The organism is Streptomyces angustmyceticus (assembly GCF_040701845.1).
In the GTDB taxonomy this organism is placed as follows: domain Bacteria; phylum Actinomycetota; class Actinomycetes; order Streptomycetales; family Streptomycetaceae; genus Streptomyces; species Streptomyces angustmyceticus_A.
On record NZ_JBFBHQ010000036.1, the window covers coordinates 1 to 49,988 of the forward strand.

The following is a 49,988-nucleotide window of genomic DNA, read 5'->3' on the forward strand; positions in this document are numbered from 1 at the left end:
CGCCCGGTTACATTCCGAACCCGGAAGCTAAGCCTTTCAGCGCCGATGGTACTGCAGGGGGGACCCTGTGGGAGAGTAGGACGCCGCCGAACAATTTTTGTGGGAAGCCCCGCACCGTATGGTGCGGGGCTTTTCCGCGTTTACGGACCGAAAAGCGGAAAGGTGGTCCCGCGGTGTGGCCCGCTGGGATGCTGGACCGCATGGGGTACGTGATCAGGCCGGTGACGGCGGACGAGTGGAAGCGGCTCAAGGAACTGCGGCTGGCGGCGCTGGCCGATCCGGTGGCCCGGGTGGCGTTCACCGAAACCCTTGAGGCGGCGGCCGGCCAACCGGATGTGTTCTGGCAGCGGCGGGCGTTGTCACCCGACGAGGGCGGGGCGGCGCTCACGTTCGTCGGGGTGGCGGAGGACGGCGGCTGGGGCGGCATGGTGGTGGTCCTGGTCGAGGAGGACGCGGAGGTGCCGCAGACGCACGTGGTGGGCGTGTATGTGCGGCCCGAGCACCGCGGGACGGGGCTGGCGCGGGAGTTGTTCGAGGCGGCGATCGGGTGGTCGTGGAACCTCGCGGACCCGGTGGTGGAGCGCGTACGGCTGTGGGTGCACGAGGAGAATCCGCGGGCCGAGGCGCTGTACCGCTCCCTGGGGTTCGTGGCAACGGGGCGGACCATGGCCGATCCGAAGGATGCCGCCGCGCGGGAGCGGGAGATGGCGCTGGGCCGGAGCGGCGACCGGAAGGACGCCTCCTAGGGCCGGGGAACGGTGTGCGGGTCAGGCCGGCAGGGAGTGATGTGGCCAGCGGGCGCGGGCCTGTTCCCGGGAGCGCATGGTCGCCAGGGTCAGCAGTCCGCGGGCGCGGCCGGTTTCGAGGAGGCCGGGGAGCGCCGGCAGCGGGGCGAGGGCCGCGATGTCGTCCAGGACGAGGGTGAGTGGTGGGTCGAGCCGACCGTCAGATGACCGTTCGGCCATGCGGCGGCCGTGCTCGACCACGCTCGAGAGGAGTGCGGTGAGCAACGGCATCGCACCCGGGTCGGTACGCGGATCCTCGATGGGATCGCCTACCACGTAAAGCGTTCCCCCCTCTTCGATAAATGATTCGAGGAGGACCGAATCCGCTCGAAGTGGTGTGCACGCGTCCCGGATGTGGATCGAGGAGAGGGCGGTCAGCGCGCGCCCGACCAACTGCTGGGCGGCCTCCCGGCGTTCGGGGTGGGCGGTCAGCACCGACTCCAGCTCGCCGGCCTGCCCGCCGGAGGCCTTGGCGCTGGTGCGCAGGATGCGGACGGGTTCCTGGGCGGCGCCGGAGGTGTGCGCCCAGCGGTGCAGCTGGCGGAACGGGCGGCCGTCCACCGCGGCGGCGTGCAGCCAGCAGCGCAGCAGGGTCTGGGCGGCGTCCGCGACGGCCGAGTCCAGCGCACCGGACGGGCGTACCGGGGCCAGCAGAGCGGTGGCCCGGGCGCCGGCGGTGGCGAGGTCCGTACAGCCGGAGGTCGGCGACCAGCGCAGCCGGGCCGGGGTGTCGAGGCGGTGGGTGGGGTCGTAGGTCAGCAGCGGGCCGAGCTTGGCGCGGGCGTCCTTGGTCTCGGACCAGAGGACGGGGTCCGTCGTGGCGACGACCAGGGGGCCCGGGGCAGCCGTCGCGGCGGTCAGGGCGGCCGCTCGGGCGACGGCGCGGTCGGGGGCGAACTGGAGCCGGGGGAGCGCGGGTTCGGCGTGCGGGTCGGCGCCGTCGGTTTCCGGGAGAGCCGGGGCGGCCGGGGGAGCGGTGCGCTGCTCGGGGACCGGGCCGGCCGCCGTGGCCATGGCCGTCACCGGGGAGTCGAGGGGGACGGACGGGGCGGCGGGGGCCGCCGGCTCGGCGGGCGCGTCGTCGCGGTGCGCCGCGGCGTTGGGGGCCGTGCGGGCCGCCTCCCGGACCGCTTCCCGGGGAGGTGCCTGGGGCGTCCGGGCGGCTGCCGTCTCAGCGGTCTGCCGTGCGTCCGCGCCTTCTCCGCGCGCATCCCGCCCCGCTCGGGCCTTCGCGCGCCGTGCCGCCCGTACGGCGCGATAGCGGGTGATCGTCCCCAGCGCGAAGATCACCAGCACCAGCAGCACCATCAGCTCGCCGATGAGGATGCCCCAGAACAGGCCGTACCCGGAGAGCTGCCCCTTGGGGGTGTCGGGCCAGGCGGCGGCCAGGTCGTGCGGCGCGGAGACCAGGTGGCGCAGCGCCAGCGCCGTACCGGGGTAGGTGACGTGGTCGGGCCAGGCGCCGTGGGTGAACAGGCCGGCCAGGCCGGTCGCCGTCCACACCAGGAACGTCAGGCCCAGCAGGAAGGCGAGCAGCCCGACCAGCAGGGAGTCGGGGATGCCGCGTCCCCGGCCCGCAGGCGCGTCGCGGTGGCCGCGGCCGCCGCGTTCCTCGTCGTATCCGCGCGTCACGCCACCGTCTCGCTCGACTCGTCTCTCCACTGCCGCTCCATCGCCATGGCCTCGGCGCGTGCCTCGGCCTCGGCGTCCGCCGCCGCCTGGAGGGCGCGTGCCTCGTCCGTGGGCATCGCGGATGCCTCGGTCATCGCCCGGTCGGTGTAGACCAGCGGGCGCTCGGCCTCGGTGATGAGGTGCTTGACGACCTGGACGTTGCCGTTGACGTCCCAGACCGCGATGCCGGGGGTGAGGGTCGGGATGATCTCGACGGCCCAGCGCGGCAGGCCCAGCACCCGGCCCGTGGCGCGTGCCTCGTCGGCCTTCTGGGCGTAGATGGTGCGGGTCGAGGCCATTTTGAGGATCGCGGCGGCCTCGCGTGCCGCTGCCCCGTCGACGACGTCGCTGAGGTGGTGGACGACGGCCACGAACGACAGGCCGAGCCGTCGGCCGAACTTCAGCAGCCGCTGGAAGAGCTGCGCGACGAACGGCGAGTTGATGATGTGCCAGGCCTCTTCGACCAGGAAGATGCGCTTCTTGCGGTCGGGCCGGATCCAGGTGTGCTCCAGCCAGACGCCGACGATCGCCATCAGGATCGGCATCGCGATGGAGTTGCGGTCGATGTGCGAGAGGTCGAAGACGATCAGCGGCGCGTCCAGGTCGATGCCCGCCGAGGTCGGGCCGTCGAACATGCCGCGCAGGTCACCGTCGACGAGCCGGTCGAGGACCAGCGCCACGTCCAGACCCCAGGCCCGGACGTCGTCTATGTCGACGTTCATCGACTCCGCCGACTCCGCTTCCGGGTGCCGCAGCTGCTCGACGATGTCGGTCAGGACGGGCTGGCGGTCGGTGATGGTGTCGTTGACGTAGGCGTGCGCGACCTTGAGGGCGAAGCCGGAGCGCTCGTCCAGGCCGTGGCCCATCGCCACCTCGATGATCGTCCGCAGCAGGGCCAGCTGGCCGGTGGTGGTGATCGACGGGTCGAGGGGGTTGAGGCGGATGCCGCCGTTGAGGGCGGCGGTCGGGTCCAGGCGGATGGGGGTTATCCCCAGCTGCTCGGCGATGAGGTTCCACTCGCCGACGCCGTCCTCGCCCTGGGCGTCGAGGACGACGACCTGCCGGTCGCGGAACCTCAACTGCCGCAGCACATAGGTCTTCTCCAGCGCGGACTTGCCGTTGCCGGACTCGCCGAGGACCAGCCAGTGCGGGGCCGGCAGCTGCTGCCCGTACAGCTGGAAGGGGTCGTAGATGTAGCCCTTGCCGCTGTAGACCTCGCGGCCGATGATCACGCCGGAGTCGCCGAGGCCGGGGGCCGCGGTGGGCAGATAGACCGCCTGCGCCTGGCCGGTGGAGGTCCGTACGGGCAGCCGGGTGGTCTCCACCTTCCCGAACAGGAAGCTGGTGAACGCGTCGGTGAGCGCTCCGATCGGATCGAGCATGGCCATGACGTACGCGCCTCCCAGCGGCTTTAGCGGCGGATCCCGGTCGCGAACGGCAGGGTGTTGACGAACGCCCGGTGGTGCTCGCGGTCGCACCACTCCAGCTTGAGGTAGGACTTGCCGGCCGAGGCGCGGATGGTGCGCTTGTCGCGCGCCAGCGCGTCGGGCGAGCGGGAGGAGACCGTGAGGTAGCCGACGAGGTTGACGCCGGCCGCGCCGGACGCCAGGTCCTCGCCGCGCTGGTCGACGCGGCCGTGGTGGGCGACGTCCCGCGGGTCCACCACCCGGTTCATCTTCGCCGCGCGGCTGGCCTCGGCATCGTCGTTCGTCTTCTCCGTGAGCATCCGCTCGATGGCGATCTCGGTGGGCTCCAGGTCCATGCAGACCGCGACCGTACGGATCACGTCCGGGGTGTGCACCAGGAGGGGCGCGAGGAAGTTGACGCCCACCGGGGTCAGCGGCCACTCCTTGACCCAGGCGGTGGCGTGGCACCACGGCGCGCGGGTCGTCGACTCCCGCGTCTTGGCCTGCAGATACGTCGGCTCCATCGCGTCGAGCTCGGCCGGCCAGGCGTTGCGCTTGCTCATCGCCTGGATGTGGTCGATGGGGTGGTCCGGGTCGTACATGGAGTGCACGAGGGAGGCGAGCCGGGCCTGGCCGAGCGGCTGGCGCACCCGGATGTCGGCCTCGGCGAGCCGGGCGCAGATGTCGGTCAGCTCACGGGCCATGACGACCGCGAGCCCGGCGTCCCGGTCCAGCTTCTTGCGCAGCAGCCCGCCCTGGTGCATCCGCGCGGCGCGTGCCATGGTCTGTGCCTCGGCGGCCAGCTCGCGGGTGTAGTGCATACAGGCGACGAGGTAGGCGCGGTGCTGCTCGGAGGAGGTGGAGACCATCGACTGGAGCTGGTCGTAGGACTCCTGCAGCCAGTCGGGGGAGTTCCTGTCGCCGCGCTGGGCGACGTCCTTGGCGTGCGCGTCCGGGTCGGCGGGCAGCGTACGGGCCAGCATCTGCAGCCGGGTCACGAAGCCGTCCCCGTTGGCCACATGCTTAAGCAGCGTCCCGAAACGGTCGACCAGCGCCTCCTGGTCCTCGCTGTCGCGCAGGCCGACGCCCGGCCCCTCGATCTCGATGGCGGCGGTCACCGTCTTGCGGTCGGCGTGCAGCAGCACCGCGATCTCGTCCGGGCCGAACGGGGCGGACAGCCAGTTGATCCGGCCGATGCCGGGCGGCGGGCCGATCTCGACCTCGCGGCCGTCCAGCCGCACGCCCGCCTCGGCGGTGCCGGAGCGGTAGGTGGCGCCGCGGCGGACCGTGCGGCGGAAACTGCGCCGGATCTCGAACCACTTGTAGAACGTACGGCCCTTGTACGGCACGTAGACGACCGCGAGCGCCAGCATCGGGAAGCCGGTGAGCGACACGATCCGCAGCGGCAGCATCGGCACCAGCAGCCCGCACATCATGCCGAGGAACGCCCCCACGATGATCAGCGCGATCTCACCGGTCTCGCGGTTCTTGCCGACGATCGCGTTGGGCCGCGCGCGGCCGATCAGGTACGTGCGACGTGGCGCGATCGGGTGGGACTGCGTGCTCAACGCCCCTCACCTCCTGCTGATTTGCCGGTGCGGGAGCTGCCGCTCGGGCCGGGGTTCGTACGGGGGGCGGGGGTGGCGGGGGCCGAGGAGCGGCCGCCGCCGGTACGGGAACTGTGCGCGGCGACGCCGCCGGCCACCGCGTCGGCCGGCCGGGACTGGCCGCCCTGCGCGCCCTGCGGCTGCCCGCCGTCCCCGCCGGACCGGCGGGAGCTGTGGGTCTTGATGCCCTGGGACACCAGCGCGGCGGGCGAGGAGATCATCGCGGCGGCCTGGCTGCCGTCGGTGGCCCGGCCCTTGTTCGTCCGCGCCGAGACCATCTCGTCGCCGAAGCCGGGGACGAAGCGGTAGATCACCGCACTGGCGAAGATGGCCAGGACGATGATCGCGAGCCCGGAGACGACCGCGGAGAAGGCGTTCGGCCCCTTGTCGTGGGAGAGCGCACCGGCGATGCCCAGCACGATCACGATGACCGGCTTCACCATGATCACCGCGATCATGATGCCCGCCCAGCGGCGCACATGCCCCCACATGTTCTTGTCGACCAGGCCGGCGTAGACGACGGTGCCCAGCAGCGCCCCGACGTACAGCAGCGCGGCCCGGATCACCAGCTCCAGCCACAGCACACCGGCGGCGAGCACGGAGACCAGCGACACCACGATCAGCATGATCGGGCCGCCGCCGATGTCGGTGCCCTTCGTGAGCGCCTGCGAGAACGCCCCGAAGAAGGTGTCGGTCTGCGCCCCCGTCCCCTTCGCGATGATCTCGGTGACCCCGTCGGTCGCCGAGACGATCGTGTAGAGGATCAGCGGGGTGAACGCGGAGGCCAGCACCGTCAGCCAGAGGAACCCGACCGCCTCACTGATCGCCTCCGTGAGCCGCACCCCGCGCACCGCGCGCTTGGCGACCGCCAGAAGCCACAGCACGAGGGTGAGGATGGTGGAGGCCGCGAACACGACGGCGTACTGCCGCAGGAAGGCGGCGTTGGTGAAGTCCACCTGCGAGGTCGCCTTCACCGCGTCGGAGAGCTTGGTGACGATCCAGGCGGCGGCTTTCGCACAGCCCTTGGCGAGGGAGTCGAGGGGGTCCAGGGGGTTGTTGTCGGTGAGGCCGCCGGGCGCCTTGGGCGCCCCGGAGCCGGCTTTGTCGCCTGATTGGCAGTAGTCCTTGGCGGGGCCGACGATCAGGTCGCAGTTGTCCTTGGGCGACGGACTGGGGTTGGGCGCGGCCAGGACACGCGCGGCCAGCAGGAACAGCGTGGTCTGTACGGATGCCAGTGCCGCGGTGACGGTGAGGACACGCCTTCGGTTACCGCGCATAGGTGAACCCTCCGTACTGTTCGACCGCCTTGGCGATCTGGTCGGCACCGGACGTCTTGTTGTCCCCGTTGACCGGGGCGGGGCCGTCCTGCTGGGAGAAGCCCTCGACCTTCCAGTCGCCGCCTGCCCACTGCAACTGGAGCCGCATGGTGAACCAGTCGCTTGTCACCGGAGTGGTCGACTTCGCGCCGGCTGTACCGAACAGGCCCGTGCACCACACTTCGAGGTTCGCCGTGTCGCCCGTGCGCCTCACGAGCTTCGTGCCGACGGGAACCGTGCGCGAGATGTAGGTCATGCCCTGAGCTGCGTTGCCGTTCGCGTCGAGGCCGAGCTTCTTGAGGAAGGCGGTCGAGTAGGCGGCGTCGAGCTTGCCCTGCATCTCGTCGGCCTTGGCGGGGGCGAAGGCCTGCTGCACGATCGCGTGGCGTTCGTTGGGCTTGAGGATGTTGGCGGAAACCAGCGCCACCGCATAATTCGCCGCCGCCGACTGCGCCCCCTGCTCCGTCTTGGCGAAGCCCGAGGCGATGCCAGCGGTCTTGCCGGTGGCGGGCTTGGTGCCGGTGGGGGCGGTGGGCTGGGCGTGGGCGGTGTCCTTGGGGGAGCCGTCGGAGGGGGTTTCGCTGTTGCCGCTGCCGCCGCGGTTGGCGAAGGCGATGGCCGCGAGCAGCAGGACGACCACGCCGACGATGGTGACGAGGTTGCGGCTGGACATGCCGGCGCGGGGCCGGCGTCCGGAGCCGTAGGGGTCGCCGCCGGTGTCGGGAAGTCTGGTCCGTGTCTGGCCCGTCTCGGAACCGCGGTGGCCGTCGCCGCCGTAGCCGCCGTCGTCACTGAGACTCATCGCGCCTGTGCCCCCTCTGCCGCTGTCGGCGTGCGTGCCGTAGTTGTGCCGCCCTCATATGACCGTAGCCGCGCGGGCGGCGGCTCGGGTGCAGCGGTACGAGTACATCTCACCGTGACGGGTCCTCAGATGCGGTACGGCAGAGGCGAATGGGGGACTGTGGGTCATATGTGCTCATCGCCCGCTCCGTGGTCGCCGTCGCCTTCTTGCGCCTTCCTGCCTCCGGGTCCACCTGTCCCCGCCCCGCGGTCCTCCCAATCGGTCCGCTGGTGGCGGGGGTGACGAGGACGCGGGCCCGGTTTTGCCGGGCCGGGCGTGAGGGGGCGTCAGCATGTCGCCTCGGCAGGGGAGGTGGGTCCGGTGGGGGCGAGTGGGGGCACGGGACGGCGGAGAGAGGGCGGGCGGGGGCGCAGGGGGAGCGGCCCGGGACGGGCGCGGTCCGGTGGTGTGCACCTCGTGGGCGGGCACGGCGCGGCCCCGGGGCGTGCCCGCGCTAGACCGCCATGCCGTAGACGATGGTGAACAGCGTCCCCAGGGAGCCGATGATGAAGACGCCGGTCAGGCCGGCCACGATCAGGCCCTTGCCCTGTTCGGCGCTGAAGGTGTCGCGCAGCGCGGTGGCGCCGATGCGCTGTTTGGCGGCGCCCCAGATCGCGATGCCGAGGCACAGCAGGATCGCCACCGCCATGACCACTTCGATCATCACGCGGGCTTCGTTGCCCAGGCTCCCGAACGGTCCCCAGTCGGGGGCGATTCCGCCGATGATGGTGGTGATGTCGCCCTTTTCGGCTGCAATGAACATGTGTGAACTCACCGCCCCTTGATGGGTAGTTGTGTGCCCGGTGCCGGCGCGGCACGGGTCGCTCTCTATCTTCGCTGACGAACGGGCCGTCAGCTGTCGTCTTGGCGGCTTTCTTTGACGGATCCCGTGGGAGTGGCGTGGACGTGTGGGCGCATGCCGTCCATCGAACCGACTGGTCTCACTGTGTGTATCACGGGGTCCTACCCTGAGCAATGATCATCGGAAGAGGTCATGGCCGGTCCGGCGCGCCGTTGCGGCCGGGGCCGTTCGGGTGGTGGCGCGGCCCGGGGGCGGCGGCCGGCGTCCGGTCCCGGGCCCGTGTGCAGTGTCGCCCATCCGGCGGGGTTGCGGGCGTTGTCATGAGGGGCATCTCACACCGGTGCCGGAGCGCCCCCTGCGCCGTGCTGTGCGCCGTCGTGTCGCGCCGGGGGCGGCGCAACGCGCGCGGAGCGACCGGAAAATGGCAGTGAACCGCGCCTGAATGGGGGAGGGTTGGGGGGTGCGGAAATTCTGGGTGGCCGGTGGGCTCGGGACGGGGCTGGTGCTCTGTCTGCTCGGGCTGCTTGTGATCGGTACGTACACGGTGGCGGCCCGCCTGGCCGGGGCCGGCGGGCAGGCGCTCGGGCTGGCGAAGGGCGCGGTGCCGGCCGAGTACCAGCAGCTGGTGCAGAAGTGGGGGACGCTCTGCCCGGCGATAAGCCCCGCGCTGCTGGCGGCGCAGCTCTACCAGGAGAGCGGGTGGAACCCGCGGGCGCAGAGCCCGGCGGCCGCCCAGGGCATGGCGCAGTTCATCCCGGGGACGTGGCAGACCCACGGCATCGACGGGAACGGCGACGGCAAGAAGGACGTGTGGGACCCGCAGGACGCGATCGCGTCGGCGGCCTCGTACGACTGCGAGCTGGCCAGTTATGTGAAGGGCGCGCCGGGCAACGCCACGCACAACATGCTCGCCGCGTACAACGCGGGGGCGTACCGCGTCATCCAGTACAGCGGGGTGCCGCCGTACCGCGAGACGCAGAACTACGTGAAGACGATCACGACGCTCGCGAAGAGCTTCGAGGCGCCGTCGGGTCCGGTGGCGCCGTCGAAGCAGGCCGCGGGGGCGATCTACTTCGCGCAGGAGAAGCTCGGCACGCGCTATCTGTGGGGTGGTACCGGAACGGCGGCGCAGGGCGGGCGGTTCGACTGTTCGGGGCTGACCCAGGCGGCGTACCGCTCCGTGGGCATCGAGCTGCCCCGGGTGGCGAACGACCAGTGGAACGCCGGGCCGCATCCGAAGCGGGACGAGCTGCTCCCGGGTGACCTGGTGTTCTTCGCCTACGACCTGAAGGACCCGCGGTCGATCCACCACGTGGGGATCTACGTGGGGGGCGGCTACATGATCAACGCGCCGTACACCGGGGCCGTGATCCGGTTCGACAAGATCGATTCGCCGGACTACATCGGTGCCACCCGTGTCACGTCCGATGGCGCAAAAGCGCTGCCCGGCACGAACGCTGCGTGAACATAGGGCCCTGAACTGCAGTGATGAGTCAAGCTTCGATAACGTCCTGGTGATCATCCGGTGGAGAGTGGAACGGCCGGGGTGGACATCGCGTTTCCTTGGCGTGGGGACGTAGCAGAGCAGCTCGACGCAGCACACGCTCGACGACCACGGGGGCAGGCAGCACACGACGGCGCTCGCGCGCGCGAAAGATAAGGGGCCGCGGCAGATGGCTGGACTCGCACTCGAGGGGCCGAACCCCGATGTCGACGTGCTCGACGGCATCAACGGCCTCGCGAAGGACGCCCCCCACTGGGTCAACAAGGCCATGGAGTACATCGGCGAGTACGGCATCATCGCCGGCCTCGGGGTGCTGTGCCTGATCGCCTGGTGGTCGGCGCGCCGTGGGCCGGGCGCCCCGTCCGCCGTCGCGGGCCTGGTCTGGGCGCCGCTGGCCGCGGGCCTCGCGCTGCTGGCCAACATCCCGATCCGGGCGTTCGTGGAGCGGCCGCGGCCGTTCAAGGACCATGCCGGGCTGGAAGTGCTGATCCCCGGCAAGAGCGACTACTCGTTCGTGAGCGATCACGCCACGCTCACCATGGCGGTCGGCGTCGGCCTGTTCGTCGCCCACCGGAAGTACGGCCTGATCGGCATCGCGCTGGCGCTCGCCGAGGGCTTCTGCCGCGTCTACATGGGCGTGCACTACCCGACCGACGTGGTCGGCGGGTTCGCGCTGGGCACCGCCGTCGCGCTGCTGCTGGCGCCGCTCGCGCAGGCGCTGCTGGTGCCGCTGACGACGGCGGTCGGCCGGTCGAAGGCGGCCTGGCTGGTGCGCGCGCCGGGCGCGGACGGCGCCGCGGGGCAGGACGCCGAGGGCGGCCGGGTGGTGGCCACCGGATCGGCGATGCCGCGGGGGCAGAAGGAACGGGACAAGGACCTGGCGGCCTGAGGAGCCGCCGGGCCGGGGGAAACGACCCGGCCCGGCGGTCCCCGGGCGCGACGACCTGGCGGATGCGGATGGCCCGGACCCCTCATGGGGCCGGGCCGTCCGTGTGTCCGCCGGGGGTGCCTCTGCCGGTGTCAGAGCGCCTGCGGGAAGGTGCTGAACAGCCGCTGCGGGTCGTAGGTCCGCTTGACCTGGTCGAGGCGGGCGGCGGCGGCGCCGTAGTAGGCGGACTTCCAGTCGCGGAGCCCGGGGTCGGTGTAGTTCTGGTAGGCGGCGCCCGACGAGTGGCGGCGCATCGCGTCATGGAACGAATTCAGCCACGCTGTGCGCGTCGCGGACGAGCCGCTCGCCGGCCAGGACGTCAAGTACTGGGCCAGGAACCGCGAGCCGCGGTGGACGAAGGCGGTGTCGGTGCGCCCGACGCGGTTGATGGCGCCGCCCAGCGCCGTCAGCGCCACGTTCCCGTTGACGCCCTTGCGCCCGCCGGCCTCGATCTGGTCCATCAGGGTGCGGATGCCGGCCGCGGACAGCGAGCGGTCGAAGAAGTGCGAGCGGGCGGCGTAGGTCTCGCGGCCCAGCTGTCCGGCGCCGGTGTGGCCGGGCAGCGAACCCGGCATGTGGCACTGCGCGGTGGACTTGGAGGAGCAGCCCGCGTAGGACTCCATCGCGTCCAGGTAGCCGGTCGGCGTGAGGTGGACGCTCTTGGCGGGGCCGGGGCCGCCCGGCTGGTCGGCGAGCTTGTCGACGGCGTTCTGCAGCTCGCGGTAGCTCCCGAGCGAGAAGGCGGCGACGGAGACGGACGGGGTGGTGCCGGGACGGGCGTCGAGGTGGCAGGCGGACCATATCTCGTCGGCCTGCGCCGGCCCCCACTTCTGCCAGGACGCCACGACCTTCGCCGCCTTGGCCCACGGCCAGGTCATGTACGCCATCACGGCACGGGGCGCGGGGTGCGTACGGAAGCGGAGTTCGGTCACCACGCCGAAGTTGCCGTTGCCGGCGCCGCGCAGCGCCCAGAACAGGTCGGCGTGCCGGCTCTTGTCGCAGTCGACGGTCTTGCCGTCGGCCGTGACCAGGGTGGCGCCGACGAGGCTGTCGCAGGTCAGCCCGTACGCGCGGGAGGCCACGCCATGACCGCCGCCGAGGGTGAGGCCGGATATGCCGACGGTGGGGCAGGAGCCCCCGGGTATCGTCACGCCGTGCGCCCCGAGGCCCTGGTAGACGTCGATGAGCTTGGCGCCGGCGCCGATGCGGGTGGTGCCGCCGGACGGCGCGCCGACCTTGGAGAGGGCGGAGACGTCGATGACCAGCTTGCCGTTGCCGCTGGACCAGCCCGCGTAGGAGTGGCCGCCGCTGCGGATGGCGACCGGGGTGTCGTGCCGCCGGGCGAAGGCGAGGCATTCGGCGATGTCCGCGGGGTGCTCGACATACGCGATGGCCGACGGCTTCAGCGTGTCGTAGCGGGTGTTGTAGAGGCGGCGGGCGGTCGCGTAGGCGGCGTCGGAGGCCCGGATCAGCTTGCCGTCCAGGCTCTTGCCGAGCGCGGTCCAGGACGCCTTCGAGGCGTGGCCGCCGGCGGCGGCCGCCGAGGCGGAGGCCGCGTTGGTCTGGGCCGCGCCGGTGCCGGTGGCGGCACCCGTGGCGGACGTGGAGGACGCCGCACCCGCCTTGCCGGTCTTGTTGTCGCATCCGGTGGCCAGGGCGACCGAGGCCGCCGCCAGTCCGCCGCCCGCCTGCAGGAGTGTGCGCCGCTTCACTGGGATGAATCCCCCTCGATGTTTTTGTCCGGTCCTGCCCCGCCCGCCGATGGGCCGGGTCACGGGGCACGTGCGGGAACGCCGCACCGGCCGGTCGCGGCGGCGCGCTGCCCTCGCATCCGCTGTGCCCGGTAATGCTCCGCGCTGTCCGGTGCCGTCCGCGAAGTCCGTTACCGGCATGGTGCGTTTGCTTCCCTGACTAGCCAGATGCCGTACAGGCGTGCGGGGTTCCCGGAACGGACGGGCTCATTCCAGGGGGCGTCCGGAGCCGGTGCCCGTCTGCTGTCCGGCCGCGGCCTCGGCCAGATGGCGCTCCGCGTCCGTACGCGCCTGGGAGCGGGCGCGGCGGGCCGGCCCCCGCCAGCCGCAGGCGCAGCGGGCCGTGCAGAAGGAGCCGCTCTCGGCGGTGGAGGTGGCATGGGGGGCTCGCTCGGGCACGCTGCCACGCTACGCGCCCCAGGTGCCCTTGCGTGACGAGCCCCCGCGACGGTCGTTGAACCGGACGGTCGACGGAACGTCAGAGGCGGCGGTGGCGGACCGGTGACCCTCCCGAGCGGACCGGCCGGCCCAGGCCGTTCCCGAAGACAGCGGCCGAGGGGGCTCGTACGCGATGGTGGTGCAGGACAGGCGAGGCGGCGGTGCGGTCGTCGTGGCCGTGGCGTGCGGGACGGGTCTGGCGGTCGGGCTGCTGACGACGGGCTGTTCCCCGGACGGGGCCGCGGCCGACGACCAGGACCCGGCCGGCCGGGCCGCTGCCGCCGCCGCGGTCCGCAACAGCGCCGCCGCCCTGCTGCGGGCCGGCTCCGCCGGGGTCCGTACGTCCATGGAGACGGTCAGCGGCGGCACCCGCGTCGCCATCCGCGGCACCGGCGGCTACGACTTCGCCACCAGCACCGGACGGCTGCGGGTGGTCCTCCCCGACCCCGCGGGCAGGCCCGGCGGCGGCCGTCAGCCGATCACGGAGATCCTCGCGCCCGGTGCGCTGTACATGAAGAACCGCGGGGCGGGGGTGCCGGCCGACAAGTGGGTGCGGGTCTACACCGCGTCGCTGAGCGACGGCAACCTGGTCACCGGCGGGGCGACCGACCCGCTGGCCGCCGCGGAACTGCTGCGCGGGGCACAGGAGGTGACGTACCAGGGCGCGGGGCGGCTGGACGGCGTCCTGGTGCGGCACTACCGCGGCACGACGGACATCGGGGCGGCCGCCCGGCAGGCGTCGCCGCGCACCCGGCCCGCGCTGATCGCCGCGGAGCAGGGGTTCACCACCGACGCGGTGCCGTTCGAGGTGTACCTGGACGAGGACGGGCGGCCACGCAGGATGCGCCAGTGGTTCCGCTTCGCCAACGGCTCGCCGAAGGGGGCATCGGTGACCTCCACCACCGAACTATCGGATTTCGGTACCAAGGTCCGGGTGCAGCTGCCGGACGACCGTGACATCTACGCAGGGAAGATCGCCTCGCCCGCGCGCTAGTTCCGGGCGGGGCGGGGCTGCCGGGGCACGTGACGGGGGCGCTTGCCGGGTGGCGGAAATGGTCCATCCGTGCCATGCGCGGAGCGTGCGCCCGTCTTTACGCTGACGGTAACCACCGCAGGCGTGGGAAGGCGCTCGGAGGAGGAGGTGTGGTACGTGTCCGGACACCGCCCTACGACGGTCCAGGACCACGTCGCCCTCGTCGAGATCGATCTGACGAGTGAGTTGATGATCGCGGCGTCGGCCGCGAGCGAGGACCGGCTCAGCCCGGACCGCATCGACGAGGTGCTGGAGGTCGACGGGGCGGACGCCGACGGCACGGACCGGGTGCCCCCGCGGGCCGGTCCGGCGAGGCGCTCCCCCCTTTAGTACCCGCGGGCCGCCGGCTTCAGGTGCGCAGCATCCGCTCGATGGCCTTGGTGGCCTCCTGGACCTTGGCGTCGATGGCCTCGGGGCCCTTGACGGCGGCGTCGGCGACGCAGTGCCGCAGATGCTCCTCCAGGAGCTGGAGGCCGAAGGACTGCAGGCCCTTCGTGCTCGCCGAGACCTGGGTGAGTATGTCGATGCAGTAGACATCCTCTTCGAGCATCCGCTGCAGTCCGCGGATCTGCCCCTCGATCCGCCGCAGTCGCTTGATGTGTGCGTCCTTCTGCTGTGCGTAGCCGTGGGGGCCGGATGTCGCGGGAATCTCTGCGTCGTCGGTCACGGTTTGAACGGTGTTCCGGGGGTCGTTGCCCGGCTGCTGGGGGTGGGGGGCCGCGGCGGCTGCGGCGCTGCCGCTGGTGTCGGCGTCCGTGGTCGTCATGGCCGTCTCCCGTGGTATCTAGGCGATCTATATACCCCTGGTGGGTATATGGTACCGAACTTTGCGGGCACCTGTGGTACCCCGTGCAGAGCATGCTGCACGATGGGCGACACTGAAGGAACGCCGGTTAGCTGTGGCTGGATGATGCGCCTAGCATCAACTCGACCGAATCCGATGCACCCCGAGGATTTCACGTGCGCTTTCGTCTGACCCCCAGGGAGACGAGCTTCTACGACATGTTCGCCGCCTCCGCGGACAACATCGTCACGGGCTCCAAGCTCCTGATGGAACTGCTCGGGGCGGACGCCTCCGCTCGTGCAGAGATCGCCGAGCGGATGCGGGCGGCGGAGCACGCGGGTGACGACGCGACCCACGCGATCTTCCACCAGCTGAACTCCTCGTTCATCACGCCGTTCGACCGCGAGGACATCTACAACCTCGCCTCGTCGCTCGACGACATCATGGACTTCATGGAAGAGGCGGTCGACCTGGTCGTCCTCTACAAGGTCGAGGAACTGCCCAAGGGCATCGACCAGCAGATCGAGGTGCTGGCGCGGGCGGCCGAGCTGACCGCCGAGGCCATGCCGCACCTGCGGACCATGACCAACCTCACCGAGTACTGGATCGAGGTCAACCGCCTGGAGAACCAGGCCGACCAGATCCACCGCAAGCTGCTCGCGCACCTCTTCAACGGCAAGTACGACGCCATAGAGGTCCTCAAGCTCAAGCAGATCGTGGACATCCTGGAAGAGGCGGCGGACGCGTTCGAGCACGTCGCCAACACGGTCGAGACCATCGCGGTCAAGGAGTCCTGAGCGCCGCCCATGGAGACCTTCGCGCTCGTCGTGACCATCGCGGTCGCGCTCGGATTCACCTATACCAACGGCTTCCACGACTCCGCGAACGCCATCGCGACCTCGGTCTCGACGCGGGCACTGACCCCGCGCGCGGCGCTGGCGATGGCCGCCGTGATGAACCTCGCCGGTGCGTTCCTCGGCAGCGGGGTCGCCAAGACGGTCAGCGAAGGGCTGATCGCCACTCCCCAGGGCAACCAGGGAATGGGCATTCTCTTCGCCGCGCTGCTCGGCGCGGTGGTCTGGAACCTCGTCACCTGGTACTTCGGCCTGCCCTCCTCGTCCTCGCACGCCTTGTTCGGCGGCATGGTCGGAGCGGCGCTCGCCGGTGGCACCAAGGTCATCTGGGGCGGCGTGGTCGAGAAGGTCGTCCTGCCGATGTTCATCTCACCGGTCATCGGCCTGGTGCTCGGCTATCTGGTGATGGTCGTCATCCTCTGGATGTTCCGTAAGTCCAACCCGCACAAGGCCAAGCGCGGCTTCCGCATAGCCCAGACCGTCTCGGCCGCCGGCATGGCGCTCGGACACGGTCTGCAGGACGCCCAGAAGACCATGGGTGTCGTGGTGATGGCCCTGGTCATCGCCGATGTCGAGGACGCGAACGACGCCATCCCGATCTGGGTCAAGCTGGCCTGTGCGCTCACCCTCTCGCTGGGCACGTACGCCGGCGGCTGGCGCATCATGCGCACCCTGGGCCGCCGGATCATCGAGCTGGACCCCCCGCAGGGCTTCGCCGCGGAGACCACCGCGGCCTCGGTCATGTACACCGCGTCGTTCATGTTCCAGGCGCCGATCTCCACGACCCATGTCATCACCTCCGCGATCATGGGCGTCGGCTCGACCAAGGGCCCGCGCGCGGTGCGCTGGGGCGTCGCCAAGAACATCGTGATGGGCTGGTTCATCACGATGCCGGCGGCGGCGCTGGTCGCGGCCCTCGCGTTCTGGCTGATCCGGCTGGCGTTCGGCTGACGCGCCGGCCGCTGAGAAGCCGGCCACGAGCACAGGAACGGGCCCGCCCCCGGGAAGAGGGGCGGGCCCTTCGTCGTGCGGTGGCACCGCCATGCAGCACCGCAGGACGTGGTGGGGGCGGCCCCGGCCGGGCGGCCGGGGCGCGCGGGGCTCAGCCGAAGCGGCCGGAGATGTAGTCCTCCGTGGCCTGGACCGAGGGGTTGGAGAAGATCCGCTCGGTTTCGTCGATCTCGACCAGCTTGCCGGGCTGCCCGACGGCGGCGAGGTTGAAGAACGCCGTACGGTCCGAGACCCGCGCGGCCTGCTGCATGTTGTGCGTCACGATGACGATCGTGAAGCGCTCCTTGAGCTCGCCGATCAGGTCCTCGATGGCGAGGGTGGAGATCGGGTCGAGCGCCGAGCACGGCTCGTCCATCAGCAGCACCTGCGGCTCGACCGCGATGGCGCGGGCGATGCACAGCCGCTGCTGCTGGCCGCCGGAGAGGCCCGAGCCGGGCTTGTTGAGGCGGTCCTTGACCTCGTTCCAGAGGTTGGCGCCCTTGAGGGACTTCTCGACGATGTCCTTGAGCTCGCTCTTCTTGTACGAGCCGTTCAGCCGCAGCCCGGCCGCGACGTTGTCGAATATCGACATCGTGGGGAACGGGTTGGGGCGCTGGAAGACCATGCCGACGGTGCGGCGGACGGCGACCGGGTCGACCCCGGAGCCGTAGAGGTTCTCGTCGTCCAGCATCACCTTGCCCTCGACGCGGCCGCCGGGGGTGACCTCGTGCATCCGGTTCAGGGTGCGCAGGAAGGTCGACTTGCCGCAGCCGGACGGGCCGATGAAGGCCGTCACGGAGCGCGGCTCGACGGTCATCGAGATGTCGTCGATGGCCTTGTGGCCGCCGTAGTACGCGGAGAGGCCGCTGACGTCGATTCGCTTGGCCATGGAAATCACTGCTTCTTTCTGTCGCCGGGCTGGGTCAGCGGCCGGGCTGCGTCAATGGGTCGGACTTCGTTTCGCTCGCGCTCCGGCCGGGTGCCGCACCCTCGTTCCTCGGGTGCGCCCCCCGAGCTGCGCCGCAGCTCAACTCCGTCCTCCGCGTGGGGCCTTCCAGCGGGCGATGCCGCGGGCCACCAGGTTGAGGATCATGACGAAGGCGATGAGGACCAGCGCCGCGGCCCATGCCCGGTCGTACGAGGCCTCGGAGCCCTGCTGCCACTGCTGGAACACATAGAGCGGAAGCGACTGCTGGGCGTCTTCGAAGGGGTTGTTGTTGATCGTCTTCGCGCCCCACACCAGGAGCAGCACGGGCGCCGTCTCGCCGGCGATACGGGCGATGGCGAGCATCACGCCGGTGGTGATGCCGCCGATCGACGTCGGCAGCACGACCTTGAGGATCGTGCGCCACTTGGGCACGCCGAGGGCCAGCGACGCCTCGCGCAGCTCGTTGGGGACGAGCTTGAGCATCTCCTCGGTGGAGCGGACCACGACCGGCATCATCAGGATCGCCAACGCCATCGAGCCGGCGAAGCCGGACGGGCCGAAGCCGAGGATCAGGATCCACACGGAGAGGATGAACAGGCCGGCCACGATCGACGGGATGCCGGTCATGACGTCGACGAAGAAGGTGACGGCGCGGGCGAGCCGGCCGCGGCCGTACTCGACGAGGTAGATCGCGGTGAGCAGACCGATCGGCGCGGCGATCAGGGTGGCCAGGCCGACCTGCTCCAGGGTGCCGATGATCGCGTGGTTGATGCCGCCGCCGGGCAGCGCGTCCGGCGTGGTGCCCATGGAGTGGGACAGGAAGTAGCCGTTGAGGACCTTGGTGCCGCGGGCGACGGTCTCCCACAGGAGCGAGGCCAGCGGCACGACGGCGATCAGGAAGGCGATCCAGACCAGGCAGGTGGCCAGCCGGTCCTTGGCCTGCCGCCCGCCCTCGACGGCCGCGGCCAGCGCGAAGGTGCCGAAGACGAAGAGCAGGGCGGCGATCAGGCCCCACTGGACGGTGCTGTCCAGGCCGGCGCCCAGCCCGATGCCGCAGCCCGCACCGGCCGCGACCAGCGCGAGGACCGGCGGGGTCCAGCGGGGCAGCCGGGCGTGCTTGAGCGAGACGGGCAGCGGGGCGTCGCCGTGGGATACCGCGGGGCGGTCGGTGGTGATGCTCATGCGGCGGCTCCCGAGTACTCCTTGCGGCGGGCGATGATCAGGCGGGCCGCGCCGTTGACGAGCAGCGTGATCACGAAGAGGACGAGGCCGGAGGCGATCAGGGCGTCCTGGCCGAAGGTGTCGGCCTCGCTGAACTTGCTGGCGATGTTCTGGGCGAACGTGCCGCCGCCCGGGTCCAGCAGGCTGGTGTTGATGAGGAAGCTGGGCGAGAGGACCGTGGCCACGGCCATCGTCTCGCCGAGAGCACGGCCCAGGCCCAGCATCGAGGCGCTGATGACCCCGGAGCGGCCGAAGGGGAGCACCGACATCCGGATGACCTCCCAGCGGGTGGCGCCCAGCGCCAGCGCGGCCTCCTCGTGCATCCGCGGGACCTGCAGGAACACCTCGCGGCTGACGCTGGTCACGATCGGCAGGACCATGATCGCGAGCAGGATGCCGACGGTGAACAGCGAACGGGCCGCCCCGCCGCCGTACGAGAAGATGCCGGTCCAGCCGAGGTAGTCGTCCAGCCAGCCGTAGAGGCCGCTCAGATGCGGGACGAGGAAGAGCGCGCCCCACAGGCCATAGATGATGCTGGGCACCGCGGCGAGCAGGTCGATGACGTAGCCGAGCGGCGAGGACAGCTTGCGCGGGGCGTAGTGCGAGATGAACAGCGCGATGCCGACCGCGACCGGTACCGCGATGGCCATCGCGACCACCGAGCTGACGACGGTGCCGAAGGCGAGGACCGCGATGCCGAACTTCGGGTCCGTCCCGGTGGCGTTCCAGTCCAGGGTGGTGAAGAAGTTGGCCTTGTCGCCGGAGATGGCGAGCACGGAGCGGTAGGTGAGGAAGACCGCGATGGCGGCCATGATCACCAGGAGGGCGACACCGGAGCCCCGGGAGAGCCCGAGGAAGATCCGGTCACCGGGGCGGACCGCCTTGCCGGAGACGGCGGAGCGGCCGTCGTTTACCGGCGCGGGCGGGGTGGCGGATGTCGAGGTAGCAGAAGTCATGGATTCTCCGGTCTGCGGAGCCCGGCGGGGGCTCCTGGCGCGGCGGTGCACCGGACGGGCGGCGGCCCGAAAGGGGCCCTGGTGAAGGGGCCCCTTTGGCCTGGCGGTCTGCGGGCCGCCGCCCGGTGGGTCAGGAGAGCGTGGCGACGGTCTTGCGGACCTTGTCGGCGATCTCGGTGGGCAGCGGGGCGTAGCCGAGCTGCTTGAGCGCGCTCTGGCCGTCCTTGCTGGAGATGTAGGTCAGGAAGGACTTGGTGGCGGCCAGCGTCTCGGGCTTGTTGCCCTTGTCGCAGGCGATCTCGTTGGTCACCAGGGTGATCGGGTAGGCGCCCTCGGCCTTGGTGGTGTAGTTGAGCTTCAGGGCCAGGTCGTTGCCCTTGCCGGCCTGCGTGGCCTCGGAGATCGCCTTGGAGGCGTTGTCGACGGTGGCGTCGACCGGGGTCTTGGCGCCGGTGTTCAGCTTGACCGTGGGGATCTTGCCGGCCGTCGCGTACGACAGCTCGAAGTAGGAGATCGCGCCGCTGGTCTGCTTGACCTGCGAGGAGACGCCGGCCGAGCCGGAGGCCGCCTGGCCGCCGGTGCCCTCCCACTTCTTCGCCGGCTCGTGCTTCCAGTCGCCGGGGGCCGCGCCCTTGAGGTACTTGGTGAAGTTGTCGGTGGTGCCCGAGTCGTCGGAGCGGTGGAACGCCTGGATCTTGAGGTCCGGGAGCTTCGCGCCCGGGTTCAGCTTCTTGATCGCGGCGTCGTTCCACTTGGTGATCTTCGAGTCGAAGATCTTCGCCAGGGTGGGGGCGTCCAGCACGAGGTTGTCCACGCCGGGGACGTTGTAGCCGATCGCGACCGGGCCGCCGACCATCGGCAGGTCGATGGCCTGGCCGCCCTTGCAGACCTGCTTCGACTTGGTGATCTCGTCGGGCTTGAGCGGGGAGTCGGAGCCGGCGAACGCCGTCTGGCCCTGCAGGAAGGTGGTCACACCCGCGCCGGAGCCGGTCGGCTGGTAGTTGATCTCGGTGCCCTTGCAGGCGCCCGCGTAGTTCTGCACCCAGACGTCCATGGCGTTCTTCTGCGCGGAGGAGCCGGACGCGAGCAGCTTGCCCTTGCCCTCGCACTTGATGTTCGACGGCTTGGCGGCGGCACCGCCGCCGGCGCCGGAGGTGTCGTCGGAGCCGCACGCCGTCAGGGCCAGGGCACCCGAGACGGCGAGAGCGCCAACGGCGAGGGCGCGAACCCGGTTCTTGCGCTGAAGCTTCACTGTCGAAAGTTCCTTCCTGGGGCGCGCCGCTTCGTCGGCGTGCGAGGTGATGTGAGGATCTGGGCTGTCGCGTTCCGCGATGCCGCCGTCCGTGTCGCGCTTGCGCTAGGGGCGAGACGCGCACTCGGTGAGGCTGAAATTAGGCAGATCAGGTGAAGCGGCCGATGGAGGGGAGTGAACGCACGGTGAACCTCGGCCATCGGATGGGTGCGAGGGCAGAAGCGTTCGCCGACGCGTGCGAAACGGCCCGTCGCCCTGTTGAATTACCGGCCGGTATGGCAGCATCCGCGCCTGTAGGAACACGCGAATCGGTGCGGAACGACCGGAGGTGGCTGGTGGGGAGCCAGGGGGCACGGCAGGGCGTTCGGGACGTACGGGGCAGGCGGGAGCCGTGGGGCACACGGCGGTCATGGGGTCCACGCGGGACGTGGGGTTCGCGGGGCGGCCGGCTCGTGACGTGCACCGCCGTCGTCCTGTGCGCCATGGGCCTGCTCGGCGGCACGGCCACGGCCGCCTACGCCGACGACCCGAAGAACCCGCCCGCCGGCACGGAGCGGGCCGGCGGCGCGGCGGCGGACGCCGACGCCCGCCGCCTCGACGACGTACGCAAGAAGATCGACGCCCTCTACCGCAAGGCCGAGCAGGCCACCGACGCCTACAACGCCGCCAAGGAACAGGTCGGCCTCCAGCAGAAGGAGATCGTCGAACTGGCGCGCAGCATCGACGCCACCCAGCGCCGGCTGGCCACCCTCAAGCGGCAGGCGGGTGCGCTGGCCAGCGCCCAGTACCGCGGCGGCGGGCTGCCCGCCGAGGCGAAGCTCATGCTCAACGTCGACCCCGAGGGCTTTCTCGACAATGCCACCCTCGCGCGCAAGGGGCAGCTCGCGGCCAAGCGAATGATCAGCCAACTTTCCCGTCTCGAGGGCGACTTGGAGGGTTATTCGCAGTCCGCGACGGACCGCTGGGAGAAGCTGGAGGCGAACCGCAAGAAGAAGGAAAGCGCCCGGCGGGACATCGAGAAAAAGATCGACGAGGCAAAGAAGCTGGAATCCCGGCTGGCCGCCAAGGAAAAGGACCGGCTGAAGAAGCTGGAGGACGAGCTGGCCTTCGAGCAGCAGCAGAAGTGGCTGGACTCCGGCGTACTGAAAGACATCAGCAACAAGGCCTCGGCCCCCGGCAAGAAGGCGATTGCGTACGCCACCGCGCAGATCGGCAAGGATTATGTGTGGGGCGCGGAGGGGCCGGACACCTTCGACTGCTCCGGGCTGACCCTGCGGGCCTGGCAGGCCGCCCACCGGACCATTCCGCGGACCTCGCAGGAGCAGTGGCGGCAGCTGCCCCGGGTCGACATCAAGGACATGCGGCCGGGCGATCTGATTATTTATTTCACCGATGCCAGCCATGTCGGGATGTATCTCGGGAACGGCGCGATTGTGCATGCGCCGCGGCCCGGCCGGCAGGTCACGATCACCGGCGCCGGCTCGATGCCGATCCTCGGTGTCGTCCGCCCCGATGGTGACCGCTGACACGATGGCGCGGATCACATGCACGATAAATGACCGAATTGTTCGCTGTCCGAGGGTCGCCGTCGGGTAGCGGAATGCACTCAAGCGGGGTGATGTTCGTCATTCCGCATTCCACCCTCCCCAGGTCAAATGGCTTATCGGACGCGGCATATGACGATGGCCGATTGCCGCCGGGCATTCCATCCCACTCCGTACTGGCGCTATGGTCGCCTGGCAGTGCCCGGTGTGCGCCCTCCGTTCCCTTGACCCACGAGCGGCGGGCAGCCGGGCACGGTGGTGCGCCGGTCGGCGCCCCGCCGCACCCCTCGGGGGGAGGGAAGGAAGCAGACCAATGCCCGTACCCGTACCGCACCAGCGGTCGGTCGTGCTGCCGCACCAGGCAGGACCGGTGGACGACGCCTGCGCGGATACCGCGCAGGTCGCCGGCGCGCCGGGCGCGGGGGACACGACGGCCCAGCACGTGGGCGGCCCGGCGACCGCCGTGGGCCGGCGCACGGACCACCCGGCCCCGCAGGGCTCCCCGGAGCCCGGGCAGCCGCAGCCGGCCGACCAGCGAGTTCCGGCCGACCACGGGCCGGTGCACCAGGGCCTGACCCTGCTCCTCATCGGCGAGAACCCCAACAGCCACGTCCCCGACATGTGGGACTGGGCCGGCCGCAAGGTGCGCCTGCGGACCGCCCGCAACCTCACCGAGGCCGAGCGGCTGCTCACCGACGACGTGCACTGCATCCTGCTCGACCTGCCCCCGCGCGAGCCCGGCGACCGCACGGAGCGCGCCGCCGGCCGCGGCGGCGCCCCCGACGACGAGCTGGGCATGCTGCGCGACGTCCTGCGGATGGCCACCTCGCACGCCGTCCTCGTCCTCACCTACGAGACGGACGCCGAGCGCGCCGCCGACGCCGTACGCGTCGGCGCCCAGGACTACCTCTTCCGCGACGAGCTGGACGGCGCGGTGCTCAGCCGCGCGGTCCGCTACGCCGTCGAGCGCAAACGCGCCGACCTCGCACAGCGACAGCTCACCGAGTCCCGGATGCTCGCCCAGGAGAACGCCCGACTGGAGCGCGGGCTGCTGCCCACGCCCCTGCTCGACGGCTCCAACCTGCGCTTCGCCGCCTGCTACCGCCCCGGCCGCAGCCGGGCGCTGCTCGGCGGCGACTTCTACGACACCGTCCGCACCCCGGACGGCACCGTCCACGCGATGATCGGCGACGTCTGCGGCCACGGCCCCGACGAGGCCGCCCTCGGCGTCGAGCTGCGCATCGCCTGGCGCGCGCTGACCTTCGCCGGGCTCTCCGGCGACGAGCTGCTGGCCACCTTGCAGAAGGTGCTGGAGCACGAGCGGGCGGACGACGAGATCTTCGCGACGCTGTGCACCGTCGACATCTCCGCGGACGGCCGCCGCGCCGGACTGTGCCTGGCCGGCCACCCCGCACCGCTGCTGGCCCAGGCCGGCCAGCGCCCGCAGCTGCTGCCCTACGAATTCGGCGGCCCGGCGCTCGGCCTGCTGCCGCACGCCCGCTGGCCGCGCCGGCAGGTGGAGCTGGGCGGCTCGTGGAGCCTGATGATGTACACCGACGGCCTGATCGAGGGCCGGATCGGTCAGGGCAACCAGCGCCTCGGCCAGGACGGCATGACCGAGCTGGTGAGCCGGCAGATGGCCGCCGGCCTCACGGGCGAGGAACTGCTGGAGGCCTCGGTCAGGGAAGTCCGCGATCTGAACGGCGGCGAGCTGACGGACGACGTGGCCGTGCTGCTGCTGGACCGGCGGTAGCGAGGGCCGTCAGCGGCCGGCGGCCTCCCGGCCGCTCGGCGCCCGCCGTTCCCGCTCAGCGTCCGCCGTTGTACGGCCCGTACGGCCCGTCCGAGCTGGAGCCCCCGCGCCGGGGACCGCGGCCGCCGCCGGACACCTCACGGAGCGCCGGTCGCACGTCGACGGTGTAGACGATCACTGCGATCACGCCGATGACCGGCAGGAACGACATGATCGGGAGAATGAAGAGCAGCGCCGTGGCAAGGGCGAGGAAGATCAGCCACATGCCCTTGGTCTGCTTGCTCGCGGCGCGATAGGCGTCCTCGCGGCGCACGGCCGCGTCGATCAGCATCACGGCGGCATAGACGCCCAGGGCGAGCTGCACCCAGCTCAGAATGCTCTGGAACCCGTAAATCAGCACGCCCTACACCGCCCGTTCGCCAGTCGTGTCGTCTCGGTCCACGGCGGCCCGACTGCCGCCCGTGCGGCCCCACCGTACCCGGACAACGGGCCGGGCACCCGAAGTGTGCCCGGCCCGGCCCGTGAAACGGGGTCCGCGGCGAAAGGTGAGCGAGCTCACCCGTCCTCGCCGTGAGTGCCCTCCGCCGTCACTTGGCGGACGGCGGGGTGCTCTTCTTCGCCGGCGCCGGAGCCGGCTTGCGCTGGGCGACCGGCTTCTTCGGCGCGGCCGGCTTGGGCTGCGCCGCGGGGGTGGCCTTGGTCTCCGCCTTGGCGCCGTTCGCGGTCGGGTTCTTCGTGCCCGTGGCGGTCTGGTTCCTGGCCGCCGGGGTCTGGGTCTTCGTGCCGCCCTTGGCCTGCTTCGGCGCGGGCTCCGGCTCGATCGCCACCGCGAGGTCCTCGACCTGGTCGGCGGCCTCGCCGCGCCAGGTCGCCACCGCGCCGCGGCCGCGCTCGGCCAGCTCCTCGTAGCCCTCACGGGTGCGGACGACGGCCTCGGCCGCGCGGCCCACGCCCTGCAGCGCCAGCTCCTGCGCCTGGTCGCGGACCTTCTTGATGTCGCCGTCGATCGAGCCCAGCAGCTCGGTGAGCTTCTCCTTGGCGTCCTTGGCCTGCTTGGTGACCAGGGCCTGGACGTCCTTGGGGTCGGTGCTGCGGACGGACTCGAAGCGCTTGGGCGCCTCCACCCGGATCTTCTCGACGAACTGCGGGACCTCGCCGAGCTTCTCGGCAGCCAGGTCGACGGTGCCGGCCAGGGCGTAGAGCGGGGTCGCGTCGGTCAGGGCCTTGCGGAGGTCATCGGTGTTGATGGCCATGACGTGGTTCCTCCTGGAAACGAAATCGGTTGCTCAGGTGGCGTGCGGGCCGCCGTCGGCCTCTGTCTCGAGGGAGTCCGTGCCGAGCCCGTCCTCAGGTCCGCGCGCGGTGGCGTCGGTGCCGCCGCTCCCGAGCCCGTTCTCCTTGCGGAAGGACTCGTAGATCTGCAGCAGGACCTGCTTCTGCCTCTCGTTCAGCGCCGGGTCGGTGAGTATCGCGGTCTGCACCTCGACGCCGTCCAGACCCTGCCGTTCGTCCAGAATCCCGGCCTGGACGTACAGCGTCTCGGCGGATATCCGCAGCGCCTTGGCGAGCTGCTGCAGGATCTCCGCGCTCGGCTTGCGCAAGCCGCGCTCGATCTGGCTGAGGTACGGGTTGGACACCCCCGCGGCATCCGCGAGCTGCCGCAGGCTCAGCTGCGCTGTGCGCCGCTGCTCCCGCAGGAACTCGCCGAGGTTGCCGACGTTGAGTGATGCCATACCCCGATGGTGCCTCGCAGTGCTAACTATTGCAAGCGCAGCGCTAGCAGGAGTGCTCCAGCCGGTGGGCACGGCCTCTGCCGGGCCGCGCGCGGCCCGTGCGTGCGGCCCGGCGGCCCGGTTCTCCGGCGGGCTCCCCGGGGTCTGCGGCGACCGTGGCGCGGAGCCCGTACCGGTGCCTATGGCGCCCGTGGTGCGGTGCCCGGCCGGGTGCCTATGACGACCGTGGCGCACAGCTCGTCGGAGCCGGCGACCCGGGGGAGCAGGCCGTTGCGGGTGAAGGTCCCGACGGCCCGGGCTGCCTGCCGTTCGCTCGTCTCGACCAGCAGATGGCCGCCCGGCGCCAGCCACTGCGGGGCGGTCGCGGTCACCCGGCGCAGGACGTCGAGCCCGTCCGCGCCGCCGTCGAGCGCCACCAGCGGCTCGTGGTCGCGGGCCTCGGGCGGCAGCAGGCCGACCTCTTCGGTCGGGACGTAGGGAACGTTGGCCACCAGGATGCCGATCCGGCCGCGCAGCCCGGCGGGCAGCGCGTCGAAGAGGTCGCCCTCGTGGACCTCGCCGCCGGCGGCGCGGACGTTGCGGCGGGCGCAGCGCACCGCGGCGGGTTCGATGTCCGCGGCGTGCAGCTCGACCGGGCCCAGGGCGGCGGCCAGTACGGTGCCCACCGCGCCGGAGCCGCAGCACAGGTCGACGACGACCGGGGGCCGCCCGGCGCGCCCGGTGGCCCGCAGTCCGAGGCCGACCGCCTGGCCCACCAGGAACTCGGTGCGGCGGCGCGGTACGAACACGCCGGGATCGACGGCGATCCGCCGGCCGCAGAACTCCGCCCAGCCGACGACGTGTTCCAGGGGCAGGCCGAGGGTGCGGCGCTCCACCATGGCGGCGAGCTCGTCGGCGGTGCGGGCGGTGGACAGGAGCAGCTCCGCCTCGTCCTCGGCGAAGACGCAGCCGGCGGTGCGCAGCGCGGTGACGACGGCGGGGCGGGTGAGGGGCGCGGGAGCGGACGCCGCGAGGGGCGAAGGGAGGGACGACGGGTGGGACGGCATCGGGGACGGCGACATGTGAGCCTTTCGGGGCGCCTGGGGCGCTTCCCGGGTCACCGGTGTCGGGCGGCCACCTGCGTCGGGTGGGCCGCACGGCTGTGAGCCGGGAGCACCTGCCTGGTCTGGCGGGGAATCGGTCTCACCTCCTCGTCGGGCCACTACTGAGGGCGCCACATTACCCGACCGGGGCCGCGCGCACAGGCGGTCGCCGCGCGGGCCGGATGCCGGTGCCGGGCCGGATGCGGGGCGCTGTGGGGGGAGCAACCCCCGGCGTGCGGCGAGGAGTTCGCGACCTCGGCGAATGGCTGGAAAGTACTTGTCAGATCGGAAAGTACTTGTCACGCTGAATGCAGGAAGTCCGGGAGTGACGACCGGAGGCAGTCCGGGAGTGACGACCGGAGGCAGGGGGAGCAGTGCCGGTGATCGGGGGGACGGGGATGTCGGAGTACGCCTCGAAGGATGCGGCGGCCGCGCTGGACCGTATGCAAAGGCTCAGTTCGACGGTGCGGGACGGCGCGCGGTGGTACGTCTGGTACCAACTCGTCTACGGCTGCGCGTCCGCCGTCCTGGTGCTCTCCATCGGGCTGTTGGAGCGGCCCTACGGCGTGGCGATCGGCAGTGGCCTGTGGTGTGCCGCCATAGCCGGGCTGTCGGTCTACGCGGCCCGGCAGCGGGTGGCCCGTCGCGGGTTCGGCCGGCGGCACGGCTTCATGATCGCCCTCTGGGGACTGCTCTACGGCGCGGTGCTGGCCCCTGGCACGATGTGGTTCCCGGGGAACCTGGCATGGTGGGTGCCCGGAGCACTGGTGGTCGCCCTTCCCGGGCTGATAGGCGCGTATCTGGAGGCCCGGCGGTGACCGACCCGCATCACGGGGCACCTTCGCAACATGGGGCACATCCGCGTCATGCGCTCGACGAGGTGATGCACGCACCGGTCCGCTTCTCCATCGTGGCGACCCTGGCGGCCGCGGAGAAGGCCGAGTTCGCCTTCGTCCGCGACACCGTCGAGGTGAGCGACTCGGTCCTGTCGCGGCAGGTCGCCACCCTGGAGAAGGCCGGCTATGTCGCCGTCACCAAGGGGTACGTCGGCAAGCGCCCGCGCACCTGGCTCGCCCTGACACCCGCCGGCCGCACCACCTTCGCGGCGCACTGCCAGGCCCTGCGGGAGATAGCGGGCAACGGCGGCTGAGGAGGGCGGCGGAGTCGTGCGGCAGGGTCTCCAGCGCCCTGAGGACGGTGCCTTGATGATGTCGTGTTGACTTGGAGCGCTCTCCAACTCCTACCGTCCGGAACGGAACTTCGGCGCAGGCCCGGCACACGGGCACCGGAGTTCAGGAACCAGGGCGGGACCACGGGCACGAAACCCGGTCCGCCGCCGTACGTCCAGGAGGTAGCAGCACTATGACCACGACGAACATCCCGTCGCGTCACCTCGGTGAACTGGTGGTTTCCGCGCAGGGGCTCGGCTGCATGGGGATGAGCCATGGCTATGGGCAGTCGGACGACGCGCAGTCGGCCGCCACCATCAACCGGGCGCTCGACCTCGGCGTCAGCCTGCTGGACACCTCCGACTTCTACGGGGCGGGGCACAACGAGGAGCTGATCGGCCGGGCCATCGCCGGTCGGCGGGACGAGGTGGTGCTGGCGACGAAGTTCGGGTTCGCCAACCGGCTCGGTGAGCCGACCGCGATCCGGGGCGACGCCGCCTGGGTACGGGAGGCGTGCGACGCGTCGTTGCGCCGGCTCGGGGTCGACCACATCGACCTCTACTACCAGCACCGTGTCGACCCGGACGTGCCGATCGAGGAGACCGTGGGCGCGATGGCCGAGCTGGTCACGGCGGGCAAGGTCCGCCACCTCGGGCTGTCCGAGGCGAGCGCGGCGACCCTCCGGCGGGCACATGCGGTGCATCCGATCGCCGCGCTGCAGAGCGAGTGGTCGCTGTGGACCCGTGACCTGGAGCGCGAGATCGCCCCGGTGTGCCGTGAACTCGGGATCGGGCTGGTGCCGTTCTCGCCGCTCGGGCGCGGTTTCCTGACCGGGCGCTACACCTCGGTGAAGGGCCTGCCGGCGTCCGATGTGCGCCGCAGCCAGCCGCGCTTCGCCGACGGCAACCTGGAGCAGAACCTGGCCATCGTGGAGCGGCTCGACGCACTCGCCGCCGAGAAGGGCGTCAGCGCCGGACAGCTCGCCCTGGCCTGGGTGCAGCACCGCGGCGACGACGTCGTGCCGATCCCCGGCACCCGCCGGGAGAAGTACCTGGAGGAGAACCTCGGCGCGCTCGCCGTCGAGCTGACCGAGGAAGACCTCGCCGTGATCGACGCCGCGGCACCGGCCGACCGGGTCGCCGGCACGCGGTACGACGAGAGCAGCATGACGTTCGTCAACGGGTGAGGCGTGAGGCGTGAGGCGTGGCGGGGGAGGGGTGGGGCGGGGGAGGGGGAGGGGAAGCCCGTGACGAAGCGCGCATCCGGCCTCCCGTCCGTAGACTTCTTGTAGCGCCGGGGCGTGCCCGGGGGCCTCCCGGTGGTGGCCGCGGGAGCGCCGTGAGCAGCCGGGCCGGGCCTGGCGGACACGTCCGTGAGCAGCCGGGCCGGGCCTGGTGGACACGTCCTGGGGGCCGGTGCCGACGGCCGTTGTTCCGGGGCCGTCGCCCGTACGGAAGGGACGGCGCGCCATGGACTGGAGGCTCGAACTGGTGCCGGTTCCGGTCGCCGACGTGGAACGGGCGAAGCGCTTCTACAGCGAGCAACTGGGCTTTGCCGTCGATCACGACATGAGCGTCGGCGGCGGGGTGCGCATCGTGCAGCTGACGCCGCCGGGGTCGGGCTGCTCGATCGTCATCGGCGGGGGCGAGGGGGTCACGGACGGGGATCCCGGATCGGTGCAGGGGCTGCAGCTGGTGGTCCCCGACATCGCCGCGGCCCGTGCGCAGCTGGTCGAACGGGGCGTGACCGCAGGCCCCGTGCAGCATGTGGAGAACGGGGCGCTGGCCGACGGGCCCGGCGGGCCCTGGAACTCGTTCGTCTACTTCCGCGACCCGGACGGCAACGGCTGGGCGCTGCAGGAACGCCCTGGCGCAAACTGACGGGCGCGGGGTGGCGCCGCTCCTACGATCGGCGGATGACGACGGTTCAGGAAGATTTTCTGCGGGCCTTTCATGCCGCGCATCCCGCGGTGACGGTGCGGGCGATGGCCCATGGGCGGGCCGGGGACGGCCGTTCCAGCTACGAGATCCTGCGGGACCGGGTGCCACAGTGCCGTCGGCTGCTGGATCTCGGCTGTGGCGACGGCCTGTTGCTGGAACTCCTCGCGGCGGGGGAGGCGGGGGCCGGGCGGGCGCTCGCCGGGATCGACCTGTCCGCCGAGGAGTTGAGGCTGGCGCGCACTCGTCCGGGCGTCGAGGGGGCCGATCTCCGGGTGTGCCGGGCCCAGCGACTGCCCTTCCAGGACGGGTGGTTCGACGGCTGTGTGTCCCATATGGCGTTGATGCTGATGAGCGAGGCGGAACAGGTGGCGGCGGAGCTGGCGCGGGTGCTGGAGCCGGGCGGCACGCTGGCCGTCGTCCTGGGCGGCGGGCCGGCCGGGGGCGAGGCGTACGAGAGCTTTGTGCGGCTGCTGAAGCCGCTGTTCCGGGCGGCGCCCGCGGAGCAGCAGATGCCGTCGTTCGGGGACGAGCGGCTGCGGACCCGCGAGGGCTTCGACGAGGTGTTCCGGCCGGCCGGATTCGGGGCGGCGGAGTGGGAGACCGTACGGATCGACCTGTCCGGCCCGCCCGAACGGATCTGGCGGACCGTCGGCGGCTTCTACGACCTCGCCCCCCTCGACGCCGCGGTCGTCGCGGATCTGCGGGCCCGCTTCGAGACGGAGGCGGCGGCCATGGCGCTGCCGGACGGCCGCATTCCGTGCGCGATGAACGTCCGTGTCGCGACGGCGGTGCGGGAGGGCTCCTGAGGGGGCGGTGACGCCGCCGGCGGTCGCGCACGGGGTGGAGTGCGCGACGCGGCGGGCGTCGGGAGGGTGTCAGGCGCCGTACGGGCGTGCCGTGCGGGCCTCGCGGAGGGCCAGGGCCCACCAGGTCAGCTGGCGGAGCAGGGCGTCGGCGGCCTGGGTGGCGGGGGCCGGGTCGCGCAGCCGGCCCGCGTCGTCGAAGAGGCTCCCGGCGAGCGCGAAGCTCACCGTCTCGCGCACCGTGGTGGCGTGCAACTCGGCGAAGACCAGCCGCAGTTGCTCGACGGCGCGCAGGCCGCCGGAGACCCCGCCGTACGAGACGAAGCCGACCGGCTTGGCCTGCCACTGGCGGTGCAGCAGGTCGATGGCGTGCTTCAGCGGGGCCGGGAAGGAGTGGTTGTACTCCGGGGTGATCACGACGAAGGCGTCCGCCTCGTCGACGCGCTTGGCGAAGGTCTCGTACTCCGCGCTGCCGTGGCGGAGTTCGTACGGGCGGACGGCGTCGAGGTCGATGACGTCCACGTCGAGGTGCGGGTGCTGTGCGGCGTGCCGGGTGAACCAGTTCGTGATGACGGGCGCGAACCGGCCCTCCCGGGTGCTGGCGACGATCACTGCGAGGCGGTAGGGGTGCTCGGACATGCGGGTCCTTCGTGGCGTGATGCGGCGGAGCGCGGTGTGTGCGCCCGTGGACGGCCGGGTGCCGTCGAGCCGCGACGCTAGGACCTCGAGCGAGCTTGAGGTCAAGCGCGGGGGTGCCACGTCCGGGTCCGGTGCGGGTGTCCCGCGGGCCGCCCACGGCCCGGCAGCCGGGATCTCGCAGGCTCGGCCCCGGCCACCGGGCTCCCGTCCGCCCGGCCCCCGCCCGCTGGGCCGCCCGCCCGCCGGGCCGCCCGCCCGCGGGTCGTCCGTCGGCGAGCGGCCCGCCGGGATCACTCCGCCCCGAACAGCTTCAGCAGCTCCGTCTTCTCGAACATCCGGGCCGTGTCGATCGCCGAGGGCGTGCCCGCCGCCGGGTCGGCGCCGTGGGCCACCAGGACCTTGACGACCTCGTCCTCGGCCTTGAAGACCGCGCCCGCCAGCGGGGTCTGGCCGCGGTCGTTGGGGCGGTCGGCGTCCGCGCCGCGCTGCAACAGGGCCTCCACGGTGGCGGCGTGGCCGTGGTACGCCGCCAGCATCACGAGCGAGTCGCCCTTGTCGTTGGTCAGGTTGGCGGGGACGCCCGCGTCCACATATGCGGCGACGGTGTCGGTGTCGCCGTGCCGTGCCAGGTCGAACACCTTGGCCGCCAGCTGCAGCACCTCGGGGTCGTGCGCGTGCTCGATCGCCTCGGGCCCCTGCGGCTCGGAATTCGCGTCGCTCATGGTCGCCGGCCTCCTGCTGTGGTGGGTGATACGTGCCTGCACTGTGTCATCGCCACCCTATGCAGGCCATCGCCACGGGGGCAGCGGGCACGAGGCGCGCCGTACGGCGGCCCGGCGCGCCGCGCGCCCCGCCCCGGTTCCCCGCCCGCCGGCCTCCGGGCCCCGCCCGTCCCCGCTCACGGACCCCGCGCACCCGCTCGGCGCCACCCCTCAGAACGTCGCCCGGATCTCCCCCACCCGCGCCCCGCCGCCGAAGAGCGGGGCGTCGGCGAGGCGGTCCAGGACGGGGGCGTCGAGGCCCATGCGGCGCAGGGTACGGGCGAGGACCGGGCCGAGGGTGCGGGAGGCGCCGTCGTCGATCTTGAAGGCGAGGGCGCGGCCGTCGGGGAGGGCCAGGGCCTGCACGGCCTCGGCGCCCATCTTGGCGAGGGTGCCGGGGAGGGCCTGCATCAGCCAGGTGTCGGGGCGGCGGGTGCCGGCGACGTACTCCGGGTGGGCGCGCATCGCGTCCGCCACCCGCCGCTCGGGGGTGCCGGGAGCGGCCGTGACGAAGTGCCGGAAGGCGCGCGCCAGGCCGGTCAGGGAGAGCGAGAGCAGCGGCGCGCCGCAGCCGTCCGTGCCGGTGTGCGCCACGTCCTCGCCGCTCGCGGTGCGCACGCCGTCGGCCACCAGCTGCTGCAGCGGGTGGGCCGGGTCGAGGTACGAGGCGAGCGGCCAGTCGTTGCGTGCGCAGGCGGCCAGCATCGCGGTGTGCTTGCCCGAGCAGTTCATCGTGAGGCGGTCGCGGACCCGGCCCGCGGCGAGGTAGGCCTCCGCCTCCTCCGGGTCCAGCGGCAGGTCGGCCGGCGTCTGCAGCTGCTCGGCCGTCAGCCCGTGCTCCGCGAGCATGGTCCGGACGAGAGCGAGGTGGAAGGGCTCGCCGGAGTGGCTGGCGGTGGCCAGCGCCAGCCGTTCGCCGAAGAGGTCCAGGCCCGCCCGCAGGACCGCGGCGGCCTGCATCGGCTTGTTCGTCGACCGGGGGAAGACCGGGGTGGTCACCTCGCCCAGCGACCACTCCACGCTGCCGTCGGCCGCCAGCACCACCAGGGACCCGCGGTGCCGGCCCTCGACGAAACCGGAGCGGACGACCTCGGCGAGGACCGGCGGGACCGGAGGCGACGCGACATCCGTGGCCCCCGGGCGCGCGGCGGCGTCCGGGGTCGGTGCGGATATCGGAGTGGGCGAGGTCATCGGCGGCCTTCCGGGGGTGTGACCCGCCGCCGCCCCCGGACCGGTGGCCCGGTCAGGACAGCAGGTCGTCTACTTGCGCTTCGCCTTCACGGTACCTTCGGGCGATTTCGGCACTGCACTCGTCGGTGGTGCGCTGCAGTGACTGACGGCGACGCGACACCTGCTGTTCGTGGCGGATCAGCCGGCCCATGGCGTCCTGCAGCTCCTCGTCGGTGCGCGCGGTGAGGTCGGACAGCTCCACCTCGCCGAGCATGTCCTCGGCGAGCCGGCGGTACTCCTCGCCGTGCGGTGTGCCGACGGTGACGTGCCGGGCCGAGGAGCGCTGCCGGGAGGGGAGGTCCGTGAGGATCTCCGGCAGCCGGTCGAGCAGCGGGGTGTGCTGCGCGGAGCGGCGGGCGATCTCGGCGCGCAGGATGTCGATCCGGCCCTGCAACAGCCGCCGCAGATAGCTGAGATCGGCCTCTTCCTGCTGCGAGTCGCGCCGCACCACCCGCAGCTCGGGCAGCCCCAGCCCGGAGAGGTCGGGCGTCGTGGCCGGGGAGCAGGGCTCGCGCTGCTGCGGGGGGCGGGGGCGCTGCGCCTGGTCTGCCTGGGGCATGGGACCGTCCTCGGTGCCGGGGGGCTCGACGCGAGCCGCTGCCGTGGTCGTCGTCAGGGCGGTGGGGGGTGGTGGCGCGGTGGCCGGACGCGCGGGGTCTGTCGTGGGGGCGGTGGAGGTCGTCCGGCCGGTCGGTGTCGTACGGGCGGTTGGTACGGGACCGGGTGTCTGTCCGGCGCCGAGAGTGCTCATGGATCGTTCCGTCCCCTCGTCCGGTGCCGCTTCCTGGGCATGTTGTCCATGAAACGCACCACGTGCACGCATCGTGCCACTCTGGGCGGTCCTTCTGCAGGGCCATGGCACCCGAACGGCCCCTGGAGGGGCACGGCTGTCCGAAGACGGTGGGCCGCCCGGCATGATGGCGGGTATGCGAGCTGTGGTGCAAAGGGTTGACGGCGCCCGCGTCGAGGTGGCGGGCGAGACGGTCGGCGAGATCGTCGGTGCGGGGCTGTGCGTGCTGGTGGGGGTCACGCACGAGGACACCGCCGAGAAGGCGGCGCAGCTGGCCCGCAAGCTGTGGTCGGTGCGGATCCTGGAGGGCGAGAAGTCCTGCTCGGACACCGCCGCACCGCTGTTGGTGATCAGCCAGTTCACTCTCTACGGTGACGCCCGCAAGGGGCGCCGTCCCACCTGGAACGCCGCGGCCCCGGGGCCGGTCGCCGAGCCGCTGGTCGACGAGGTCGTCGCGCAGCTGCGGGCGCTGGGCGCCCAGGTGGAGACCGGACGCTTCGGTGCGGACATGAAGGTGTCGCTCACCAACGACGGGCCGTTCACGGTGCTGGTCGAGGTGTAGGCAGCCTCCCGGAGGAGCCCGGCGCGGGCCGGCCGCGCCGGGCGGGGCGTGCTACGGCTCGACCACGGTCTCCTGCGCCGCCGCCGTGCCGCCCGCCATCAGCTGCGCGTCCAGCGGCACGTTCCGCTTGACCAGGGCCAGCGCGATCGGGCCGAGTTCGTGGTGGCGGACCGAGGTGGTGACGAAGCCGAGCTGCCGGCCCTCCTCGCCGTCCGCGGCGAGACGGACGGGGGTGCCGTGCGGCGGCAGATGGACCTCGCTGCCGTCCAGGTGCAAGAACACCAGCCGGCGCGGCGGCTTGCCCAGGTTGTGGACCCGGGCGACGGTCTCCTGGCCGCGGTAGCAGCCCTTCTGGAGGTGCACGGCGGTGCCGATCCAGCCCAGCTCGTGCGGGATGGTGCGGTGGTCGGTCTCCAGGCCCAGCCGGGGGCGGTGGGCCTCGACGCGCAGCGCCTCCAGCGCCAGGACGCCGACCGCCGGACCGTGAGCGGCGGCGAACGGCTCCAGCCCGGCGCGGGGCAGGAACAGGTCGCGGCCGTGCGCGGTCTCGCGTACGACGGCGTCGGCGGGTGCCTCGGCGATGGAGCCGGCCGGCAGATGGACGACGGCGATCTCGTCCGTGCGGTCGGCGACGTCGACCCGGTAGAAGAACTTCATGCTCTCCAGGTAGGCGATCACCGCCTCCTGCCGGCCGGGCTCGGTGTGCATCCACGTCGTCTCGCCGTCGTCGACGAGGTAGAGGGCGTGCTCGATGTGGCCGTGCGCGGACAGGATCAGCGCCTCGGTGGCATGGCCGGGCGCGAGATCGCTGACGTGCTGGGTGAGCAGCAGATGCAGCCAGCTCAGCCGTTCGGGGCCGGTGACGGTGACCACGCCGCGGTGGGAGAGGTCCACGAAGCCGGATCCGTCGGCGAGGGCGCGCTGTTCACGGAAGAGGTCTCCGTAGTGCGCGGCGACGCCTTCGTCGGGAGCCTCGGCGGGGACGGCGCCGGGCAGCGACAGCAGGGGGCTGGCGGGTGATGGTCGCAGCATGGGACCAGCCTACGACCCACCCGCCGTTGCCTCAGCCGTCGCCCTGGGCGGCCTTGTCCCGGCAGGCCGCACAGCGCCCGAAGATCGCGAAGTGCTTCATGTCCGTCTCGAAGCCGAACTGTGCGCGCAGCTGCGCCGTGAACGGTTCGGCCACCGACAGATCCGCCTCGATGACCTCCGAGCAGTCCCGGCACACCAGGTGGATGTGGTGGTGGCGGTCGGCGAGGTGGTAGGTGGGGGCGCCGTGTCCGAGGTGGGCGTGGCTGACCAGGCCCAGCTCTTCGAGGAGTTCCAGGGTCCGGTAGACCGTGGAGATGTTCACCCCGCCCGCGGTCTTGCGCACCTCGGTGAGGATGTCGTCGGGGGTGGCGTGCTCCAGCCTGTCCACAGCCTCCAGCACGAGCTGACGCTGCGGGGTCAGGCGGTATCCGCGCCTGCGGAGGTCGCTCTGCCAGTCGGTGGTCACCACACGCCCAGTGTAGGAGGACGGGCGGCGGGCGGGGGCGGGCCCGACGCCTCAGCCGCCCGTGCGCACGCCGCGCAGGTAGCGGGCCAGGTCGCTCACGGCGGCGGGGTTGCGGGGGCTCTCGACGAGTTCGGCGTAGTCCATGACGTAGATCCGGTGGTGCTTGACGGCCGGGACGTCGGCGAGTGGCGGGTAGGACTCCAGGAACGCCTTCTTCTGCGCGGCGGAGGTGTCGCCGTAGTTGTTGATCACGATGACGTCGGGGCGGCGGTCGACGACGGTCTCCCAGCCGACGGTCGTCCAGGAGTCGGCGAGGTCCTTCATGACGTGGTCGCCGCCCGCCTTGGTGATGATGTCGTGCGGCCCGGCGTACTTGCCCGAGGTGAACGGCTTGTCGCGGCCGTCGTCGTAGAGGAAGACGGAGGGACGCCGGCCGGGCGCGGGGGCCTTGGCGGCGGCGTCGGCCACCTGCTTCCTGTACTTCCTCACCAGGGCCTCGGCCCGCTCCTCGACGCCGAAGATCTTCCCGAGCGTCGTCAGGTCGGTGTAGAGCGCGTCCAGGGGCGGCATGACCCCGCGGCCGCCGCCGTCCGTGCCGTTGTGGCAGGACTCGGTCAGCACATAGCTGCCGATGCCGAGCTTCTTCAGGGCGGCCGGGGTCAGGCCGGTGTCCTCGCCGAAGCCGTAGTTCCAGCCCGCGAAGACCAGGTCGGCGCGGGCGCCGAGGACCAGCTCCTTGGTGAGCGCCTTCTCGGAGAGCCGGGGGACCGTGTCGTACGCGTGCTTCCAGGGGAGGCCGTCCAGGTCGCCCTTGTCGTCGGGCATGGCGTAGCCGGCCATCCGGTCCTCCAGGCCCAGCGCGAACATGATCTCGGTGATGCCGACGTCGTTGGTGACGACCCGGCGCGGGGCCTTGTCGTACGTGGTGGTGGTGCCGCAGTTCTCGACGGTGACGGGGTAGCGGCCGGAGGCCTTGGCGGGGTGCCGGCCGGCGGCGTCGTTCGTGCCGTCGCCGGAGACCTTCGCGCCGCAGCCGGTCAGGGCGAGGGCGAGGGCGAGGACGGTGAACGGGACGGTGGAGCGGCGCATGGCCAGGTCCTCAGGAGTCGGGGGCGGGGGCGGTGAGACGGTCGAACAGCAGCTGGACGGCGCCCGTTTCGGGATGCCGTACGCGGTGGGCGCGGACGCCGAAGACCTCGGCGAGCAGCTCGGGGGTGAGGACGTCGTACGGCGGGCCCGCGGCGGCGATCCGGCCGTGGGCGAGGACGTACAGCTCGTCGCAGTACCGGGCGGCCAGGTTGAGGTCGTGCAGCGCGGTGAGCACCGTCAGGCGTCCCCCGGACTCCCCGGCCCGGCCGTCCCCGGCAGGCGCATCGGGGGAGGCGTCCCCGGCCCGCACCAGCGCCAGCACCTCCAACTGCTGGGCGATGTCGAGGTGGTTGGTCGGCTCGTCGAGGACCAGCACCCGCGGGTCCTGGGCCAGCGCGCGGGCGATCAGCACCCGCTGCTTCTCCCCGCCGGACAGGCCGAGGAAGCCGCGCCCGGCCAGGTGGCCGGCGCCGACCCGGGCCAGCGCCCGCGCGCACCGCGCGGTGTCCTCGGCGCTCGCCCGGCCCGCGCCGCGCTGGTGCGGCAGCCGCCCCATCGCGACGACCTCGGCCACGGTGAAGTCGAACTCCGTACCCGCCTCCTGGGGCAGCGCGGCCAGCAGCCGGGCGCCCTCGCGCGCGTCCATGGCGTGCAGGTCGGCGCCGTCCAGCCGGACGGTCCCGGCGGCCGGGCGCAGCGCGCGGTAGACACAGCGCAACAGGGTCGATTTGCCGCTGCCGTTGGGGCCGACCAGGCCGACCATCCGGCCACTGCCGGCCCGCAGCGTGACGTCGTGGACCAGCCGTCTCCCGGCCACCTCCACGGACACCCCGGTGAGATCGATCCGCATCAGGCACCGCCCCCGAAGGTGTAGCCGCGCCGCCGCATCAGCAGCACGAAGCAGGGCACGCCGAGGACGGCGGTGAGCACGCCCACCGGCAGCTCGACGGGCGCCAGCAGCACCCGCGAGAGCAGGTCGACCCACACCAGCAGCACCGCCCCCAGCAGCGGCGCGACGGCCAGCACCCGGCGGTGGTCGGCGCCCACCAGCATCCGGGCCGCATGCGGCACCATCAGCCCGACGAAGCCGATCGCGCCGCTGACCGCGACCACCGCGCCGGTGACGGCGGCCGCGACGACGAACAGCTCGCGGCGCAGCCGGTGCGGGTCCACGCCCAGGGCGGCGGCGGTCTCGTCGCCCATCGCCAGGGCGTTCAACCGGCCCGCGGAGAGCAGCAGATGGGCCAGCGCGGCGGCCACCGCGGCGGCGGCGATCGGCAGCGAGCCCCAGCCGGCCCCGCTCAGGCTCCCGAGCAGCCACATCATCGCCGAGCGGGCCGCCTCACCGCGGTCGGCGGTGAAGACCATGAGGGTGGTGACGGCGGAGAAGCCGTAGTACATCGCGGTGCCGGTCAGCACCAGGCGCAGCGGGGTGAGGCCGTGGGCGGTGCGGGCGGCCGCGTAGACCAGGGCCATGGCGATCAGCGCCGAGACGAACGCCGACACCGACAGCGCCCAGACGCCCAGGGAGCCGAGCGCCCCGAAGAGCAGGACGGCGTTGGCGCCGACGGCGGCGCCGGAGGAGATGCCGAGGACGAACGGGTCGGCGAGGGCGTTGCGGACCAGGGCCTGCACGGCGACGCCGATGGCGGAGAGCCCGGCGCCGACGACGGCCGCCAGGACGGCCCGGGGCAGGCGCAGCTCCCACACGATGGTGTACGCGGAGACCTCGTCGGACGAGATCGTCCCGCCGGTCAGCCCGGCGCCCGCATAGCGCAGCGCCTCGGCCCAGCTCGGACCGGCGGCGCCGAGCCCGGTCCCGCACAGCAGGGACACCAGCAGCACGGCGGTGAGCACGGCGAGCAGGAGCGGTACGGGCAGCCGCCGGGGCGGCGGCGGTGCGCCGGCCCGGGCGGGCGTCGGGTGCGCGGTGGGGGTCGCCACGGTCGGTCGGCCGCCTCGGGGTCGGGGCCGCGTTCGTACGTACCGAGGAGCGGACCGGGACCGTGCGGGTCCGGTGGCGTCCCCTCGCAGTCCACGGCGAGTTGTGCGGGAAGCGGAGCGCACCACGGGCGATCGGGCTTACGGAAGGATGCCTTCCGCCTACCGTTGCGGGTCAGCGCCGGACTTCGACCGGCTTCCCCCGCGGGGCGCTGGCAAGGAGGGCAGGGCCCTCCCGGCGGCTTACGGGTTGTAGGGCGTGCCGTCCGGGCGGAAGAAGGAGACCCCGTCCGGCATGTCGTCGGGGAGGCTCTCCGCCCACTCCTTGAGGTCGGCGACCTTCTTCAGGTGCGCCGACATGTACGGCCGCAGCGGGACGTCCGGGGTGGCCTTCTCGCCGACCCACATCAGGTCGCTGTTGACGTAGCCGTAGAGCCGCTTGCCGCCGCTGTACGGGCCGGAGGCCGCGGTGCGGGCGATCGCGTCGGTGGCCAGGTCGATCTGCGGCTTCTGGTCGGCCAGCTCGCCGTACCAGACCTCCACCACGCCCTGGTCGCGGCACATCACGATCTCGACCTTGCGGTCCGCGTCGATGCGCCAGTAGCCGGTCTCGGTCTCCAGCGGGCGGACCTTCTTGCCCTCGGCGTCGAGCACCCAGCTGTGCGAGGTGTACTCCAGGAAGTCGCGGCCGTCGTGGGTGAAGCTGACCTCCTGCCCGAAATTGCACTTCTCGGTGCCCGGGAAGTCGGCGACGCCGGCGCCCTCCCACTTGCCGAGGAGGAAGGCGAGCGGCACCAGGGCCGGGTTCAGGTCGGACGGGATCTCGATCATGAGAGCTCAGACGATCTATGTGGAGGGGAACCGACAGGGACGCGCGGTGCGCCCCGCAGAGGCTGGGGACCTGCCACCCGCCGGTGGCCGGGGAGCGAGGCTCAGCGCTGGCCCTGGTACAGCTTCTTCCAGGTCAGACCGGCGAACGCGATCACGCCGACGGCGACCAGAACCAGCAGGGTGGTGAAGAATGCCTCAAGCACGAGCGCGCTCCCTGAACGGAGTGAGGGTGTAACGGACCGCCTGAGAGTCTAGTCGGCGGCGGTGACAACGGCGCTGTGAGGTCCACCGCCCCTACTCTTGCCCCATGGCGAAGAAGCTCGTGATCAAGGTGACGGCGGGTGCGGATGCGCCCGAGCGGTGCTCGCAGGCGTTCACGGTGGCGGCGGTGGCGGTGGCCAGCGGCGTCGAGGTGTCGCTGTGGCTGACCGGGGAATCGGTGTGGTTCGCGCTGCCGGGGCGGGCGGCGGAGTTCGAGCTGCCGCACGCGGCGCCCCTGCCGGAGCTGATCGACGGCATCCGGGCCGGCGGCGGCGCGATCACGGTCTGCACCCAGTGCGCGGCCCGGCGCGACATCGAGCAGAAGGACCTGATCGAGGGGGCCGGGATCGCCGGTTCCCAGCTGTTCGTCAGCGAGATCATGCCGGACGACGTCCAGGCGCTGGTGTACTGAGCCGGCGGGAGCCCCGCGGGGCCTACTGGGGGTGTTTGTCGTCGCCCCGGTCGTCCAGCTCGCGCCACCAGCGGTCGGACTCCGGGTCGCCGGACTCGTCCCACCAGCGCTCGCCGGGCTCCCTGCGGTTGCCGATGATCGCCGCGACGGGCGGGATGACCATGGCGACGACGCACATGCCCACCGCGGCCGGCACCGACCACAGCCGCACCACGCCCCACGCCAGGACGAACAGCACCAGGCACACGCCCATCAGGACGAAGTACCTGCGATGGCGGCGCTGTACGGGCGACCGGCGGTGCGCGTCCATGCCTCCACGGTAAGTCCGTGCGGGGCCGGACAGAAGTCGGCGGGGAACCCCTCGTCGGGGCCGTGAACGGCACGGAGGGCCGCATCCCCGGCCAAGGCGTCCAAACCCCTGGGGTGCGGCCCTCCGGCCGTCTGCATCGTGGCGACGGCCCCTGTTGCGGAGCGCGGCCACGGCCGCCGTCAGACGGCGATGGCCACCTCCGCCAGGCCGCCCTGCTGGGCGACGACGGTGCGGTCGGCGGTGCCGCCCGGGACGAGCGCACGCAGCGTCCAGGTGCCCTCGGCCGCGTAGAAGCGGAACTGTCCGGTCGCGGAGGTGGGAACCTCGGCGGTGAACTCACCGGTGCTGTCCAGGAGGCGGACGTAACCGGTGACGGGCTCGCCGTCGCGGGTCACGCTGCCCTGGATCGTGGTCTCACCGGGCTTGATGGTCGAGGCGTCCGGGCCGCCGGCCTGTGCTCCACACATAGGGGTACTTCCTTGAGGGTCGGGGGAGAAGCTGCTTGCTTACTTGTTGGCGCCGAGCTCGATCGGGACGCCCACCAGCGAGCCGTACTCGGTCCAGGAGCCGTCGTAGTTCTTGACGTTGCTCTGGCCGAGCAGCTCGTGCAGGACGAACCAGGTCAGCGCGGAGCGCTCACCGATGCGGCAGTAGGCGATGGTGTCCTTGGCGAGGTCCACCGACTCGCCCTCGTAGAGGGCCTTGAGCTCGTCGTCCGACTTGAAGGTGCCGTCGTCGTTGGCGTTCTTCGACCACGGGATGTTGCGGGCGCTGGGCACGTGGCCGGGGCGCTGCGACTGCTCCTGCGGGAGGTGCGCCGGGGCGAGCAGCTTGCCGCTGAACTCGTCGGGGGAGCGCACGTCGACCAGGTTGAGGTTGTCGATCGCGGCGACGACGTCGTCCCGGAAGGCGCGGATGGAGGTGTCCTGGGCCTTGGCCTTGTAGTCGGTGGCCGGGCGCTCGGGCACCTCGGAGCCGTCGACCAGGTCGCGCGAGTCCAGCTCCCACTTCTTGCGGCCGCCGTCGAGCAGCTTGACGCTGCCGTGGCCGTAGAGCTTGAAGTACCAGTAGGCGTAGGAGGCGAACCAGTTGTTGTTGCCGCCGTAGAGGACCACGGTGTCGTCGTTGCCGATGCCCTTGGCGGAGAGCAGCTTCTCGAAGCCCTCCTGGTCGACGAAGTCTCGGCGGACCGGGTCCTGGAGGTCCTGCTTCCAGTCGATCCGGACGGCGTTCTTGATGTGGTTCTTGTCGTAGGCCGAGGTGTCCTCGTCAACCTCGACCAGGACGACCTTGGGGTCCTCGAGGTGGGCCTCGACCCAGTCGGCGTCTACGAGGACGTCGCTACGGCTCATGTTCTTCTCCTCCGGGGCAGTTACGGGGGGCAGTGGCAGAGTTGCACGCGGTTACGCCGGGCGCGCGGCCGGTGACGTCCGGACGGGGTTCCGGGGCGGCGCTGCGCCGGGACGCGTGGCGGCGGCCTCAGGAGGCCGGCCTGGGGAACGACGGGAGGGAACGGCCCGTCAGACAGGGCGACAGAGCATGGCGGCGACGCGGCACAGGTCTACTGCCCGCCGCTTCGTCAGTACCGCACGTCCCCGGGGACGGAGACCGCTCAATGAGCTCTGCATGGCACCGATCGTAGGGACGCGGGGCGGGGCGTGTCACCGGCGTGTCGAATGGCGAGACGCGTTTGTCCGCAATATGGGATCGGTGAGGCTCCGGGGCAGGTGCCCGCGGGTCCCGGGCGGCCGTTCGCCGGTGGGGGGTCTGGCGTACGGACCGGGGTGTCTCAGGGATTGGACGCGATGCCGAGGGCGGCGGACCGGTGGGGCGGCCCGCCGCGGCCGTCCGGTCAGCCGGGGAGCTTGACGTCCTTGCCGGCGGCGGAGATCGAGAGGCCCTCGGAGGTCGTCACGACCTTCTCCAGCTTCAGGTTGCCGGGCAGCTGGTCCAGCTTCCAGTCGTGGTCGGTCTGGGCGCGGACCTTGGCCTCACAGCCGGGCAGTGCCCGGCACATCCCGGGGAGCCCGTCGGCGCGCAGCCGGACGGTGTTGCCGCCCACGATCGTGATGGAGCCGGTCACGTCCAGCGAGCTGAGGACCGGGATGTTCGGCGAGATCTTGACCTGGCTGCGGCCGTCCTTCTGCCCGCCGTAGCCGATCTTGACGCCGCCGCCCGCCGCCCGGGTCAGGTCGGCGTAGTTGATCCGGGCGTTGCCGGTGGCCGTGGCGGCGCTCTCGATGGAGGTGTAGTCGCTGCTCAGCGCGACGTCGTGGAACTGCGCCGACAGCTGGTCGATGCGCAGCGCGTGCCCCTGGGCGCGGGCCTCGATGCCCCCGAGGTCGGCGTCGACTTCCTGGAGGCTGCGGCCGGCGACCTGGGTCAGGAACGGGAAGCCCTTGATCGAGACCACCGGGTCCTTGTCGAGCCCCTGGCTGCCGCGGATCTTGTCCGCGGCCATGTCCTCGGCCAGATTCACCGCCACCCGGTCGGCGGCCACGAACAGCCCGCCGAATATGACGACGAGGATCACCAGCACACGAAGTGCACGCATCGAACCACTTCCCCCACACCTGGGCCGGATCCCGGCCGCGTCCGAGCAGGCCCCCTGCCTGCGTTCCGGGGGAGCCTAGACGACGTGCTCGGGGAAGCGGGAGCGGCGGCCGCCGGAACGCGCCAGAGGCGCTTCCGGCGGCCGCCGCCCGGTGTCGCTCACGGCCTTCGCGCCGGGCTAGCCCAGCGTCCGGCCCAGGACGTAGACCGCGGGGGCGGCCAGGGCCAGCGGCAGGGCCACGCCCGCCGTCATGTGGACGAAGCGGGAGGGGTAGTCGTAGCTGGCCACCCGCAGGCCGATGAGGGCGCAGCCGCCGGCCGCCAGGCCCAGCAGCGCGCCGGACGCGCCGAGGCCGGTCAGCTGCCCGGCCGCGATACCGGCGCCCGCCGCGGCCACCAGGCAGATGCCGATCGAGGCGGCCGGGGGCAGCGGCAGCGCCCGGGCGAGGGTGGCCACCGCGACCGCACAGGCGCCGACCACCACCGCGTGCGGGCTCGCCGCGAGGTGGCCGCCCGCGAGCACCGCGAGAGCGGACGAGGTCAGGCCCGCGGTCAGCGCGTACATCCGCTCGTCGGCGCTGCTGCGGTTGCGCAGCTGGAGGACGAGGACGAGCAGGCACCACACCCCGAGGGTGCCGATGCCGACCAGCGGCGCGCTCGCGCGGTCGGTGGCGAGCAGCGCGACATCGGTGGTCAGGCCGCCCAGGAAGGCGAGCGCGATGCCCTGGCGGGCCGGCCACATGCCGTTGAGCCGGAACCAGCCGGCGGCGGTGACGGCCTGCAGCAGCGCCACCGGCACGGCCAGCACCGGGCGGCCCAGCGGCGCGGTCAGCGCCAGCAGCAGGGCGAGCCCCGCGGTCAGCGCGGCCGGCTGGATGCCGGGCGGGATGATCGGCGAGCGGCCCTCGGCGCGGGCCCGCTGGTTGGGCGCGAGCGGAGCGGAGGAGACCGACGCGGCGGAGACGGCTCCGGCGGAGACCGGCGCGGCCGCGGCCGGAGCCGGCGCGCCGGGACCCGGCCCGGTCTGCTGCGGGTGCCGGCGGGCGTACGGCTCGTCGGCCGCGCGGGCGGTCTGGTGCTGGGTGGGCAGCGGCGCGGTCTCCGCGGGGTGCGGGGCGCCGTGGACGTCCTGGCCGTGGGCCGGTCGCTGCGGCGGTTGCGGCTGCTGGGGCGGCGGCTGCCGGTGCGGCTGCTGCTGTCCGTAGGCCTCGTGGCCGTACTGGCCGCGCCCGTAGGCGTCCCGTCCGTACGGGTCGGGCCCCGGCCGACCGGGGCCGGGCCGGCCGTGCTGGCCGTGCGGCCGGCCGTACCCGTACGGCTCGGCCCCCGGCTGCTGCGCGGCGGGGTCGTGGGCCTGCTGACCGTAGGACGGCTGCTGACCGTACGCCTGCTGCTGGCCGTGGGCGGCCTGCTGTCCGTACGGCTGCTGCTGACCGTAGGGCGCCGGGTGCTCGTACGGTGCCTGCTGCCCGTACGGCGTCTGCGGGGCCTGCGGGGCCGGCCGGCCGTACGGCGGCTGCTGCGCATAGGGGTCGTGCGGCTCGTACGGATTGCGGTGCTGCGGCTGGTTGTCGCTCATGCTCGTGTGTTCACCCTCCCGCGAACGGCGGCAGGACCTCGACGGTGCCGCCCTCGGCCAGCGGCACCGCCCCGTGGTCACGGGTGCCGACCGGATCGCCGTCCACCAGGAACGAGCAGCGCAGCAGGACGCGCGCGAACTCGGGGTTCGCGGCATGCGCCGCACGCGCCGCGTCGAGCGCCTCGGCGAGCGTCGCCGCCGCATAGGGCTCCTCTGCCGTGCCGGCGGCGGCCTTGGCCGCGGCCCAGTAGCGCACGGTGCCAGTTGTTGTCACGGCGGCCTCTTCGTCGTGTCGGTCGGGGGGACGCCCCGTGGGAGCGGGCCCCGTCGTTGCCGCCTCCATGATGGCCTACGCGGCGGGTGACCCGGCTCCGGGCAAGTTCTGGCAAAGGCTCCCGGCCGTGCGGGGCGGACACCGGAAATTCGATTGCCGAGGGCAAGTGTTCGCCTAGGCTCAGGGCGTGTTGGTCCGACTCGCGCGGGCGCATTTGCGGCCCCACAGGCGCTCGATATCCGTGATCGTGCTGCTCCAGCTGATCCAGACCCTGGCAACCCTCTACCTGCCCACCCTCAACGCCGACATCATCGACAACGGTGTCGTGAAGGGGGACACGGGCTACATCCTCGGCGTCGGCGGTTTCATGGCCGCCGTCACCCTCCTGCAGATCGTCTGCGCGATCGGCGCCGTCTACTTCGGTGCCCGCACGGCCATGGCGCTGGGCCGGGACATCCGTGCCGCGGTGTTCGACCGGGTGCAGTCCTTCTCCGCCCGCGAGGTGGGCGCGTTCGGCGCGCCGTCGCTGATCACCCGCACCACCAACGACGTCCAGCAGGTCCAGATGCTGGTCCTGATGACGTTCACGATGATGGTCTCGGCGCCGATCATGTGCGTCGGCGGCGTCATCATGGCGCTCAACCAGGACGTGCCGCTGTCCGGCCTCCTCCTGGTCATCGTCCCGGTCCTCGGGATCCTCGTCTCACTGATCGTGCGCCGGATGCGTCCGCTGTTCCGCGGGGTGCAGGAGCGCATCGACACCGTCAACCGCGTGCTGCGCGAGCAGATCACCGGCATCCGCGTCATCCGCGCGTTCGTCCGCGACCGGCACGAGCGCGAGCGGTTCGCCGGGGCCAACACCGACCTCTACGAGGTGTCGCTGCGCGCCGGCCGGCTGATGTCGATGATGTTCCCGCTGGTCATGCTGATCGTGAACCTCTCCAGCGTGGCCGTCGTCTGGTTCGGCGGGCTGCGCATCGACAGCGGGTCGATGCAGATCGGCGCGCTGACGGCGTTCCTCAGCTACCTCATGTACATCCTGATGTCGATCATGATGGCGACGTTCATGGTGATGATGCTGCCGCGCGCCGAGGTCTGCGCCGAACGCATCCAGGAGGTGCTGGCGACCGACTCCAGCGTCACCCCGCCCCAGCACCCCGTCACCGAACTCCGCCGCCACGGCGAACTGGAACTGCGCGGCGTCGAGTTCCGCTTCCCCGGCGCCGAGCAGCCGGTCCTCAAGGACATCTCGCTCACCGCCCGCCCCGGCGAGACCACCGCCGTCATCGGCTCGACCGGCTCCGGCAAGTCGACCCTCCTGGGGCTCGTACCGCGGCTGTTCGACGCGACCGGCGGCGCGGTCCTGGTCGACGGCGAGGACGTCCGCACCCTCGACCAGGAGACCCTGGCCAGGGCCATCGGCCTGGTCCCGCAGAAGCCGTACCTCTTCTCCGGCACCGTCGCCACCAACCTGCGCTACGGCAACCCCGACGCCACCGACGACGAGCTGTGGCACGCCCTGGAGACCGCCCAGGCGCGCGACTTCGTCGAGCGGATGGAAGGCGGCCTGGACGCGCCCATCGCCCAGGGCGGCGGCAACGTCTCCGGCGGCCAGCGCCAGCGGCTGGCCATCGCCCGCGCCCTGGTGCGGCGCCCCGAGATCTACCTCTTCGACGACTCCTTCTCCGCGCTGGACTACGCGACGGACGCGGCACTGCGGGCCGCGCTGGCCCGCGAGACCGACCGCGCGACGGTGGTGATCGTCGCCCAGCGGGTCGCCACGATCCGCGTCGCCGACCGGATCGTGGTCCTCGACGAGGGCCGGGTCGTCGGCACCGGCACCCATGCCGAGCTGATGGCCGGCAACGAGACCTACCGGGAGATCGTGCTCTCCCAGCTCACCGAGCAGGAGGCGGCGTGACCACCGCGGACAAGAGCGGCGCGGCCCCCGCGGCCGCCGGGGCGACACCCCGCCAGGCCCCGCCACGAGGACCCGCCCCCGCAGCCGGGCCCGCCCGGATCATGGGCGGCCAGCCCACCGAGAAGTCCATGGACTTCAAGGGCTCCGGCACCCGGCTGCTGGCCCAGATGCGGCCCGAGCGCGGCGTCATGCTCGTCGCGCTGGTGCTGGGCGTGCTGAGCGTGGGGCTCACGGTCGTCGGCCCCAAGGTCCTCGGCCACGCCACCGACCTGATCGTGTCCGGCGTCATCGGCCGCCGGCTGCCCGCCGGCGTCACCAAGGAGCAGGCCGCGGCCCAACTGCGCGCGCACGGCCAGGGCGGGCTCGCCGACATGATCGGCACGATGCCGGTCACCCCCGGCCACGGCATCGACTTCGGCGCCGTCGGACAGGTCCTGCTCTGGGTCGCCCTGATCTACGCGGGTGCCTCCCTGTTCGGCTTCGTCCAGGCCAGGATCGCCACCCGCGTCGTCCAGCGCACGGTCCTGCGCCTGCGCGAACAGGTCGAGGAGAAGCTCGCCCGGCTCCCGCTGAGCTACTTCGACAAGCAGCAGCGCGGCGAGGTGCTCTCCCGGGCGACCAACGACATCGACAACATCCAGCAGACGCTGCAGCAGACCCTCAGCCAGATCGTCGCCTCGCTGCTGACCATCGTCGGGGTGCTCGTCGTGATGTTCTGGATCTCGTGGCTGCTGGCGCTGGTCGCCCTGGTCACGGTCCCGGTCTCGGTCGTCGTCGCCACCCAGGTCGGCAAGCGCGCCCAGCCCCAGTTCGTCCAGCAGTGGAAGACCACCGGCAAGCTCAACGCGCACATCGAGGAGATGTACACCGGCCACAGCCTGGTGAAGGTCTTCGGCCGCCGGCGGGAGTCCGCCGAGCTGTTCCGCGAACAGAACGAGGCGCTCTACGCCGCCGGGTTCAAGGCCCAGTTCATCTCCGGGATCATCCAGCCCGCGATGATGTTCATCGGCAACCTCAACTACGTCCTCGTGGCGGTCGTCGGCGGTCTGCGGGTCGCCTCCGGCGCCCTGTCCATCGGCGACGTCCAGGCCTTCGTCCAGTACTCCCGGCAGTTCAGCCAGCCGCTGACCCAGGTCGCCTCGATGGCCAACCTCGTCCAGTCCGGAGTCGCCTCCGCCGAGCGGGTCTTCGAACTCCTCGACGCCGAGGAGCAGGCCCCCGACGCCGAGCACCCCGCCCGGCCCGACCGCGTCGAGGGCCGGGTCGCGTTCGAGGACGTCTCCTTCCGCTACGCCGCCGACAAGCCGCTCATCGAGAACCTGTCCCTGGCCGTCCACCCCGGCCAGACCGTGGCCATCGTCGGCCCGACCGGCGCCGGCAAGACCACCCTCGTCAACCTCCTGATGCGCTTCTACGAGGTGCGCGGCGGCCGCATCACCCTCGACGGCACCGACATCGCGGCGATGTCGCGCGAGGAACTGCGCTCCCACATCGGCATGGTCCTCCAGGACACCTGGCTCTTCGGCGGCACCATCGCGGAGAACATCGCCTACGGAGCCCCCGCCGGCACCCCCATGGACAAGATCGTCGAGGCCGCCAGGGCCACCCACGTCGACCGCTTCGTGCGGACCCTGCCGGACGGCTACGACACGGTGCTCGACGACGAGGGCGGCAACGTCTCCGCCGGCGAGAAGCAGCTGATCACCATCGCCCGCGCCTTCCTCGCCGAACCCGCGATCCTCGTCCTCGACGAGGCCACCAGCTCGGTCGACACCCGCACCGAGGTCCTCATCCAGCACGCCATGGCCCAGCTCCGCACCGGCCGCACCAGCTTCGTCATCGCCCACCGCCTGTCCACGATCCGCGACGCGGACGTCATCCTCGTCATGGAGAACGGCGCCATCGTCGAACAAGGCGCCCATGGAGCGCTGTTGGCGGCGAACGGCGCGTATGCGCGGCTCTATGCGGCGCAATTCTCCGCGGCGATCACCGAGTAATTCCCACGCTTTTGGCTTTCCCGCCGTGGGTTTCGCTGCGCTTTGCTTGCGGCCCACGTTTTTGGCTTTCCCGTCGTGGGGGTTGCTCGCCGTTGCGCCTGCGGCGGGCGGGTCCGCTGCGGTGCCGCTGCGCGGGGCTGGTGCGCCCGCCGTGGCGCCTGCGGCGGGCGGGGTCCGCTGCGCGGGGCTGTGGGTGCGGTGACGGGCCTGCGGGGCCGGTGTGTGGGACTGCTTCGCTTTACGTCCCAC

The 49,988-nt window shown here is 72.1% G+C and carries 52 protein-coding genes and 1 rRNA gene; 19 read left to right on the plus strand and 34 right to left on the minus strand.

From position 1 onward, the window contains the following. Both rrf and AB0411_RS35755 read left to right on the plus strand, forming a co-directional pair. Positions 1-92: ribosomal RNA gene (gene rrf / locus AB0411_RS35750) — 5S ribosomal RNA — on the plus strand; the annotation flags it as partial. 108 nt (positions 93-200) lie between these two features. Then, entirely contained in the window at positions 201-746 is a 546-nt protein-coding gene (locus tag AB0411_RS35755) for a GNAT family N-acetyltransferase (protein WP_366421408.1), read from the plus strand. A gap of 21 nt (positions 747-767) precedes the next feature. On the opposite strand, the gene AB0411_RS35760 is transcribed toward AB0411_RS35755, so the two are convergent. From AB0411_RS35760 to AB0411_RS35785, 6 genes are all read right to left on the minus strand, one after another. After that, positions 768-2,417, minus strand: a complete 1,650-nt coding sequence (locus tag AB0411_RS35760) for a type VI secretion protein (protein ID WP_366421409.1) — start codon at positions 2,415-2,417, stop codon at positions 768-770. Then, positions 2,414-3,838 (minus strand): ATP-binding protein, encoded by a 1,425-nt coding sequence (locus AB0411_RS35765; RefSeq protein ID WP_366421446.1) that lies wholly within the window; start codon positions 3,836-3,838, stop codon positions 2,414-2,416. The genes AB0411_RS35760 and AB0411_RS35765 overlap by 4 nt, the downstream gene beginning before the upstream one ends. Before the next feature lie 29 nt (positions 3,839-3,867). Next, a complete protein-coding gene (locus tag AB0411_RS35770) occupies positions 3,868-5,430 on the minus strand; it encodes an SCO6880 family protein (RefSeq protein ID WP_366421410.1) in 1,563 nt (520 codons plus the stop codon). Beyond that, positions 5,427-6,746, minus strand: a complete 1,320-nt coding sequence (locus AB0411_RS35775; RefSeq protein WP_366421411.1) for a hypothetical protein — start codon at positions 6,744-6,746, stop codon at positions 5,427-5,429. The genes AB0411_RS35770 and AB0411_RS35775 overlap by 4 nt, the downstream gene beginning before the upstream one ends. Then, the gene (locus AB0411_RS35780; RefSeq protein WP_366421412.1) at positions 6,736-7,587 is read right to left on the minus strand and encodes a hypothetical protein; all 852 of its coding nucleotides are present in this window, start codon (positions 7,585-7,587) and stop codon (positions 6,736-6,738) included. The genes AB0411_RS35775 and AB0411_RS35780 overlap by 11 nt, the downstream gene beginning before the upstream one ends. A 493-nt stretch (positions 7,588-8,080) precedes the next feature. Next, entirely contained in the window at positions 8,081-8,389 is a 309-nt protein-coding gene (locus AB0411_RS35785; protein ID WP_006603970.1) for a hypothetical protein, read from the minus strand. Between the two features lie 499 nt (positions 8,390-8,888). Between AB0411_RS35785 and AB0411_RS35790 the strand changes: the two genes are divergently transcribed. Both AB0411_RS35790 and AB0411_RS35795 read left to right on the plus strand, forming a co-directional pair. Further along, the gene (locus tag AB0411_RS35790) at positions 8,889-9,893 is read left to right on the plus strand and encodes a bifunctional lytic transglycosylase/C40 family peptidase (RefSeq protein ID WP_366421413.1); all 1,005 of its coding nucleotides are present in this window, start codon (positions 8,889-8,891) and stop codon (positions 9,891-9,893) included. A gap of 208 nt (positions 9,894-10,101) precedes the next feature. Then, positions 10,102-10,821, plus strand: coding sequence for a phosphatase PAP2 family protein (locus tag AB0411_RS35795; RefSeq protein ID WP_366421414.1), 720 nt, complete (start codon positions 10,102-10,104; stop codon positions 10,819-10,821). Between the two features lie 131 nt (positions 10,822-10,952). Here the strand turns inward: AB0411_RS35795 and AB0411_RS35800 are convergent, their stop codons facing one another. Both AB0411_RS35800 and AB0411_RS35805 read right to left on the minus strand, forming a co-directional pair. Next, positions 10,953-12,572: an FAD-binding oxidoreductase gene (locus AB0411_RS35800; RefSeq protein WP_366421415.1), complete on the minus strand. Its 1,620-nt coding sequence runs from the start codon at positions 12,570-12,572 to the stop codon at positions 10,953-10,955. A gap of 246 nt (positions 12,573-12,818) precedes the next feature. Beyond that, a complete protein-coding gene (locus AB0411_RS35805) occupies positions 12,819-13,010 on the minus strand; it encodes a hypothetical protein (RefSeq protein ID WP_366421416.1) in 192 nt (63 codons plus the stop codon). 172 nt (positions 13,011-13,182) lie between these two features. Between AB0411_RS35805 and AB0411_RS35810 the strand changes: the two genes are divergently transcribed. Further along, positions 13,183-14,043: a hypothetical protein gene (locus AB0411_RS35810; RefSeq protein WP_366421417.1), complete on the plus strand. Its 861-nt coding sequence runs from the start codon at positions 13,183-13,185 to the stop codon at positions 14,041-14,043. A gap of 147 nt (positions 14,044-14,190) precedes the next feature. Then, positions 14,191-14,412, plus strand: coding sequence for a hypothetical protein (locus tag AB0411_RS35815; RefSeq protein WP_366421447.1), 222 nt, complete (start codon positions 14,191-14,193; stop codon positions 14,410-14,412). A 19-nt stretch (positions 14,413-14,431) separates the two neighbouring features. On the opposite strand, the gene AB0411_RS35820 is transcribed toward AB0411_RS35815, so the two are convergent. Further along, positions 14,432-14,848: a metal-sensitive transcriptional regulator gene (locus tag AB0411_RS35820; RefSeq protein WP_366421418.1), complete on the minus strand. Its 417-nt coding sequence runs from the start codon at positions 14,846-14,848 to the stop codon at positions 14,432-14,434. A 194-nt stretch (positions 14,849-15,042) separates the two neighbouring features. Between AB0411_RS35820 and AB0411_RS35825 the strand changes: the two genes are divergently transcribed. Both AB0411_RS35825 and AB0411_RS35830 read left to right on the plus strand, forming a co-directional pair. Continuing rightward, the gene (locus tag AB0411_RS35825) at positions 15,043-15,663 is read left to right on the plus strand and encodes a DUF47 domain-containing protein (RefSeq protein WP_042162406.1); all 621 of its coding nucleotides are present in this window, start codon (positions 15,043-15,045) and stop codon (positions 15,661-15,663) included. Positions 15,664-15,672: 9 nt separating this feature from the next. Then, complete coding sequence (locus AB0411_RS35830; protein ID WP_366421419.1) at positions 15,673-16,671, plus strand: inorganic phosphate transporter; 999 nt, start codon at positions 15,673-15,675, stop codon at positions 16,669-16,671. Positions 16,672-16,822: 151 nt separating this feature from the next. On the opposite strand, the gene pstB is transcribed toward AB0411_RS35830, so the two are convergent. From pstB to pstS, 4 genes are all read right to left on the minus strand, one after another. Continuing rightward, the gene (pstB, locus tag AB0411_RS35835) at positions 16,823-17,599 is read right to left on the minus strand and encodes a phosphate ABC transporter ATP-binding protein PstB (RefSeq protein ID WP_086718512.1); all 777 of its coding nucleotides are present in this window, start codon (positions 17,597-17,599) and stop codon (positions 16,823-16,825) included. 138 nt (positions 17,600-17,737) lie between these two features. Next, positions 17,738-18,820: a phosphate ABC transporter permease PstA gene (pstA, locus tag AB0411_RS35840; RefSeq protein WP_366421420.1), complete on the minus strand. Its 1,083-nt coding sequence runs from the start codon at positions 18,818-18,820 to the stop codon at positions 17,738-17,740. Beyond that, positions 18,817-19,815, minus strand: a complete 999-nt coding sequence (gene pstC / locus AB0411_RS35845) for a phosphate ABC transporter permease subunit PstC (RefSeq protein WP_366421421.1) — start codon at positions 19,813-19,815, stop codon at positions 18,817-18,819. The genes pstA and pstC overlap by 4 nt, the downstream gene beginning before the upstream one ends. Positions 19,816-19,945: 130 nt before the next feature. Beyond that, positions 19,946-21,067 (minus strand): phosphate ABC transporter substrate-binding protein PstS, encoded by a 1,122-nt coding sequence (gene pstS / locus AB0411_RS35850; protein WP_366421422.1) that lies wholly within the window; start codon positions 21,065-21,067, stop codon positions 19,946-19,948. Positions 21,068-21,519: 452 nt separating this feature from the next. Here pstS and AB0411_RS35855 point away from each other — a divergent pair, with 452 nt between their 5' ends. Continuing rightward, positions 21,520-22,593 (plus strand): C40 family peptidase, encoded by a 1,074-nt coding sequence (locus tag AB0411_RS35855; protein WP_366421423.1) that lies wholly within the window; start codon positions 21,520-21,522, stop codon positions 22,591-22,593. A 331-nt stretch (positions 22,594-22,924) separates the two neighbouring features. Beyond that, complete coding sequence (locus AB0411_RS35860) at positions 22,925-24,364, plus strand: PP2C family protein-serine/threonine phosphatase (RefSeq protein ID WP_366421424.1); 1,440 nt, start codon at positions 22,925-22,927, stop codon at positions 24,362-24,364. Between the two features lie 55 nt (positions 24,365-24,419). Here AB0411_RS35860 and AB0411_RS35865 read toward each other — a convergent pair whose 3' ends face one another. The 4 genes from AB0411_RS35865 to AB0411_RS35880 all read right to left on the minus strand — a co-directional run bounded on the left by AB0411_RS35865 (position 24,420) and on the right by AB0411_RS35880 (position 27,158). Next, on the minus strand, positions 24,420-24,764 hold the full coding sequence (locus AB0411_RS35865; protein ID WP_018093407.1) for a DUF2516 family protein: 345 nt from the start codon (positions 24,762-24,764) through the stop codon (positions 24,420-24,422). Between the two features lie 187 nt (positions 24,765-24,951). Then, on the minus strand, positions 24,952-25,617 hold the full coding sequence (locus tag AB0411_RS35870; RefSeq protein WP_366421425.1) for a hypothetical protein: 666 nt from the start codon (positions 25,615-25,617) through the stop codon (positions 24,952-24,954). Between the two features lie 33 nt (positions 25,618-25,650). Then, positions 25,651-26,097 carry a helix-turn-helix domain-containing protein gene (locus AB0411_RS35875; RefSeq protein ID WP_366421426.1) on the minus strand — a complete coding sequence of 149 codons (447 nt, stop codon included), beginning with the start codon at positions 26,095-26,097 and terminating at the stop codon, positions 25,651-25,653. 179 nt (positions 26,098-26,276) lie between these two features. Beyond that, the gene (locus AB0411_RS35880) at positions 26,277-27,158 is read right to left on the minus strand and encodes a putative protein N(5)-glutamine methyltransferase (protein WP_366421427.1); all 882 of its coding nucleotides are present in this window, start codon (positions 27,156-27,158) and stop codon (positions 26,277-26,279) included. 419 nt (positions 27,159-27,577) lie between these two features. Here AB0411_RS35880 and AB0411_RS35885 point away from each other — a divergent pair, with 419 nt between their 5' ends. The 5 genes from AB0411_RS35885 to AB0411_RS35905 all read left to right on the plus strand — a co-directional run bounded on the left by AB0411_RS35885 (position 27,578) and on the right by AB0411_RS35905 (position 31,094). Then, the gene (locus AB0411_RS35885) at positions 27,578-27,997 is read left to right on the plus strand and encodes a hypothetical protein (RefSeq protein ID WP_366421428.1); all 420 of its coding nucleotides are present in this window, start codon (positions 27,578-27,580) and stop codon (positions 27,995-27,997) included. 65 nt (positions 27,998-28,062) lie between these two features. Beyond that, on the plus strand, positions 28,063-28,329 hold the full coding sequence (locus tag AB0411_RS35890; RefSeq protein ID WP_366421448.1) for a winged helix-turn-helix domain-containing protein: 267 nt from the start codon (positions 28,063-28,065) through the stop codon (positions 28,327-28,329). A 212-nt stretch (positions 28,330-28,541) separates the two neighbouring features. Further along, positions 28,542-29,534: an aldo/keto reductase gene (locus AB0411_RS35895; RefSeq protein ID WP_366421429.1), complete on the plus strand. Its 993-nt coding sequence runs from the start codon at positions 28,542-28,544 to the stop codon at positions 29,532-29,534. 283 nt (positions 29,535-29,817) lie between these two features. Further along, positions 29,818-30,228 carry a VOC family protein gene (locus AB0411_RS35900; protein ID WP_366421430.1) on the plus strand — a complete coding sequence of 137 codons (411 nt, stop codon included), beginning with the start codon at positions 29,818-29,820 and terminating at the stop codon, positions 30,226-30,228. 35 nt (positions 30,229-30,263) lie between these two features. Beyond that, entirely contained in the window at positions 30,264-31,094 is an 831-nt protein-coding gene (locus AB0411_RS35905; protein WP_366421431.1) for a class I SAM-dependent methyltransferase, read from the plus strand. Between the two features lie 69 nt (positions 31,095-31,163). On the opposite strand, the gene AB0411_RS35910 is transcribed toward AB0411_RS35905, so the two are convergent. From AB0411_RS35910 to AB0411_RS35925, 4 genes are all read right to left on the minus strand, one after another. Next, positions 31,164-31,730, minus strand: a complete 567-nt coding sequence (locus tag AB0411_RS35910; RefSeq protein WP_366421432.1) for an NADPH-dependent FMN reductase — start codon at positions 31,728-31,730, stop codon at positions 31,164-31,166. A gap of 290 nt (positions 31,731-32,020) precedes the next feature. Next, on the minus strand, positions 32,021-32,452 hold the full coding sequence (locus tag AB0411_RS35915; RefSeq protein WP_366421433.1) for an ankyrin repeat domain-containing protein: 432 nt from the start codon (positions 32,450-32,452) through the stop codon (positions 32,021-32,023). Between the two features lie 210 nt (positions 32,453-32,662). Next, positions 32,663-33,682: an asparaginase gene (locus AB0411_RS35920; protein ID WP_366421434.1), complete on the minus strand. Its 1,020-nt coding sequence runs from the start codon at positions 33,680-33,682 to the stop codon at positions 32,663-32,665. A 52-nt stretch (positions 33,683-33,734) separates the two neighbouring features. Further along, positions 33,735-34,280 (minus strand): RsiG family protein, encoded by a 546-nt coding sequence (locus tag AB0411_RS35925; protein WP_366421435.1) that lies wholly within the window; start codon positions 34,278-34,280, stop codon positions 33,735-33,737. 367 nt (positions 34,281-34,647) lie between these two features. On the opposite strand from AB0411_RS35925, the gene dtd reads away from it, so the two are divergent. Further along, positions 34,648-35,073 carry a D-aminoacyl-tRNA deacylase gene (gene dtd, locus AB0411_RS35930; RefSeq protein WP_366421436.1) on the plus strand — a complete coding sequence of 142 codons (426 nt, stop codon included), beginning with the start codon at positions 34,648-34,650 and terminating at the stop codon, positions 35,071-35,073. 51 nt (positions 35,074-35,124) lie between these two features. Here the strand turns inward: dtd and ygfZ are convergent, their stop codons facing one another. From ygfZ to AB0411_RS35960, 6 genes are all read right to left on the minus strand, one after another. Next, positions 35,125-36,105 (minus strand): CAF17-like 4Fe-4S cluster assembly/insertion protein YgfZ, encoded by a 981-nt coding sequence (ygfZ, locus tag AB0411_RS35935; RefSeq protein WP_366421437.1) that lies wholly within the window; start codon positions 36,103-36,105, stop codon positions 35,125-35,127. 31 nt (positions 36,106-36,136) lie between these two features. After that, a complete protein-coding gene (locus AB0411_RS35940) occupies positions 36,137-36,574 on the minus strand; it encodes a Fur family transcriptional regulator (protein WP_366421438.1) in 438 nt (145 codons plus the stop codon). A gap of 48 nt (positions 36,575-36,622) precedes the next feature. After that, entirely contained in the window at positions 36,623-37,660 is a 1,038-nt protein-coding gene (locus AB0411_RS35945; RefSeq protein ID WP_366421439.1) for an ABC transporter substrate-binding protein, read from the minus strand. Between the two features lie 10 nt (positions 37,661-37,670). After that, positions 37,671-38,510 (minus strand): ABC transporter ATP-binding protein, encoded by an 840-nt coding sequence (locus tag AB0411_RS35950; protein ID WP_366421440.1) that lies wholly within the window; start codon positions 38,508-38,510, stop codon positions 37,671-37,673. Next, positions 38,510-39,604 carry a FecCD family ABC transporter permease gene (locus AB0411_RS35955; protein WP_366421441.1) on the minus strand — a complete coding sequence of 365 codons (1,095 nt, stop codon included), beginning with the start codon at positions 39,602-39,604 and terminating at the stop codon, positions 38,510-38,512. Before AB0411_RS35955 ends, AB0411_RS35950 begins: the two co-directional genes overlap by 1 nt. Before the next feature lie 240 nt (positions 39,605-39,844). After that, positions 39,845-40,432, minus strand: coding sequence for an FABP family protein (locus AB0411_RS35960; RefSeq protein ID WP_086718473.1), 588 nt, complete (start codon positions 40,430-40,432; stop codon positions 39,845-39,847). 307 nt (positions 40,433-40,739) lie between these two features. Here AB0411_RS35960 and AB0411_RS35965 point away from each other — a divergent pair, with 307 nt between their 5' ends. After that, a complete protein-coding gene (locus tag AB0411_RS35965) occupies positions 40,740-41,105 on the plus strand; it encodes a DsrE family protein (RefSeq protein ID WP_086718474.1) in 366 nt (121 codons plus the stop codon). Positions 41,106-41,127: 22 nt separating this feature from the next. Here AB0411_RS35965 and AB0411_RS35970 read toward each other — a convergent pair whose 3' ends face one another. The 7 genes from AB0411_RS35970 to AB0411_RS36000 all read right to left on the minus strand — a co-directional run bounded on the left by AB0411_RS35970 (position 41,128) and on the right by AB0411_RS36000 (position 45,803). Next, on the minus strand, positions 41,128-41,415 hold the full coding sequence (locus AB0411_RS35970) for a DUF3099 domain-containing protein (protein ID WP_030085403.1): 288 nt from the start codon (positions 41,413-41,415) through the stop codon (positions 41,128-41,130). A 179-nt stretch (positions 41,416-41,594) separates the two neighbouring features. After that, positions 41,595-41,882: a DUF1416 domain-containing protein gene (locus AB0411_RS35975; protein ID WP_030085405.1), complete on the minus strand. Its 288-nt coding sequence runs from the start codon at positions 41,880-41,882 to the stop codon at positions 41,595-41,597. Positions 41,883-41,921: 39 nt separating this feature from the next. Then, complete coding sequence (locus AB0411_RS35980; protein WP_366421442.1) at positions 41,922-42,767, minus strand: sulfurtransferase; 846 nt, start codon at positions 42,765-42,767, stop codon at positions 41,922-41,924. A gap of 168 nt (positions 42,768-42,935) precedes the next feature. Continuing rightward, positions 42,936-43,043 carry a putative leader peptide gene (locus AB0411_RS35985; protein ID WP_350252853.1) on the minus strand — a complete coding sequence of 36 codons (108 nt, stop codon included), beginning with the start codon at positions 43,041-43,043 and terminating at the stop codon, positions 42,936-42,938. A 224-nt stretch (positions 43,044-43,267) separates the two neighbouring features. Next, a complete protein-coding gene (locus tag AB0411_RS35990; protein WP_366421443.1) occupies positions 43,268-43,969 on the minus strand; it encodes an LmeA family phospholipid-binding protein in 702 nt (233 codons plus the stop codon). Positions 43,970-44,146: 177 nt separating this feature from the next. Continuing rightward, complete coding sequence (locus AB0411_RS35995) at positions 44,147-45,547, minus strand: hypothetical protein (RefSeq protein ID WP_366421444.1); 1,401 nt, start codon at positions 45,545-45,547, stop codon at positions 44,147-44,149. 10 nt (positions 45,548-45,557) lie between these two features. Further along, positions 45,558-45,803 carry a MoaD/ThiS family protein gene (locus tag AB0411_RS36000; RefSeq protein ID WP_093484552.1) on the minus strand — a complete coding sequence of 82 codons (246 nt, stop codon included), beginning with the start codon at positions 45,801-45,803 and terminating at the stop codon, positions 45,558-45,560. A 205-nt stretch (positions 45,804-46,008) separates the two neighbouring features. On the opposite strand from AB0411_RS36000, the gene AB0411_RS36005 reads away from it, so the two are divergent. Together AB0411_RS36005 and AB0411_RS36010 are read left to right on the plus strand one after the other, a co-directional pair. Then, on the plus strand, positions 46,009-47,742 hold the full coding sequence (locus AB0411_RS36005; RefSeq protein WP_366421445.1) for an ABC transporter ATP-binding protein: 1,734 nt from the start codon (positions 46,009-46,011) through the stop codon (positions 47,740-47,742). A 101-nt stretch (positions 47,743-47,843) separates the two neighbouring features. Then, positions 47,844-49,739, plus strand: coding sequence for an ABC transporter ATP-binding protein (locus tag AB0411_RS36010; RefSeq protein ID WP_366421449.1), 1,896 nt, complete (start codon positions 47,844-47,846; stop codon positions 49,737-49,739). Positions 49,740-49,988: the final 249 nt, after the last annotated feature.

Excerpts from the sequence above, each read along its gene's own strand:
- AB0411_RS35755 (WP_366421408.1), top strand. The coding sequence starts at position 201 with ATGGGGTACGTGATCAGGCCGGTGACGGCGGACGAGTGGAAGCGGCTC.
- AB0411_RS35765 (WP_366421446.1), bottom strand. The coding sequence starts at position 3,838 with ATGCTCGATCCGATCGGAGCGCTCACCGACGCGTTCACCAGCTTCCTG.
- AB0411_RS35775 (WP_366421411.1), bottom strand. The coding sequence starts at position 6,746 with ATGCGCGGTAACCGAAGGCGTGTCCTCACCGTCACCGCGGCACTGGCA.
- AB0411_RS35780 (WP_366421412.1), bottom strand. The coding sequence starts at position 7,587 with ATGAGTCTCAGTGACGACGGCGGCTACGGCGGCGACGGCCACCGCGGT.
- AB0411_RS35785 (WP_006603970.1), bottom strand. The coding sequence starts at position 8,389 with ATGTTCATTGCAGCCGAAAAGGGCGACATCACCACCATCATCGGCGGA.
- AB0411_RS35795 (WP_366421414.1), top strand. The coding sequence starts at position 10,102 with ATGGCTGGACTCGCACTCGAGGGGCCGAACCCCGATGTCGACGTGCTC.
- AB0411_RS35810 (WP_366421417.1), top strand. The coding sequence starts at position 13,183 with ATGGTGGTGCAGGACAGGCGAGGCGGCGGTGCGGTCGTCGTGGCCGTG.
- AB0411_RS35820 (WP_366421418.1), bottom strand. The coding sequence starts at position 14,848 with ATGACGACCACGGACGCCGACACCAGCGGCAGCGCCGCAGCCGCCGCG.
- AB0411_RS35830 (WP_366421419.1), top strand. The coding sequence starts at position 15,673 with ATGGAGACCTTCGCGCTCGTCGTGACCATCGCGGTCGCGCTCGGATTC.
- pstB (WP_086718512.1), bottom strand. The coding sequence starts at position 17,599 with ATGGCCAAGCGAATCGACGTCAGCGGCCTCTCCGCGTACTACGGCGGC.
- pstA (WP_366421420.1), bottom strand. The coding sequence starts at position 18,820 with ATGAGCATCACCACCGACCGCCCCGCGGTATCCCACGGCGACGCCCCG.
- pstC (WP_366421421.1), bottom strand. The coding sequence starts at position 19,815 with ATGACTTCTGCTACCTCGACATCCGCCACCCCGCCCGCGCCGGTAAAC.
- AB0411_RS35860 (WP_366421424.1), top strand. The coding sequence starts at position 22,925 with ATGCCCGTACCCGTACCGCACCAGCGGTCGGTCGTGCTGCCGCACCAG.
- AB0411_RS35870 (WP_366421425.1), bottom strand. The coding sequence starts at position 25,617 with ATGGCCATCAACACCGATGACCTCCGCAAGGCCCTGACCGACGCGACC.
- AB0411_RS35875 (WP_366421426.1), bottom strand. The coding sequence starts at position 26,097 with ATGGCATCACTCAACGTCGGCAACCTCGGCGAGTTCCTGCGGGAGCAG.
- AB0411_RS35880 (WP_366421427.1), bottom strand. The coding sequence starts at position 27,158 with ATGTCGCCGTCCCCGATGCCGTCCCACCCGTCGTCCCTCCCTTCGCCC.
- AB0411_RS35885 (WP_366421428.1), top strand. The coding sequence starts at position 27,578 with ATGTCGGAGTACGCCTCGAAGGATGCGGCGGCCGCGCTGGACCGTATG.
- AB0411_RS35890 (WP_366421448.1), top strand. The coding sequence starts at position 28,063 with ATGCACGCACCGGTCCGCTTCTCCATCGTGGCGACCCTGGCGGCCGCG.
- AB0411_RS35895 (WP_366421429.1), top strand. The coding sequence starts at position 28,542 with ATGACCACGACGAACATCCCGTCGCGTCACCTCGGTGAACTGGTGGTT.
- AB0411_RS35900 (WP_366421430.1), top strand. The coding sequence starts at position 29,818 with ATGGACTGGAGGCTCGAACTGGTGCCGGTTCCGGTCGCCGACGTGGAA.
- AB0411_RS35905 (WP_366421431.1), top strand. The coding sequence starts at position 30,264 with ATGACGACGGTTCAGGAAGATTTTCTGCGGGCCTTTCATGCCGCGCAT.
- AB0411_RS35910 (WP_366421432.1), bottom strand. The coding sequence starts at position 31,730 with ATGTCCGAGCACCCCTACCGCCTCGCAGTGATCGTCGCCAGCACCCGG.
- AB0411_RS35915 (WP_366421433.1), bottom strand. The coding sequence starts at position 32,452 with ATGAGCGACGCGAATTCCGAGCCGCAGGGGCCCGAGGCGATCGAGCAC.
- AB0411_RS35920 (WP_366421434.1), bottom strand. The coding sequence starts at position 33,682 with ATGACCTCGCCCACTCCGATATCCGCACCGACCCCGGACGCCGCCGCG.
- AB0411_RS35925 (WP_366421435.1), bottom strand. The coding sequence starts at position 34,280 with ATGCCCCAGGCAGACCAGGCGCAGCGCCCCCGCCCCCCGCAGCAGCGC.
- dtd (WP_366421436.1), top strand. The coding sequence starts at position 34,648 with ATGCGAGCTGTGGTGCAAAGGGTTGACGGCGCCCGCGTCGAGGTGGCG.
- ygfZ (WP_366421437.1), bottom strand. The coding sequence starts at position 36,105 with ATGCTGCGACCATCACCCGCCAGCCCCCTGCTGTCGCTGCCCGGCGCC.
- AB0411_RS35945 (WP_366421439.1), bottom strand. The coding sequence starts at position 37,660 with ATGCGCCGCTCCACCGTCCCGTTCACCGTCCTCGCCCTCGCCCTCGCC.
- AB0411_RS35950 (WP_366421440.1), bottom strand. The coding sequence starts at position 38,510 with ATGCGGATCGATCTCACCGGGGTGTCCGTGGAGGTGGCCGGGAGACGG.
- AB0411_RS35960 (WP_086718473.1), bottom strand. The coding sequence starts at position 40,432 with ATGATCGAGATCCCGTCCGACCTGAACCCGGCCCTGGTGCCGCTCGCC.
- AB0411_RS35965 (WP_086718474.1), top strand. The coding sequence starts at position 40,740 with ATGGCGAAGAAGCTCGTGATCAAGGTGACGGCGGGTGCGGATGCGCCC.
- AB0411_RS35970 (WP_030085403.1), bottom strand. The coding sequence starts at position 41,415 with ATGGACGCGCACCGCCGGTCGCCCGTACAGCGCCGCCATCGCAGGTAC.
- AB0411_RS35975 (WP_030085405.1), bottom strand. The coding sequence starts at position 41,882 with ATGTGTGGAGCACAGGCCGGCGGCCCGGACGCCTCGACCATCAAGCCC.
- AB0411_RS35980 (WP_366421442.1), bottom strand. The coding sequence starts at position 42,767 with ATGAGCCGTAGCGACGTCCTCGTAGACGCCGACTGGGTCGAGGCCCAC.
- AB0411_RS35985 (WP_350252853.1), bottom strand. The coding sequence starts at position 43,043 with ATGCAGAGCTCATTGAGCGGTCTCCGTCCCCGGGGACGTGCGGTACTG.
- AB0411_RS35990 (WP_366421443.1), bottom strand. The coding sequence starts at position 43,969 with ATGCGTGCACTTCGTGTGCTGGTGATCCTCGTCGTCATATTCGGCGGG.
- AB0411_RS35995 (WP_366421444.1), bottom strand. The coding sequence starts at position 45,547 with ATGAGCGACAACCAGCCGCAGCACCGCAATCCGTACGAGCCGCACGAC.
- AB0411_RS36010 (WP_366421449.1), top strand. The coding sequence starts at position 47,844 with ATGGGCGGCCAGCCCACCGAGAAGTCCATGGACTTCAAGGGCTCCGGC.